This window comes from Amycolatopsis sp. NBC_01488 (assembly GCF_036227105.1).
Classification (GTDB): domain Bacteria; phylum Actinomycetota; class Actinomycetes; order Mycobacteriales; family Pseudonocardiaceae; genus Amycolatopsis.
Window position 1 is genome coordinate 347,353 of the sequence record NZ_CP109434.1, and the last position, 57,001, is coordinate 404,353.

Sequence of the window (57,001 nt, forward strand, 5' to 3'; positions counted from 1 at the left end):
CACGGCGGTCGGCTTCTCGCTCATGCTGCCTCTCCCAAAAGCACGTTCATCGTCGATGCGAAGCTCTGCCAGGTCTTGCCCGACTCCGCCAGGCGGAGCCGGCCCAGCTCGTTCAGGCTGTAGTACTTGCGGTGCGGGCCCTCTTCGCTGGGCACCACGTACGAGGTCAGCAGGCCGGCCTTGTAGAGCCTGCGCAACGTCCCGTACACCGACGCGTCCCCCACCTCGTCCAGGCCGGCGGCCCGGAGTCTTCGCAGGACGTCGTACCCGTAGCCGTCTTCCTCGCGGAGCACCGCGAGCACGGCCAGATCGAGCACCCCTTTGAGCAGCTGACTGATCTCCACTGCACCCTCCAGTCTTACGCTTGGAAAGGTACCACGCATTGCACAGTAGTGCGCACGGCGGAGGGCCCTTGCCTTTCCGGGCGGGGCGCACGCCTGGTGATCCATGCTTGAAGCAGAATCTGATGAGGGGTGACCGATGGATCTGGTGAAGACCGAGTTCGAGAAGCTGGATGACCGCTTCGCGCGCGTCAACGGCGACGAATGGATGCAGCGCCTGCACACCGGCTGCCGCTGGACCGAGGGGCCTGCCTACTTCCCGGCCGGGCGCTACCTGGTGTTCAGCGACATTCCCAACGACCGCACGCTGCGCTGGGACGAGACGACCGGCCAGGTCGGCGTGTTCCGGCAGCCTTCTTCGTACGCGAACGGGCACACGGTCGACCGCGCCGGCCGGCTGGTCAGCTGCGAGCAGGGCCACCGCCGGGTGACGCGCACCGAGCACGACGGGACGATCACCGTGCTGGCGTCGGAGTTCGAGGGGAAGAGGTTCAACAGCCCGAACGACGTCGTCGAGCACTCGGACGGGTCAATCTGGTTCACCGACCCGAGTTACGGCATCGACAGCGACTACGAGGGGTACCGGGCGGAGAGCGAGATCGGCGCTTGTCACGTGTACCGCGTCTCGCCGTCGGGTGAGGTGCGGATCGTCGCCGACGACTTCTCCCGGCCGAACGGGCTGGCGTTCTCGGCCGACGAGTCGCTGCTGTACATAGTGGACACCCGGCAGCAGCCCAGCCACATCCGGGTGTTCGCGGTCGGCGACGAGGGAGCGCTGACCGGCGGCTCGGTGTTCGCGACGTGCGACAACGGCGTGTTCGACGGCGTCCGGGTGGACAGCGAAGGCCAGGTCTGGGCGGCGGCCCACGACGGCTTGCACTGCTTCGCGGCGGACGGGACGCGGATCGGCAAGCTCAAGGTGCCGGAGGTCTGCTCGAACTTCACGTTCGGCGGCGCGCGGGGGAACGACCTGTTCATCACGGCTTCGAGTTCGCTGTACACGCTGAGGGTGACGGTCACCGGGGCTCGCTACCCGTCGTGAGTTCGGCGCCTGACCGGACCCGCTCCACCACCGCGGCGCGCTGCCAGGCCCGGCTCACCCGGACCAGCCACGCCGCCTCCTTGGCGACGTCGGCGTCCGGGAGCGGGTCCGACGTCACCTCGCCGGGCTCGAAGCGGCGTCCCTCGCGGCCCGCCTCGATCGCCGCGGCCAGGGTCACCGCTTCCACCGTCGGGGCGACGTCCGCTTCCGGGACTCCGGCTCGGCGGGCCGCCGTCTCCGCGCGGGCCGGGAGGTCCGGGTCGAAGTGGGCGCGCAGGGCCAGGTGGCCGTCGCGGATCTCGATCACCCTGCGGTACAGCGCGAACTCGGCGCCGCCCGTCAGCTCGCGGCCCGGGTCGAGCACGATGCCCGGCACCGCCGCGCGCAACGCCGTCCACAGCGGCTCGATGCGGCGGTACGCGCGGTACGCCCGTACCCGGCCGAGCACCGACGCCATCGCCGGCGACCACGCGCTGAGCGTCGCGCCCGCCGTCACGAAGCCGATCGTCGTCGCGGCGAGCACCGACGACGGCAGGTCTTCGCGGGCGCCGATGCGTGCTGTCTGGGCGAGTTGGCGGACGTCGTCGACGTCCCAGAACGTCCACGCGAACGCCGCGCCCACGCCGACCACCAGCAGCCACAGCCCGGTGCGCAGCGGGCCCGGCTCCGCGTGCCACGCGCTGCGGGCGAACACCGCGATCAGCAGGGCGAGGCAGATCAGGCTGTAGACCAGGAAGACGAGCTTGTCGGCCAGCGCGAACGGCAGGCCGGCGTCCGAGAAGACCGTTTCGTCGCCGACGCGCCGCGGCTCGGAGAGCGTGAAGCACACCGCGAGCAGCACCATCGTCGCGCCGGTGAACAGCGCGTGCGGGGTGAGCCGGGCGCTTTCGCCGCGCCACACCGACTGCGTGAACGCGACGGCGAAGCCGATCGCGCCCAGCTTCAGCTCGTCCCCGGCGAGGCTCAGTACCCATTCGGTCACCGGGCCCGGCCCGGCGAGGGCGGCCATCGCGGGCGTCAGCACGAGGATGCCGGAGGCGATGCAGATCCCGAACCCGGCGAGGAACCACATGGTGCGCACCGGCTGGCCGCGGCGCGCCTCGATGAGCTTGTACCCGAACCCGGCGAACCCGACCACGCACAGGTGGTAGGCCAGGGTCTCGATCACGGCGTCCGGCGCCGCGACGGGCCGCCGAAGAGCGAGTCGAAGCGGCGCAAGCCATCCGGGGCATCCGGTGCGAGTGCGCGCGGCTCTCCCGGCCGGACGACGCGTTGCGCGAGCAGGCTCGCGACGAGCTCGGCCTCGCGTTCCTCGACCTCGGTGTAGGTGGTCCGGCCGAGCACGCGCCGGACCAGCTCGGGCGAAAGGCTGGGCATGAGCTGCCGCCCGGCCGCGGCGTCGATCGCCACGCCGTCCGCGCCGCCGTCGGCGCCGGTGTGGCCGCAGAGCAGGTGGCCGACCTCGTGGAGCAGGATGTGCCGCCGGTGCAGGGCGGTGGTGGTGGTCGGGTAGAGGATGTAGTCGGCGTGTTCGGTGCTCATGAGCAGGCCGCAGGGAGCGCCTTCGGGAGCGCTGACGGGCATCAGCTCGATGGGCCGCCCCCGCCCGGCGGCCAGGCGGGCGACGAAGGCCCCGGCATCGAAGGGCTCGGGCAGGGTGACGCCGTCGGCGACCTCCCGGGCCCGCTTCCACAGCGCCCGCCCCGGACGCCGGCGCCAAGGTGTTCGCGCCACGTCAGCCCTCCCTCACGCCGCGACCCCACGGCTCCGGCCCGTTCAACGCGGCGATGCCGGTGGGGATACGCGACGGGAACAAGATCGGGTGCCCGGATTTCGGCCCGGCTGACCGGGTAGCACCAGCGGGTTCTGGGCAGCCCGAGCCCATGCCCGGCCGGCGGTTCGAGCCCGAGCCTATGCCCGGCCTGCGGTTCCTCCTTGCCAGCGAGTCCGAGGCCACGTCCGGCAGGCGGCTCGGCCTGGCACCTCGCCGGTCGTCCGGTGCGGTGGCCGCTTCGGTGAACGCCGTCACCTCAGGCCTCCTTCTTCGGTCCGCCGCGGCCGGCCTCCCTTCGGGCGATCGCGTCGACCATGTCGCTGATCGTGTCCAAGCCGTCTGCCGACAGCGTCACCGCTCGCAGGGCTAGGTCGCGGACTCCCGCGTCGCGCAGGGCTCCCAGCAGGGCCAGCTCCTCGGCGATCTTCGTGCTCTGCTCGTCGTCGAAGAAGTATGCCGGCGGGACTCCGAAGAACTGGGCCAGTGCCTCGAGGTGACGCTTCGTCGGGTTGTCGCGGCGGCCCGTGCGCAGCTGCCACAGGTACGTCGTCGAGAAGCTCTCGCCCGTTGCCTCGCGGCAGGCCTTCGCGACCTCTTCGTTGCTGTACGGCTCCCGATCGGGCCTGCGGACCACGTGGAACAGCCGGTCGATCTTCTCGGCCAGCGTCGACTTTCCGGGCTCCTTGACCACGATGCACTCCCTCAGCTACCAGGCGTATTCATCCTAGCTGAAAGCTGAACACCATTTATCAACGCGAGTTCGCCCGTGGCCGTGGTTGACACCGGGGACAGGAGAACGACGACCGGTTCATGAACGGCTCCCGCCGGATCGCCGTGCCGCACCGGTGGCACGGCAGCCCTTCCTGCCCGTACGCGTCGAGCGACCGGTCGAAGTACCCCGACTGCCCGTTGATGTTCACGTACAGCGCGTCGAACGACGTGCCGCCCGCCCCCAGCGCCGCGTTCATCACGTCCGACGCCGCCGACAGCAGCTCGCGGCCCTTCGCCAACGTCAGCTTTTCGGTCGGCCGCGCCCCATGCAGGCGGGCGCGCCACAACGCTTCGTCCGCGTAGATGTTGCCGATGCCCGAAACCAGCGTCTGGTCCAGCAGCGCCCGCTTGACCTCGGTGCGCCGCGACCGCAGCGCGCGCACCGCCGCGTCGAGGTCGAACGCCGGGTCCATCGGGTCGCGGGCGATGTGCGCGATCGTGTCCGGGAGCAGCACCTCGTTGAGGTCGTCGAGCGCGAGGCCGCCGAACGTCCGCTGGTCGACGAACCGCAGCTCCGGCCCGTCGTCGTCGAAGCGCAGCCGCACCCGAAGGTGCTTCTCGTCCGGCGCGCCCTCGGGCTGGACGAGCATCTGCCCGCTCATCCCCAGGTGGGCCAGCAGCGCCTCCTTGTCGGACAGCTCCAGCCAGAGGTACTTGCCGCGGCGCCGCGCCGCCTCGACGCGCGTGCCGGCCAGCCGCTGCGTGAAGTCCTCCGCGCCCAGCGCGTGCCGGCGGATGGCGCGCGGGTGCAGGACCTCCGCCTCGCGGATGGTCCGGCCCGCGACGTGCGCCTGCAGGCCGACGCGGACGACTTCGACCTCGGGGAGTTCGGGCATGCGTTCATTGTGCCCGGCAGGTACGACACTTTGTGAAAAGCACCTACGCGGCGGCCGGTCCCACGTCGGCCTTCGTGAGCGGGACCCGCGTCGCGCCCGAGGCGAAGTACTCGTCGGCGCCGACGTCGAACGCGCCCGAACGCGACTGCAGGTCGAAGTCCTTCGCCGCGAACGGGTAGGACCCGACGCCCGCGTCGATCGCCGGGCTCCCGGCGGCCAGCCGGTAGAGCCCGGCCGCGTCCTTCACCAGCTTCGGGATCCACCGGTCGCGACGGGATGCCCGCCGTCCCGCCGAAGGTGATGTTGCCTTCGTACTTCACCGTCGACCCGCTGGGCAGCGTGACGAGCGTGCCGGACGTGCCCTGCACGATGTTGTCCGCGACCACGCAGTCCTTCGGCTGGAAGTTTCCGCCGTCGCCGTCGATGACGCTGTTCGAACCCAGCACCGTGTTGTACGCGACCGTGACGCGGTCCGGGCGGTCGTGCAGCTTGCTCGTCGGCCCGCTGTCGGCTTCGTCGCCGGAGCCGAAGACGATCGCGCGGCCGCCGGAGTTGGCGACGTAATTGTCGACGATCTCGTGGTCGTTGCCGTGGAACCGGATGCCCGAACCGAACAGCAGGTTGCCCTCGACGACGCTGCGGTTCCCGTGGCGCAGCACGATGTAGCCCTTGCTGTCGCGAATCGTGTTGTAGCGCACCACGTTGTCGGACGACTTGACGGAAATCGCCTCGATGTCACCGTCGGCCTTCTCGAAGAGGTTGTTCTCGACGACGGCGTGCGCGGAGTACGACTGGTGGTTGCTCAGGCCCAGCCGGATCGACTCGCCGCCGTTCGAACCCGAGAACTGGTGGTTGTAGAAGTAGTTGTGGTGCACGTGGACGTTCTGCGCCATCGCGTCGGACGGCCCGAGGATCTGCAGGAACACGCCCTGGCTCGTGCGGTTCTGGAAGACGTTGTGGTCGACCTCGGTGTCGTCGCCGTTGACCGAAACCCAGTTGCCGTCGCTGGTGAGCTGGAAGTCGTTGCGCGACAAGCGGTTGTGCGACGCGCCGGCCGGGATGCTCAGGGAAGCGCCGCCCCGGAACTTGAAGCCGCGCAGCACCACGTTCGAGACGCCGCTCGCGAAGGAGAACGTCTTCGAGCCGGTGATGGTGGCCTTGCCGACGTGCTCGGCGGTCACCGTCACCGGCGCGGACGTGGTGCCGGACCGCTTGACCGCGAGCGTCGAACTCGCCGCGTACGAGCCGTCGGCCAGGGCGATCGTGTCGCCCGGGTTCGCCTTGTCCAGTGCGGACTGCAGCGCCGGCAACGACGTCACGCGAACCTGCGCGGCCGACGCCGCCGGTCCGGGCACGACGACGAGCGCCGCCACGATCAGGGGTACGAAGAGCAGACGCATCCGCCAGACCTCTCAGTGAGTACGAGCGCGGCGGATGATCATCACGCTACTGAGCGGAAGGCGGACCCGTCAACGGACGTTCCCGGTGATCAGGACTCCGAGTCGTCCTTCTTCACGGCTTCGAGTTCGGCGGACAGCGAACGCCAGGCCGTCTCGGCGGCCTTCTGCTCGGCTTCCTTCTTCGTCGACCCGGTGCCGTTGCCCAGCGGGCGGCCCGCGACGAGGACGGTGGCCGTGAACTCCTTGCGGTGGTCCGGCCCGGTGTCCTCGACCCGGTACTCGGGCACGCCGAGGCCGGCCGACGCGGTCAGCTCCTGCAGGCTGGTCTTCCAGTCGAGCCCGGCACCGCGCAGCGGCGCTTCGGCGAGCAGCCCGTCGAAGAGGTGGTGCACCAGCTTGCGGGCGATCTCGATGCCGTGCTCGAGGTAGACGGCACCGATGACGGCTTCGAGGCCGTCGGCGAGGATGCTCGCCTTGTCCCGGCCGCCGGTGAGCTCTTCGCCCTTGCCCAGCAGCAGGTGCGCCCCGAGCCCGCCCTCGCCGAGCCCGCGGGCGACCCGCGCCAGCGCGTGCATGTTGACGACGCTGGCGCGGAGCTTCGCGAGCTGACCTTCGGGCAGGTCGGGGTGCGTGGTGTAGAGGTGATCGGTGACGACCATGCCGAGCACGGCGTCACCGAGGAACTCCAGCCGCTCGTTCGGCGGCAGGCCCCCGTTTTCGTACGCGTACGAACGGTGGGTCAGCGACAGCCGGAGCAGCTCGGGGTCGAGTGTGACCCCGAGCGCTTCGAGCAACGGCGCCGGATCGGCTGGTGGTCCCCCGGGCGTCTTGCCCCCCATGTCGGCTACCCGATCAGGCGGGCTCGACGACCTGGCGGCCGTTGTGCTGGCCGCACGACGGGCACGCGACGTGCTGGAGCTTCGGCTGCTTGCAGGCGCGGTTGGAGCAGGGCACCAGCTGCACCGGAGCCGCCTTCCACTGGCTGCGGCGGGAGCGCGTGTTGGATCGCGACATCTTCCGCTTCGGGACGGCCACGAGTAGATCTCCTTATGACGGTCTGCTCGCGGTGCGAGCGAACTTCCTCCGCAACGAGCTGGGGCGCTCGTCAGGCTTGCTCGGCGGGACCCGGCGCAGGCTGCTCGCCCGCATTCTCGTCGAAGCGCTCGACCAGTGCGGCCCACCGAGGGTCTATCTTCTCATGCCCGTGTCCGGGCTCGAGATCGGCCCACTTGACGCCGCAGTCGATGCAGAGCCCGGCGCAGTCTTCGGTGCACAGCGGCGCCAGCGGCAGCGCCAGCACGATGGCGTCGCGCACGATGGGCTCCAGGTCGATGCGGTCGTCGATCAGCCGGGGGATCTCGTCCTCGTCGGTGGTCTCCTCGGTGGCCGAGCCCGGGTAGGCGAACAGCTCCTGGACCTCCACCTCGACCTCCTCGGTCAGCGGGTCGAGGCAGCGGGCGCAGGTGCCCTTCGCGATCGCCTTCGCGGTGCCGCTGACCAGCACGCCTTCGACGACGGACTCGAGCAGCACGTCGAGTTCCAGCGCGGAGCCGGCCTCGATGGTGATGACGTCGGGGACGCCGAGCGGCGTCTCCACCGGCACGCTGCGCGTGAGGGCGCGGCTGAGGCCGGCGTGACGGCCGAGCTCACGGGTGTCGAGCACCCAGGGGCTGCGGTCGTCGAGCTGGGGGGTCTTGTTCTCGGACATCCAGTCCAGGGTACGCACCGGTCGCCACCGCTTTTGAGCTGGCACCCGTGCACGTCACGTGGCGGCTGAGAGGCTCGTCACACCTGGTAGTCGTACAGCGTCGGCCGGCCGCCCGAGCTCGGGAGGTTCGCCGGCGACCGCAGGTGGTTGCGCCCCGAGTCCACCGTCCGCAGCGTCGTCGCCAGGAGCTCCGAGAACTCCGCCAGCTTCCCGTCGACGTACGCGTCGCAGTCCGCGCGCTGGCGGTCGGCCTCCGCGTGGGCCTCGTCGACGATCCTGGCCGACTCCGCGTGCGCCGCCTGGACGACCTCGGTCTGGGCGACCAGGCGGCCCTGCTCGGCGCGGCCGTCCTCGATGGCGCGGTCGTACGCGTCGCGGCCGGCCTGGATCATGCGCTCGGACTCGGCGCGGGACCGGTCGGTGAGGTTCTGGTACTCGGCCTGCCCGGCCGCGACCGTGCGGTCGGCCTGGTCGTGCGCGTCGGCGAGCATCTGCTCGGCGCGGGCGCGCGCGTCGGCCAGGATGCGCTCGGCCTCGTCGGTCGCGTCGGCGATCGCGCGCTCGGCCTCGGCGTTCGCGCCGGCGACCGTCTCCCCCGCCTCCTTGCGGGCGGCGTGGATCAGGTCGTCGCGCTTGTCCAGCACGTCCTGCGCGTCGTCGACCTCCGCCGGCAGCGCGTCGCGGACGTCGTCCAGGAGCTCGAGCACGTCGCCGCGGGGCACCACGCAGCTGGACGTCATCGGGACGCCGCGCGCCTCCTCGACGATGGTGACGAGCTCGTCGAGCGCCTCGAAAACCCGGTACACGGCAACTCCAATCCCCTGTCGCTGAGATCAGTCTGCCCGTTTTCGGCGCGGAACCGGTGAACGCCACCGGCACCGGGCGTGTCCCACTGGGCGGCGAAGCCCGGGTCGGTGACGAGCGCGATCAGCTGCCGGTCGTCGAACGTGGGACCCGAAGGGGCCGAGTCGACCGGGAGCCCCAGCTCGGACGCCACGATCGACGAAACCCGCCCGAGGTCGGAGAGGTCGACCGCGGTCCCGTCGGCGCGGTAGTGGACGGCGCTGCTGCCGAAGAGCACCACCGTGCTGCCGTCGGGCCGCGGGAGCTCGTCGCAGCGCCCGCCCCCGCGCAGCGAGCACGCCTGCGCCAGCGGCAGCATGTTCCGCGACACCGTCAGCTTCCCCGTGACTCCGACGTTGACGGCGTGCCCCTTCCCCTCGTGGTCGACGAAGGAGATGCCGGCACTCGTCTCGTCGGGGTGCAGCTCCCCGCCCAGGGTGAAGACGGTGGTGGCGACGGCCGCAGCGCCACGACCGCCGCGCCGACGATCGCCAGCGTGGCGACCGCGGTCGCCACCGTCGCGCGGCACTTCGCGCAGCCGCGTCTCCAGGTCGGTCATCACGCGCTCCTCTCGGCGGCCTCGAGCCGCGTCAACGCGGCGCGCAGGGCTTCCAGCCCCCGCGCGGCCTGGCTCCGGACGGTTCCTTCGGAGCAGCGCAAGGCCTTCGCGACGTCGGCGACCGGGAGATCGGCGCAGTAGCGGAGCACGACGGCGGCACGCTGCTTCGGCGGAACCTCGGCGAGGGCGCGGAGCAGGTCACCGGCGATGCCGGCGTCGGCCGGATCGAGCCGTGGCTCTTCGGGGACGACTCCGTCGCGGCGCTCGTTGCGCCGCCAGGGCCGTCGCCGTTCGTCGAGCCAGCAGCGGAGCAGGACCGGTCTCGCGTAGTTGTCGACGGGCCCCGTCCGGGTGACCTTCGGCCAGACCCGGTAGAGCTTGATGAGCGCGACCTGGATCAGGTCTTCGGCGAGGTGCCAGTCGCCGCACAGGAGGAACGCCGTCCGCCGCAACGGCAGCGCCCGTTCCCTGGCGAACTCCCGGAACCCCGCTTCGTCCCCAGACCGCATCGCGCCTCCCCGTCCGATGTTCCCCCGGTACTCACGGACGGGGACGCGCGGCGCGTTGCACGGGGAGCTCAGGAATTCAGGTCGATCCGCTTGAACGTGGCGTAGTGGTCGGGCGTGTAGGCCAGCTCGCCCGCCTTGCCGGAGATCACGCGGTCGTTCGTGCCGACGGCGAAGAGCTGGTAGTAGCCGGACGCGCAGGCCGGGAGCACGCCCTCGCGGTTCTCGTAGGTCGTGCCGGTGGAAGCGCCGTTCCGCACGTTGTTCACGACGGTCTTCGCGGCCGACGAAAGCTGGGAGTAGCCGATCTTCGCGAGGCCCGACAGGTCGCCGCAGGCGTGCGTCGGGCCGCCACCGCCGACGTCGATGACCTTGAAGGTGGCGTAGTGGTCGCCGGTGTAGAAGTACTCGCCGCCCGAGCCGGTGATGATGCGCCGCGTGCCGCGGTTGCTCGCGCCCGGCGTCGGGACCGTGTACTCGTGGTAGTAGCCCGACGAGCAGGACGGGAGGACGCCTTCCCGGTTGTCGAAGACGACGCCGTCGTTCTTCGGGTACGGGAAGGGGCCGCCCTGCTGGATCAGGTTGTACGTCGTCGTCGCCTCGGCGGGCAGGGCCGAGAGCGTCGTGTGCGAGAACCCGGAGAGGTTGCCGCAGGCGTTCTGCGCGGCGACGGCCGGCGCGGCCGGTGACGCTGTCACCGCTTCGGCGGCGGTGACCCCCATGGACAGCGTGGCCAGGAGCGCGAAGAGGACCGCGACCAGGCGAGATCGGTAGTTGGTCATTTTCGGACCGTAACCCGATCGGATGATCCTCAGAAGACGGGAACGTGAACTCCGGCCGTGCGGAACGGAAGTCCCGACGAACGTAGGGAGCCGAACGACGGGAACCGGGCGCGCCGGGTTGCGGGCTGTCTCTTGTGGAGGGTCAGCGCCCGAGCTTCGGGAACTTCTCCGAGAGGCGCTCGTAGACGACAGGCGGGACCAGGTGCTCGATGTCGCCGCCGAGCGCCGCGACCTCCTTGACGAGCGAGCTGGACACGAACCCGTACGCCGGGTTGTTCGCCATCAGCAGCGTCTCGACGCCGGTGAGCTCGCGGTTCATCTGGGCCATCTGCAGCTCGTAGTCGAAGTCGCTGACCGAGCGCAGGCCCTTCGCGACCGCCGCGATGTCGTGCTCGCGGCAGTAGTCGACGAGCAGGCCCTCCCACGAGTCGACCCGGATGTTCGGCAGCTTCGCGGTGATCTCGCGCAGCATCTCCAGGCGCTCCTCGACCTCGAAGAGGCCCTTCTTGCTCTTGTTGACCCCCACCGCGACGACGACCTCGTCGAAGAGCCGGCTCGCCCGTTCGATGATGTCGAGGTGCCCGTTGGTGGCCGGATCGTAGGAACCGGGACAGACCGCACGCCGCATGGCGCGGACGCTACCGTGCCGGACCCGGTTTCCGCCGCGTGGCTCACGCCACAGGCGAGTATTCGGCCCAGAAGACGGCCGTGTCGCCGTACTTCTTCTCGCGAGAGAGCGCGAAGCCCGGCGGCCAGTCCGGCTCGCCGTCACGCGCGGCGCGTTCGACGACCACCAGCGCCGACGACCCCAGCCAGCCGCCCGCCGCGAGCGACGCCAGCACCTTGCCCAGCGCGGTGGCGTCGACGGCGTACGGCGGGTCCGCCAGTACCAGGTCGAACGCAGCGGGCGCGGGCGCCGCGACGACCGTCTCGACCTGCCCGGCGCGGACCGTGCCGCCCAGGCCCAGCGCCGCGACGTTGCCGCGCAGGACGTCCACCGCGCGCCGGTCGGCCTCCACGAACAGGGCGTCCGCCGAACCGCGGGAGAGCGCTTCGAGACCGAGCGCGCCGGAGCCCGCGTAGAGGTCGAGGACGTGGGCGCCGGCCACCTCCCCCGCCGTCTCCAGGGCGTTGAACAGGGCTTCCCGCACGCGCTCCGACGTCGGCCGGGTGCCCTTCGGCGGCACCTTCAGCCGCCGCCCACCCGCCGTCCCGGCCACGATCCTGGTCACCCCTTGATTGTGCGGGGATGACACGCGGCACGGATGACCGGGACACGGGTGTACCCGCCGGAGCCAACGCGTAGAGTCGTTCTTCGCCCTCGGAGGCGATCCAGAGCTGTCAAGGAGCCATGCGTGTCGGAACCTCGGGTCAGACGGGCCGAGATCGCCATCGAACAAGCCCACGTCGATCGCGTGTACACCCGTCTGGACGAACTGCGCACCCAAGCCGAGGCGATGCGCACCAAGGGCTACGAAATCGGCCAGGGCGCGCAGCGCGAGGCGATCTTCGAGCAGGCGTCGATGCTGTTCGAGCGCGACATGATGGTCTACCACGCGAACCAGACGCTCCAGACGCTCGACGCCGAGTACGAAGGGCTCGTCTTCGGCCGGCTCGACGACCGCGATGGCGAACGCACCTACGTCGGGCGGCTCGGCATCCGCGACGCCGAGTTCGACAACCTCGTCACGGACTGGCGCGCGCCCGCGGCGGCCGCGTTCTACCAGGCCACGGCCGAGGAGCCGATGGACATCGTGCGGCGGCGCGTGATCCGCTGCTCCGGCCAGAACGTCCTCGACGTCGACGACGACGTCCTGATCGCCGACGCCGTGCCCGAGGACATGCAGATCGTCGGCGAAGGCGCGCTGATGGCGGCGCTCGGGCGCTCGCGCGGCGAGAAGATGCGCGACATCGTCGCGACCATCCAGAAGGAGCAGGACGAGGTGATCCGGGCGCAGTGGCGCGGCGTCACCGAGATCACCGGCGGGCCCGGCACCGGCAAGACGGCCGTCGCGCTGCACCGCGCGGCCTACCTGCTCTACCGCTACCGCCGTCAGCTCGGCGGCGCCGGAGTGCTCGTGATCGGGCCGTCCGGCGTGTTCACCAGCTACATCTCGCGCGTCCTCCCCTCGATGGGAGAGACGAACGTCGAGCTGCGCGCCCTCGGCGAGGTCCTCGACGGCCTGGACGCGACGCGGCAGGACGCGGCGCCGCTGGCCGCCGTCAAGGGGTCGCTGCGGATGCGGAAGATCCTGCTGCGGGCGCTGCGCGACACCCCGCCGGAAGCGCCCGAGGAGATGCGGATTGTCTACCGCGGCGAAGTGCTGAAGCTGAACGCGCGCGAGCTGGAGAAGGTGCGCCGCAAGGCCCACACGCAGGGCGCGCCGCCGAACCGGTCCCGGATCCGGGCGGCGGAGCTGCTGCTCGACGCGCTGGCGGCGAAGGCCGAGGAGTACGCGAAGGCCGACGGCAAGCCGTTCGAGCGGGCCGACCTGATCACCGACCTGGGCGAGCGGATCGACTTCCACCGGTTCCTGGTGGTGTGGTGGCCGGTGCTGTACCCGGCGCAGATCCTGAAGTGGCTGGGCGAGGAGAAGCGGCTCGCGTCGGTGGCGAAGGGCGTCCTGAACCGGCACGAGATCTCACTGCTGGCGGCGGACTTCGCGGACCGGTCGCGGGGCTGGTCGATCGCGGACGTGGCGCTGCTCGACGAGCTGCGCGTGCTGATCGGGCCGCCGCCGAAGCGCAAGCGCCGCCAGATGATCGAGGTCGAGCCGCAGCGGTCCGGCGGGGCGCCGACCCGGCCGGAGCACTACGACGAGTACTCGCACGTCGTCGTCGACGAGTCTCAGGACCTTTCGCCGATGCAGTGGCGGATGGTCGGCCGGCGCGGGAAGTACGCGAGCTGGACGGTCGTCGGCGACCCGGTGCAGAGCTCGTGGCCGGACCCGGCCGAAGCGGCCCAGGCGCGTGACCAGGCGTTCGGCGTCAAGACAGCCCGGCGCCGGTTCACGCTGCGGACGAACTACCGGAACTCGGCGGAGATCTTCGACCTGGCGGCGAAGGTGGTCGCGGGACACGCGGAGTCGGGCGAGCTGCCGGTGGCGGTGCGCAAGACGGGCGTGGAGCCGGAGGTCCGCCCGGTCGAGGCGGCCGGGCTCGCGTCGGCGACGCAGGCGGCGGTGAAGGAGCTGCTGGGCGCGGTCGAGGGCACGGTCGGCGTCATCACGGCGATGGACCGGGTGCCGGAGGTCGCGGGCTGGGTGTCGGGCCACGCGGACGAGCGGTTGAAGGTCGTCGGCAGCCTGGATTCGAAGGGCCTGGAGTACGACGCGGTGGTCCTGGTGGAGCCGAACGACCTGATCGTCGAGTCGACGACCGGGCGGCGGGTGCTGTACGTGGCACTGACCCGCGCGACGCAGCAGCTGATCGTGCTGGCCTCGAACCCGGACTGGATCCCGGCCGGCTGACCCGTGGCACGCTGAAGGGCCCTCCCCAGCCGCGGGCCCGGACGTGAAGATCGTCACGTCCGGACGGCGTCGTGGCGTGGCAGGGCGACGATCCGGCGGCGCTGCGGGAAGCAATGGCGGCACCGGGGCGTTGACCCCGGTTGTGAGCTCACTGCCTGATGTGCCGCTGTCCGTGCTCGACCTGTCCCCCGTTTCCGAAGGGACCACCGTCGGCGAGACGCTGCAGAACACCCTGGACCTCGCCCGCGCCGCGGAGCGGCTGGGCTACCACCGCTACTGGCTGGCCGAGCACCACAACATGCCCGGCATCGCCAGCTCGGCGACGGCCGTGCTGATCGGCCACGTCGCGAGCGCGACCGAGCGCATCCGCGTCGGCTCCGGCGGGGTCATGCTGCCCAACCACGCGCCGCTGGTCGTCGCCGAGCAGTTCGGCACCCTCGAGGCGTTCCACCCGGGCCGCATCGACCTCGGCATCGGCCGCGCGCCGGGCACCGACCAGCGGACGGCGCTCGCGCTGCGCGGCCCCGGCGGGCTGTCGGCGGAGAACTTCCCGGAGCACCTGCAGGAGCTGATCGGCTACTTCACCCACTCGGAGGCGCGCGGCGTCAACGCGGTGGTGGCCGAGGGCAACCAGCCGCCGGTGTGGCTGCTCGGGTCGAGCGGCTTCAGCGCGCAGCTCGCCGGGCGGCTCGGGCTGCCGTTCTCCTTCGCCCACCACTTCGCCGCCGAGAACACCATCCCGGCTGTACAGCTCTACCGGGAGAACTTCCGGCCGGGAGTGCTCGACGAGCCGTACGTGATGCTCGGGGTGTCCGTGGTCGCCGCCGAGACGGACGACCGCGCCCGGTTCCTGGCCGGGCCGTCCGGGCTGACGTTCCTGAGCCTGCGCCGCGGCCGCCCGATCGCCATGCCGACGCCCGAGGAAGCGGCCGAGTACCCGTACACGGAGATGGACCGCGCGTTCCTGGCCGACCGCTTCGGCTCGAGCATCATCGGCTCGCCGGAGACGGTCCACAAGGGACTCGAGCGGCTCCTGGCCGACACGGGCGCGAACGAGCTGATGATCACGACGATGGTCCACGGCCACGCGGACCGCGTCCGCTCCTACGAGCTGATCGCCGGCCTCAAGTCCTGACGAGCGGGCCGGAGGGCACCTTCGTCCCCTGAGACGCGACGAAGGTGCCCTTCGGCGTATCCGGTGCTACAAAGGTGCCCTTCGGTCCGTTACCGCATCCGGGACGGGATTTTCTTTTCCATCTTTGACAACAAGATCCGGTCCGTTTGTCAGTGCCGGACAAGAAATGCGCGGTTACCAGCCCGTGACCGCGTGATCCTGCGCAAGTTCTTGTCTCCCAGCAGGCCCCTCGTTAGCGTACCGACCAGTAGGAAACGGCACGGTGTCCCCCGAGACCGTGAATGGCCGACCATTGTTACCCCGTTCGGACCATTTCCCCTTGCTCATCTCGGGTGCATTCGGCGTGCCGCCGAAACCGCTGGGGAGGCACACGAATGGCCGAACGGACGACGACGGCGTCGTTCCCCGGGGCCGCCGCGCTGCGGCAGACCGGACGGCTCTACGGGCTCGGCCTCGACGTCGTCCGGCTGACGTTCCGGCGCCCGTTCCAGGTGCGTGAGCTGATCCAGCAGTTCTGGTTCGTCGCGAGCGTCTCGATCCTGCCGACGGCCCTGGTCTCGATCCCGTTCGGCGCGGTGATCGCGCTGCACATCGGGTCGCTGACCACGCAGATCGGCGCGCAGTCCTTCACCGGTGCGGCCAGCGTGCTCGCGATCATCCAGCAGGCCAGCCCGATCGTCACCGCGCTGCTCATCGCCGGTGCGGGTGGCAGCGCGATGTGCGCCGATCTCGGCTCGCGCACCATCCGCGAAGAGATCGACGCCATGGAGGTCCTCGGCGTCTCGCCCGTCCAGCGGCTGATCGTGCCGCGGGTGCTCGCCGCCATGGGCGTCGCGGTCTTCCTCAACGGCATGGTGAGCGTCGTCGGCGTGCTCGGCGGCTACTTCTTCAACGTGATCATGCAGCACGGGACGCCGGGCGCGTACCTGGCCAGCTTCTCGGCGCTGGCGCAGCTGCCCGACCTGTGGATCAGCGAGATCAAGGCGGTCATCTTCGGCTTCGTCGCCGGCGTGGTCGCCGCCTACCGGGGCCTGAACCCCAAGGGCGGCCCGAAGGGCGTCGGCGACGCCGTCAACCAGTCCGTGGTCATCACGTTCCTGCTGCTGTTCGTGCTGAACCTGGTGCTCACCACCGTCTACCTGCAACTCGTGCCGCCCAAGGGGAGCTGACGTGACGACGACGGAAGTCCCCAGAACCGCGCGCGTGCGCGAAGCCGTCGACCGCCGGTTCGGCTTCCTCGACACGCTCGGCGACCAGATCCTGTTCTTCCTCCGCGCGATCGCGTGGACGCCGCGGGCGCTGCGCCGCTACCTGCGCGAGGTCGTCCGCCTGCTGGCCGAAGTCAGCTTCGGCAGCGGCGCGCTCGCCGTCATCGGCGGCACGATCGGCGTGATGATCGGGATGACCGTCGCCACCGGCACGGTCGTCGGCCTGCAGGGCTACTCCGCGCTCAACCAGGTCGGGACGTCGGCGTTCGCCGGGTTCGTCTCCGCCTACTTCAACACGCGCGAGATCGCGCCGCTCGTGAGTGGCCTCGCCCTGAGCGCCACCGTCGGCTGCGGCTTCACCGCGCAGCTCGGCGCGATGCGGATCTCCGAGGAGATCGACGCGCTGGAGGTCATGGGCATCCCGAGCGTCCCGTACCTGGTGACGACGCGGGTGATCGCGGGCTTCCTCGCCGTCATCCCGCTCTACGCGATCGGGCTGCTCTCGAGCTACCTCGCCTCCCGGCAGGTCACCGTGTGGTTCTTCGGCCAGTCCGCGGGCACCTACGACCACTACTTCCTGCTGTTCCTCCCGCCCGGCGACGTGTTGTGGTCGTTCGGGAAGGTGCTCGTCTTCAGCGTCGTCGTGGTGCTGGCCCACTGCTACTACGGCTTCCGCGCGAGCGGCGGCCCGGCCGGCGTCGGCGTGGCGGTCGGCCGTGCGGTGCGCACCGCGATCGTCGCGATCAGCGTGCTCGACTTCTTCCTGTCCCTGGCGATCTGGGGTGCGACGACCACCGTGCAGGTGGCCGGATGAGACGGGAGACCCGCCGCAAGGCCGGGATCCGCACCGCGGGCGTGCTGTTCCTGGTGGTGCTGGGCGTGCTCGTGACGCTCTCGATCAAGGTGTACGACAAGGACTTCGTCGCCACGGTCCCGGTGACGCTCAAGGCGGACCGCATCGGCAACCAGCTCTCCCCGGGCGGCCAGGTCAAGGCCCGCGGGGTGCTCGTCGGGGAGATCCGCGAGGTCCGGGCGACGCCGCAGGGCGCCGAGATAGCGCTTGCCCTGGAGCCGGGCAAGGTGGACATGCTGCCCCGCACCGTTTCCGCGCTGCTCGTCCCGAAGACGCTGTTCGGCGAGCGGTACGTGCAACTGTCCATTCCGGACGGTGCCAGGGCCCCGCACCTGAGCGCCGGCGACGTCATCGCGCAGGACCGCTCGGCCAACGCGATCGAGCTGGAACGCGTCTTCGACAACCTCCTGCCGCTGCTCAAGGCCGTCCAGCCGCAGAAGCTCGCGACGACGCTCACCGCGGTGTCGACGGCGTTGCAGGGCCGCGGCGAACAGCTCGGGCAGACGATCGGCACCGCCGCGGACTACCTGAAGGACTTCACCCCCGACCTGCCGACCCTCACCAAGGACATCCACGACCTGGCCACGGTCTCGAACCTCTACGGCGACATCGCGCCCGACCTGCTCGACGCGCTCACCTCGTCGGCCGTCACGCTCAACACGGTCCACGAGAAGCAGGCCGACCTCGCCGGGGTCTACCAGCAGGTGACGTCGTCGTCCGAGGAGGTCACGACGTTCCTGCAGAACAACCGCGACAACCTCATCGCACTGGCCGCCGACAGCCGCGCGCCGCTCGAAGTCGCCGCGAAGTACTCCCCCAGCTTCGCCTGCACGATCGGTTCGCTGAGCGCCCTGAAGGGATCCATGGACAAGGTCCTCGGCGCCGACCGCGGCGAACCGGGCCTGCACGCCGAGGTCACGGTGACCGCCGACAGCGGCAAGTACCTGCCCGGCAAGGACGACCCGCGTTTCACCGCCGGCGGCGAGCCGCGCTGCTACCCCTCCGGCGTCGCCCCGACCACCGGCACCGCCGCCGCGGCCCCCGGCACCACCGGGCACCCGCTGCTCACCGGCGGCCAGGGCGACCTCGGCGTCGCGAACTCGCCGCAGGAGGAGCAGCTGCTGGCGACGCTGGTCGCGCCGTCGATCGGCGTGCCCACGGCCGACGTCCCGGAGTGGAGCAGCGTGCTCGTCGGGCCGCTCTACCGCGGCACGGAGGTGAAGCTCAAGTGAGGAACATCGCCTCCCCGCTCATCAAGAGCCTGATCTTCATCGTCGTCACGGCGCTGGCGACGACGCTGCTGGCCGTGTCCATCACGAACTCCGGCGTCGGCGGGACCCAGCGGTACACGGCGAAGTTCCTCGACGCCACCTCGCTCAACACCGGGGACGACGTGCGCATCTCCGGCGTCCGCGTCGGCCAGGTCGAGTCCCTCGACATCAGCGACCACAACCGGGCGCTCGTCGGGTTCTCGCTCGACCAGGGCCGCCGGCTGCCCGCCGACGTCCACGCCGTCATCAAGTACCGCAACATGGTCGGCCAGCGCTACATCGCCCTCGAACGCGGCACCACCGGCACCCGCGACCTGCTGCCCGAAGGCGGCGAGATCCCCCTGGAGCGCACGACCCCGGCCCTGGACCTCACCGACCTGTTCAACGGCTTCAAGCCGCTGTTCCAGGCGCTCTCGCCGAACGACGTCAACGAGCTGTCCGGCGAGATCGTCCAGGTGCTGCAGGGCGAAGGCGGCACCGTCGAAAGCCTGCTGGCCCACACCGGCTCGCTGACCACCACCCTCGCCGGGCGCGACAAGGTGATCGGCGAGGTGATCGGGAACCTCGATTCGGTGCTCAAGACCGTCAACGGCAAGGGTGACGCGCTGGCGAACCTGGTGTCCACGCTGCGGCAGCTGGTGTCCGGCCTGGCCGGCGACCGCGCCGCGATCGGCGACGCCATCAGCGGGATCGGCGACCTGACGGAGTCGACGGCCGGCCTGTTCGAGCAGGCGCGGCCGCCGCTGAAGGAGAGCATCGCCGGGCTGCAGACGGTGGCCGGCACCCTGGTGCAGAACCAGTCCGAAGTGGACAGCTTCCTGACGAACCTGCCGGTGAAGTTCAGCGAGATCGGCCGGGTGGCCTCCTACGGGACGTGGATGAACTTCTTCCTCTGCCGCGCCACGCTCGAAACCACGCCCCAGCGCGGGGTCTACGTCCCGACGGCGAGGTGCGGCTCGTGAAGTCCTTCAAGGAGCGCAACCCGATCGCCCTCGGCGCGGTTGGCAGCGTCGTGCTGGCCGCGCTGCTCACCGTCACGTTCAACTACGACAACCTGCCGATCGTCGGCGGCGGCACCACCTACCGGGCCGAGTTCTCCGAGGCCGCCGGCCTGCAGCCGGACGACGAGGTCCGGATCGCCGGCATCAAGGTCGGCGCGGTCCGCGACGTCGAGCTGGCCGACGACCACGTGCTCGTGTCGTTCCGGGTCAAGAACGCCTGGATCGGCGACCGCACGACCGCCGACATCAAGATCAAGACGTTGCTGGGCCGCAAGTTCCTCGCGCTGAACCCGACCGGCGACGGCGTCCAGGACCCGGGGCAGCCGATCCCGCGGACCCGGACCGTCACGCCCTACGACGTCACCGACGCCTTCAACGGACTCGCCGACACGGTCGGCGCGATCGACACCAAGCAGCTCGCGGACAGCTTCACCACGCTGTCCGACACCTTCCGCAACTCCCCCGAGCACGTCCGCAGCGCGCTCGACGGCCTGTCCCAGCTGTCCAAGACGGTCTCCAGCCGCGACGGCGAGATCGCCGACCTGCTGGCCAACGCGCGGAAGCTGACCACGACGCTGGCGAACTCGAACGACGACTTCGAGAAGCTCATCGACGACGGCAACCTGCTGCTGACCGAGCTGAACAACCGCCGCGACGCGATCCACGAGCTGCTCACCGGCTCGGCGCGGCTGGCCGACCAGCTGCGCGGCCTGGTCGCGGAGAACTCCGACCCGCTCAAGAAGGCGCTGCAGTCGCTGTCGCAGGTGACCGACCTGCTGAAGAAGCAGAACGACAACCTCACCAAGGGCCTGCAGCTGGCCGGGCCGTACTTCCGCGTCGTCACCAACACGACCGGCAACGGCCGCTGGATCGACGCCTACCTCTGCGGCCTGCTGCCGGAGAACCACGACCCCTGCACCGCGCCGGGAGGCACCAAGTGAGTGCGCTGACCACCACCCGCGCCGGGGTCCTGACCAGCCGGTTCGTCGCCGCCGCGATCCTGCTCGCGCTGCTCGTGACGGCCGCGCTGTGGTGGGTGTTCTCCGGGAGCGGGCAGCACCACGTCACGGCGTTCTTCACCCGCGCCGTCGGCGTCTACTCCGGCTCCGACGTCCGCGTGCTCGGCGTCCGCATCGGCCAGGTCGACTCGGTCACCCCGCGCGGCGAGCAGGTGCAGGTGGACATGAGCGTCGACGGCTCGGTCGGCATCGCCGCGGACACCACGGTGCTGGTGATCGCGCCCAGCGTCGTCGCCGACCGGTACGTCCAGTTCGCGAAGCCCGCCCGCGGCGGACCGCGGCTGCCGGACGGCGCGTCCATTCCGGTCCAGCGCACCGCCACGCCGGTGGAGCTCGACCAGCTCTACGCCAGCCTCGACACGCTGTCGAAGGCACTCGGCCCGAACGGCGCGAACTCCCAGGGCGCGCTGTCGGACCTGCTCAAGACCGGCGCGCAGAACCTGCAGGGCAACGGGCAGGCGGTCAACGACAGCGTCCGCAACTTCGCCCAGCTCGCGCGCACGCTGGCCGGCAACTCGGGCGACCTGTTCGGCACCGTCGACGAGCTGCAGCGGTTCACGACCATGCTCGCCACCAACGACCAGCAGGTCAGCGGCGTCAACCAGCAGCTGTCGCAGATCTCCGGCACGCTGGCCGCCAACAGCGGCGAGCTCGCCCACGCCCTCGACAGCCTCGGCCAGGCGCTCGGCGACGTCCAGGCGTTCATCCGCGACAACCGCGGCGCCTTGAAGTCCACTGTGGACAATCTGGTGACGACCACGCGGACGCTCGTCGAGCAGCGCCAGTCGCTGGCCGACACCCTCGACGGCGCGCCGCTGGCCGTCACGAACGTGCTCAACGCGATCGACCCGGCGACCGGGCGGCTGCGCGGCCGCGCGAACCTCGACTACTACCTCACGGCGCTCCCGCTGCCGGTCACCGGGGACGTCTACACGAACGGGGGTGGCCGGTGAAACGGGTCCTCACCGCCGTGAGCGTCGGGTGCCTGCTGCTGGCGGGCTGCTCGGGCGGCGAGTTCAAGGGCGTCTACGACCTGCCGCTGCCCGGCGGCGCCGACCTCGGCGACCACCCGTACGCGGTGACCGCGCAGTTCGCCGACGTCCTCGACCTCGTCCCGCAGGCCGCGGTGAAGGTCGGCGACGTCCCGGTCGGGCGGGTCCGGGAGATCCGGCTCGGCGGCGACGGCTGGACGGCCGAAGCCGTGCTGGACGTCAACGGCGACGTCGTGCTGCCCGCCGACGCCGTCGCGCGGCTGCGCCAGTCCAGCCTGCTGGGCGAGAAGTTCGTCGAGCTGGCCGCGCCGGACGGGCAGGCGCAGAACGCGGGTGCCGGACGGCTGGCGAACGGCGCCACGATCACGCTGGACCGCACCAACCGCAACCCCGAGTTCGAAGAGATCTTCGGCGCCCTCTCGCTGCTGCTCAACGGCGGCGGGATCGGGCAGCTGCAGACGATCGACCAGGAGCTGTCGAAGGTGATGGACGGCAACGAGGCGCAGATCCGCTCGTTCCTGTCCGGGGTGAACACCCTGATGACCGACCTGGACGCGCACCGGTCGGACATCACCGAGGCGCTCGACGGGCTCAACCGGCTGTCCGTGACGCTCGCGAACCGCCACGAGCAGGTGTCCGGTGCGCTGACCGACCTGACGCCCGGCCTGCGGACGCTCACCGACCAGCGCACCCAGCTCGTCTCGATGCTGCAGGCGCTGGACCGGCTGTCCACGGTGGCCACCGACGTCGTGAACCGCAGCCGCGACGACCTGGTCGCGGACCTGCGCGCGCTCGCACCGATCCTGGACCAGCTGGCCGCCGCCGGGGCCGACCTGCCGAAGTCGCTGCAGATGCTGCCGACGTTCCCGTTCCCCGACTCGGTGCTCCAGGCGATCAAGGGCGACTACGTCAACGCGTACACGTCGATGATCCCGGCGCCCGGGGTGCCGCTGCCCGATCCCGGCCAGGGTGTCCCGCCCGGCCTGCCGACGCTCCCGCTCCCCTCGGGAGGCAGCTGATGCTGACGCGCAGGGTGCGGATCCAGGTGGTCGCGTTCGTCGTGATCGCCCTGGCCACGACGGCTTTCGTCGGCGCGAACTACGCCGGGCTCGGCCGGTTGTTCGGCTCGGGCAGCTACACGGTGAAGCTCGAACTCGCCGAAGGCGGCGGGCTGTTCACCAACGGCGAGGTGACCTACCGCGGCGTCGCGGTCGGGCGCGTCGGCGAGCTGCGGCTGACCCTGACCGGGACCGAGGCCGACCTGCTGATCGACGACGGCGCCCCGCCCATCCCGGCGGACTCCCGCGCGGTGGTGGCGAACCGGTCGGCCGTCGGCGAGCAGTACGTCGACCTGCAGCCGCGCACCGGCAACGCGCCCTACCTGGCGGCGGGGTCGGTGATCCAGCGCGAGTCGACGACGTTGCCGCTGCCGGTGAACAGCCTGCTGACGGACCTGGATTCGTTCACCGCGTCGGTGCCGACCCAGGACCTGCGGACGGTGGTGGACGAGCTCGACGACGCCCTGCGCGGCGCCGGGCCGGACCTGCAGACGCTGCTGGACTCGGCGACGACGTTCACGCACGAGGCGAGCGCGAACCTGCCCCAGACGTCGAAGCTGATCGGCGACGGCGCGACGGTGCTGCGGACCCAGGCCGACTCGTCGTCGGAGTGGCGCTCGTTCAGCAGCAACGCCCGGGTCTTCGCCCAGCAGCTGGCTCGCTCCGACGGCGACCTGCGGCGGCTGATCGCCACCGCACCGCCCGCGGCGACCGAGCTTTCCGCGGTGCTGAAGGAAAACGACCCCGGCCTGCCGATCCTGCTGGCCAACCTGCTGACGACGGCCCGGGTGTTCGGCACGCGCACCGCGGCGGAAGAGACGCTGTTCGCGAACCTGCCGAAGGCGGTGGCGGGCGTCGGGTCGGCGTTGAACGACCGCGGCGACGCGCTGCGGATGGGGCTGGTGCTGAACTTCGACAACCCGCCGCCGTGCGTCCAGGGCTACGGGGGCACGCAGCACCGGTCGAGCGACGACCTCTCGCCGTTGCCGCTGAACACCGACGCGGCGTGCACGCTGCCGTACGGCAACGAGAGTTCGGTGCGCGGTGTGCAGAACGCGCCGCATCCGCCCGTGCCGGCGCCGGCGCTGCCGGGTGGGCTGACCGGGCCGCTCGGGATCGGCACGCAGGCGACGTCGACGAGCCTCGAGGAGATGCTGTGGTTGCGCTGAAGCACGGGGCGGTGGCGCTGGTGGTGGCCGCGGCGGCGTTCGCGGGCTGGTCGGGCTATTCGTGGTACGCGGCTTCCCACGCCGCGTCGTTGACGTACGGCGTGGCCCGCGACGACGCGCTGTCGAGCGGCCGGACGCTGGTGGCGGAGCTGAGCAGCCTCGACTACCACGACGTGAACGGCGGCCTGGACCGCTGGCTGTCGGCGTCGACGGGCCCGCTGCACGACCAGCTGGCCCGCACGGACGACACGACGAAGAAGACCCTGGCCGCCAACGCGACGGTGGCGACGGGCCGCGTGCTGGACGCGGCGCTGAGCGAGCTGGACGAGCACGCGGGCACGGCGAAGATGCTGGCTTCGGTGGAGATCACGATGGCGAAGGAAGGCACGGCCCCGGCGGTGAAGCGCAACCGCTTCGCGGCGGCCCTCTCGCGGACGGCGGACGGGTGGAAGCTCAGCGCGCTGGACCAGCTCCCGGTGGGTGCCCGGTGAACCGCGCGAAGACGATCGAAGTGCCGGACGGGCAGGCGCCGGCCGAGGTAGCGGATGTCGCGCAGGCGGTCGCGGCCCGGGACGGCTCACCTGCGACCGAGCCGGGCTTGCCGGCGGCCGAGCCCGGCGCCGGCGCAGCCGAGGGCGAGACCGACCGAGCGGCCGAGGCGACCGCCGAGTCGGCCGAAACCACCGAAGGCGAAGCCGAACCGGCCGAAACCCACCCAGCCAGAACCCGCCCCGCCTGGCTCCGCCTCCCCACCCTCCTCCTCGCCGCCGCCCTGGTCCTCGCCGGTGCCGGCGTCTGGTTCACCCTCGAGGCCCACTCCGCCTCCTCCAACCCCGCCGCGGACAACCTCGCGCTCACCGATGTCGGCCAGACCGCCGACGTCACCTCCGCCGTCACCCTGGCGATGAACCGGATCTTCTCCTATTCCTACGACAAGACCGACGTCACCGAAAAGGCCGCCGCGGCCGTGCTGCGGGGGTCCGCCAAGGATTCCTACGACAAGCTCTTCGCCCAGGTCCGGCAGAAGGCGCCCGAGCAGAAACTCGTGCTCACTTCGCGCGTTTCCGCGATCGCCGTGCAAGAACTCCGGAATGGTCACGCGCGGTTACTCGTCTTTCTCGATCAATCAGCCGTCCGGGCCGACAACAATGCGACCGACAGCGCCGCGGCGCAGCTTTCCGTGACCGCGGAACGTGCGGGTGACGGCTGGGTCGTCACCGAACTCGAACCCCGTTGAAAACAAGCCGAACAACGAGTACTTCACCGTTTCCGGGAGCACCCGGGGCGGACGGGAAACGCAAAAGGAGGACAACCATGTCCGTGGCAACGCAGCTGAGGAGAATGGCCGTGCTCACGTCGGCGGCGGCCGTCGTGCTGGGCGGGGTCGCGGTGACCCCGGCCTCGGCCGACGTCATCCCGATCCCCGTGTCCTACAAGGTGACCGGCAGCACCACGGTGAAGAAGACCGGCAGCGCCATGAAGCTCGGCCCGGGCTCGCTCAAGGGCAACCTGCTGATCGACGACCAGACCGGCTCGGTCGGGCTCAGCGCGGACCTGGCGCTGCCGCCTTCCCAGGCCGACATCTCCCTGCTCTCGGGCATCTTCCGGATCAAGGCCAAGGTCAAGGTGACCCCGCTCGGCCCGGCCACCGGCACGATCGCCGACGGCAACCTGGTCACGCACGCCAAGGCGAACATGGAGATCTACGACATCTGGGCCGGCCCGATCATCCCGGTGATCCCGCTGCCGACCGTGCCGGGCAGCTGCAAGACGAAGACCCCGCTCGACCTCACGCTGTCCGCGCAGGACATCGACATCACCGCGCCGGCCATCACGGTGACCGGCACCTACACGATCCCCGAGTTCTCCAACTGCTTCATCGCCGACATCGCCCTCGGCGCCCTCATTTCGGGGCCGGGCAACACCATTTCGCTCGACCTGGCCAGCGACGCCACCTGAGGCCGACCGCGGGTGGCGGGCCGCGCGCCCGCCACCCGCCGGCTCAGCAAGCCGCGTTCGGGTCTTCCTTCAGCGCGAAGCTGTCGTTGTCCCCGGCCGAGACGGCGAACACCGGCCCGCACCAGGGGAAGGAGGACTCACCGACGAAGTTCGAGCCCCAGGCCACCACCGAGCCGTCGGTCTTGACAGCGACGTTGTGGTTGAACCCGGCGTCGACGCTCACGACGTCCGACAGCGCTTCCGGCGGTACCTCGGTCTGGTGGAAGTTGTCCCGGCCCCAGGCGTAGACCTGGCCGCCTTTCAGCGCCAGGCTGTGGTTGAACCCGGCGGACACCGCCGTGACACCGGAGGAAAGCCCGGCCGGCACCGTCGCCTGCCCGTAGGTGTTGCTCCCCCAGGCCAGCACACCGCCGTTCTTCAGCGCCAGGTTGTGGTCACCGCCGGCGGAGATCGCGGTCACGCCGGACTGGGCGGCCGCCGGCACGTCGGTCCGCGTCCCCCAGCTCACGACCTGCCCGCCCTGCTTCAGCGCGAGGCTGTGCATGTTGGACGTCGAGATCGCGAGGACGCCGCTGGACACCGACGCCGGCAGGGTGGTCTGGCCGTACCAGTTGTTGCCCCACGCCAGGACCTTGCCGTTCTTGAGGGCCAGCTCATGCCCCCAGCCGGACGCGATCTGGCTGACCCCGGACGTCGCCGCGGCGGGGATTTCGTTGGCGCCCCAGTTGTTCGCGCCCCACGCCAGGACCGCGCCGCCCTTCAGCGCCAGCGCGGTCGTGCTGCCCGCCGAGACGGCGGTGACGCCGGTCAGCGCGTCCGCCGGCGGGATCGTGACGTCGTAGTCCGGCTTGCCCCAGGCGAGCACGCCGCCGACGGTGGCCGCGGACGCCGGCTGCGCGAACACCGAGACGGCCATCGCCGCCGTCACCGCGAATGCGGCGCCCTTCAGTGATACCCGTCCACAACGGGAAGTACCCGGCACGGTAGCCTCATTTCTCCGGTTTCGTTATCCGGGATTGCTTCGGCAAGATCACAAATGGTAGACCGTACCGAACGGCGCTTCGCCGCGGCGGCCGTTCTTTGTCAACATCCGCCAAATCCGGTCGCGCGCCTACGCCGTCGCGCACAAGAAGCCGATAACGCCCGGCACGCGCCGGTGCGAAGTCTTGTTCCTTACTGAACTGGCGAGTAGCCTCGATTCCGGCAGATGGACCTCCACCTCGCACGCCGATGAATCGCGACCCGCCGCCCGGGGCAATGGGGACGGTGACCGCGATGGGGGCGCACGGCGGCGAGGAATCGATCAGCCAAAGCCGAGACTGAACTGAATCAAAGGAGATGACAGGTATGTCCCGACTCAGCAGGCTGTCCGCCGGTTTCGCCACCACCGCGACCGCCATCGGCGCCATCGCGGTGCTGACCGCGGGCACCGCGGCCGCCGCCACCGTCACCTACACCGCCGGGGGCACGGCGGGGATCACCTACAACTGCACCTTCCCCGGCATCTCGCCGCAGCCGGTCGCGATCACCGCGCACCTGGACGCGCCCGACGTCGTCCCGGCCGGCACCACCATCACCCCCACCAACGTCGGCGGCAGCGCCACGATCAGCGCGACCGTCCACTCGCTGCTGACCGCGGTCGGCTACGACGGCATCCGGGGCACCGCGACGGTGCCGGTCACGGCGTCGGCGGGCACGCTGTCGCAGCCGTCGGCCACCGGCCTGAACATCCCGGAGGTGATCTACCCGACCGGCGGGCCGATCACCGTGAACATCTCGCAGGTCGCGACGTCCAGCGTTCCGGACTGGACCGCGCCGGCCAGCGCGGGCAGCGCCACGCTGTCGCTGACGAGCGGGCTGTCGGCGAACCTGGAGTTCCACAAGAAGTCCAGCGGCACCTGGTCGCCGTGGACGATGAACTGCACCCTCAAGGTGACGAACCCGGCGCAGAACACCGCGTTCAGCCCGAGCATCACCGTTTCCTGACCGGGTTCCCGGTGCGGGCCCTCCCCAGGCCCGCACCGGGACGTCCCGTCCTTTCCGAACGCACCCAGGGAACCTGATGCCACGTCGAGTCCGGCCCCGCACCCGCACCGTGTCCGCGCTGGCGGCCGTCGGCCTGCTCTCCGCGGTGAACGGCGCGCTGACCGGCGTCGGCTCGGCCGCCCCCGCGCCCGCGGTCCCGCCGGACACGAAGGCCACGGCGTCGGTTTCGGTGACCTGCCCGTTCGCCGACCCGCTCGGAGCGCGGAAGCTCACGGCCGAAACGGCGGCGACGCTGCCCTCGCAGGCGAAGACCGGCTCGTCGGCCAAGATCGGCGCGTTCTCGGCGAAGCTCACGCTCCCCCGCGACGTCGCGCTCTCCTACCTCCCGGACGGCGCCACCGCCGGATCGCTGCGCGGCGACGTGCACGTCGACCTGGCCGTGCACCAGGGCGACCGCGCGGACAAGGTGCCGGTCGACCTGATCGTCCCGGCCACGCCGCTGCCGGAGACCGGTGACCTCACGCTGGCGGCCACCGGCACCGTGCCGGAGATCGCCCTGAACACCGTCGGCGCGGTCACCTTCGACGTCACCGCGCCGACGCTCGCCCTCGAAGCCGTCCCGCCGCCGGACACCGCGGTCACGCAGCCGGCTCCGCTGGTCGCGTGCACCCTCGACCCCGGCCAGCAGACGGCGCTGGGCAAGATCATGGTCCTGCCGAAGACGGTGCCGGGCACGAAGCAGAAGCAGCAGGCGGCCGCGGCCGCCGCCGACGCGCCCGGCCCGGGCGATCCGCCGACCGACGACGAGTTCGCGGTGCCGCTGAGCCTGGTCACGATCTTGACGAAGTCGACGGTCAAGAAGCTCGGCGCGACCGTCGCCGCCGACCCCGCGTTCCTGTTCAACGGGCTGTTCATCCTCAACCTGGTCGACGGCACCTCGCGGGTCACCGGGTCGACCACCTTCAACCCGGCGACGACCTCGTTCCTCGGCTTCGGTTTCGTGCCGGTGACCGCGACCGTCGAGTTCCTGCCGGTCGACTACCGGAACAGCAAGGTCATCGAGATCGCCGGCAAGATCACCACCGACCCGGACACCGGGGCCACGTTCCTGGACACGACGCTGCAGGTGATGGCGCGGCTGAGCAACGCGAAGGTCAACGGCGTCCCGCTCGACCTCGGCCCCGACTGCGTGACCAAGGACAAGGTGACCCTCACGCTGAACGGCCCGTACGAAGCGTTCGGCGTCGGGCACATCCGGACCGACGAGAAGACGGGTTTCGAGCTTCCCGGGTTCACCGGCTGCGGCGCCGCCGGCCAGGACCTGGACCCGCTGCTCACCGGGATGGGCTCCGGCAAGGGCAACCAGGCCTTCGTCGACACCTACAACCTGATCGTGTGCACCGAACCCGACCACACCCAGTGCCCGCCGGGGTCCGACGGCCCCCCGCCGGAAGCGGCGGCGAAGAAGGCGGTCAAGCACTCGCACTGAGGGGGACGCATGAAGAGCGGAGCCCGTGCTGCCGATCCGCGGACCGCAGTAGTCCCGAAGCGGTCCTAGCTGTTCGTCCACTGTGGACGAGACGCTCCGGTGCGCGGCGAAGGCAGCAGCTCGCTCACCGGATACCGCAACGGCAGCGGTGCCGCCCCGGCACGCAGCGCCAGCTCCATCTCGAACCGCGCCGCCGGGTCGCGCAGGCTGTCGCCGAACGTCGCCTGGAGCTGTCTCATGCGGTAGCGGACCGTCTGGGGGTGCACGCCGAGGCGTTCCGCGATCTCCACCACGTTGCCCTGGCTGTCGAGCCACGCGCGCAGCGTCTCCAGCAGCCGCTCCTGCTGCTTGCCCGTCATGTCCGCCAGCGGCGCGAACAGGCGGTGCCGGAGCGTGCCGACCAGGCCCGTGTCGGAGTTGACCAGCAGCGTCGCCAGGTGCTCCTCGGCGCGCAGCACCGGACGCGGCGCCAGCACGCCACGCTCGGCCAGGTGGAGCGCGTTCCGGGCCCAGCGCAGGGAATCCGCCACCGACGCCACCGGGACGCACGGGCCGATCGAGAGCCGGCAGTCCGGCAGGGCCACCTGCAGCGTCGCCAGCCGCGCGCCGCCCAGCTCGCCGGGGACCACCAGCTTCGGGTCGGGCGTGTCGAGCTCGGCGAGGATGTCCGCGTCCAGCCCGGCGTGGCGGCGGGCCGGGGCGACGCCGCTCGCCGGGCAGACCGCCACCGGTGTCGCGTCGGTGGGCACCGGCCAGCCGATCAGCTGGGCCAGCTCGGCGATCGCCTTGGGCGACGCGGGCGGCGTCTCGAGGATGAGGTGCAGCAGCTTGCGGCGCCACGTGTCGAGCGCTCCCGCCGTGCGCGCCTTCGCCTCCAGGTAGCCGTCGAGCGCGACGGAGGCTAGTTCGTCCATGAACGCCAGCATCGCGTCGGCCAGCTGGGACATCACCGCCGACGAGAGCCCGCTCCGCCGCCCGACGCGCATGATCCGCCGCCACGACACGCGCGCGCCGACCCGGTAGGCCGATTGCAGCGTGTCGAGGCTGCGGCCTTCGCGCATTTCGTTCTGGCCCAGCCGGTGGTGCACCTCGTGGGACTGCTCCTTCGACACCGTCGGGTCGGCGATCTGCGCCACGAACAGCGTGATCGCGTACTCGACGCCGGCCCGGATCGACTTGCCGTAGGGGCCGTCGAGCGGGCGGGCGTAGGCCGGGATGGTCGCGCGGATCTCGTCGACGATCTCGGCGGCGAGGCTGGCCAGCTCGGGACGCAGGATGTCGGCGAGCTTGCGAGGCAGTGCGGCAGGCGGCGGCGCAGCGTGATCGAATCCGCGCTCCACCGACATCGCAGCTCCTTCGCTCCGCCCCGGGATCCCGGCCGGGCACCCCACCTGGTGCGGGGTGACACCGGACACATCGAAAAAGTAGTCCGGAACGTGTCACACCTTCGAAGGGAAACCGATTTCTTGTCATCTTCGTGACAAGTTCACGAGACCGGGCTGCGGAACGCTGACAACCACCCCGCCGACTGCTCACGATTGTACGTACGAACGGCGGAACCGGGAACCGCCGCGCACACTGGGCCGCTCGCTTGTATCATGTGGTTGATACAAGCGAGGAGGTCCGGACATGCCGTGGGACAACGTGCTCGCCGTCGCGATCTTCACCGGGCTGATCGGCCTGGCGATCCTGATCGTGCTCTGGCCGGGCGAGAAGCACGGAAAGCGCTTGCTCGAACGCTGGGGCGTGCCGGATCCGGACGCCGCCGAGGTGGCGCTCGCCGTCCGGTACCTGAAGCGGCGCCGGCTCTGGTACCCGTGGCTGTTCCTGGTCATCCCGCCGGTCCTCGACGGCACCGGCGCCGGCTCGATCGTCGCGACGCTGCTGCTCGGCGGCCTGATCGCCGAGCTGTTCGCCCAGCGGCCCGCGCGCGGGCCGCGCCGGGAGGCCGTCCTGGTCCCGCGAACGCTGCGCGACGTCGTCCCGATCTGGGCATTGGTGCTCAGCGGGCTGGCTTCGGCGGGCGCGATCGCGCACCTCGCCTGGACCCGGCAGTGGACGCTGCTGGCCGTGGCGGCGGGCACGACGGCGCTCTGCTGGCTGATCGCCGCGCTCGCGGTGCGCCGCCCGGCGATCGGGGAACCGCGCGCCGACCTGGCCCTGCGCCGCCGCAGCGGGCGCGTCGCGATCGGGCTGGGCATCGGCACCTGCGCCGCGCTCGGCTGGCCGGGCGGCAACCTCGTCTCGCTGCTGGTGGTCGTGGCCGGGCTGGCCGCGTTCCTCGCCGTCACGGCCCCGGTGAAACGGCTGCCGGCGGCCGCGTGAAGATCGTCGTCGACACGGAGAACGGGCTCGCGCCGTGGCGGCAGGTGCACGACCAGGTGGTCCACGCGATCACGACGGGAGCGCTGCCGGAAGGGGCCCGGCTGCCCCCGATCCGCCAGCTGGCCCGGGACCTGGGGCTGGCGTCCGGAACGGTGGCCCGCGCGTACCGGGAGCTGGAGGCGGCGGGCTGGGTGGCCACGGCCCGCGCCCGGGGCACGGTGGTGACGATCCCGCCCGGCCGCCCGGATCCCGCGACCCTGCTGCACTCCGCGGCGGCCGGGTTCGTCAGCCAGGCCCGCGACCTCGGCGCGGACCTCGACACGGCCTTGGCCGCCGTCCGCGCGGCTTACCGGTCGTGAGTGGGAAACAGTGTGCTAACCCGGTTTCCCACTCACGAGCAGCCGGCCCACCGCGGCCAGCACCGGTTCCAGCACCTCGACTTCGCGGGACGTGCCCACGCACTCGGTGATCCCCGCGCCCACGACGTCGAACGCCGCCAGCGCGTCCAGCTCCGCCACCAGCCGCTCGATCGTCCAGCCGGCCGGCTCCGGGCAGTTCAGGCCGGGGAACTCCCCGGGGTCCAGCACATCCAGGTCCACGTGGACGTACAGCTTGTCCACCCCGGCAAGGGCATCGAACGACTCCACCACCAGGCCGCGGGAAACCGCCGCCCGCTCCTCCGGGTCGAACACGCGCGTCCCGGCCAGCACCGCGTGCCCGGGTTCCAGGGCCGGGTCGGCCGCGAACTCCGGGTCGCCCTCACCGAACAGGGACCGCAGCACCATGCCGTGGAACGCCCCCGACGGCGACGTCGAAGCCGTGTTCAGGTCGGCGTGCGCGTCGAACCAGGCGACGCCCAGGCCCGGCCCGTACCGGAAGCGGGCCACGCCGATCGGGACCAGCTCGACCCCGCAGTCACCGCCGATGGTCAGCACCGGTCCGCCCGGTGCCTCCAGCGCGGCCAGCTGCGCCGCGCGGTTCGCTCCGGTCAGCACCGCGCGGTTGGCCACCCCGGCGTCCACTTCGGACAGTGAGCGCGTCTGCCGGACGTGGTGGACGGGCCTGCCGAGCACGTGCCCGGCCAGCTCCGCGAGCGCGAGACAGCCGTCCGGCAGCCCCGCCGCCCGCGGTCCCACCGCGCCCTGGCGCTGCGGGACCGCGTTGACCAGCGTCATTCCAGCACCAGCAGGAGGTCACCGCCCTCGACCTGCTGGACGTTCGTGATCGCCAGCCTGCCGACCTTGCCCCCGGCGGACGCGGTGATCGACGCCTCCATCTTCATGGCCTCGATCGTCGCGACCGTCGCACCGGCCTCGACCGTGTCGCCCTCGGCGACCTGCAGCGTCACCACGCCGGCGAACGGCGCCGCGACCTGCTTCGGGTTGCCCTTGTCCGCCTTCTCGGTCGCCGGGATGTCCGACGCGATCGACCGGTCGCGGATCTGGATGGGCCGCAGCTGGCCGTTGAGCGTCGACATCACCGTGCGCACACCGCGTTCGTCGGCCTCGCCGATCGCTTCCAGCTCGATGAGCAGGCGCACGCCCGGCTCGAGGTCGACCGCGTACTCCTCGCCCGGCCGCAGGCCGTAGAAGAAGTCCTTGCTGGGCAGCACGGACGTGTCGCCGTAGGCCTCGCGGTGCGCCTCGAACTCCTTGGTGGGGGCCGGGAACAGCAGGCGGTTGAGCGTCCGGCGCGGCTCCGAAGCCAGCGCGGAACGGTCCTCTTCGGACAGTTCGGCGACCGGCTTCGCGGCTGCCCGGCCTTCGAGGGCCTTGGTGCGGAACGGCTCCGGCCAGCCGCCCGGCGGGTCGCCCAGCTCGCCGCGCAGGAAGCCGATCACCGAGTCGGGGATGTCGAACTTGTTCGGCTCCGCCTCGAAGTCGGCCGGCGAAACGCCCGCGCCGACCAGGTGCAGCGCGAGGTCGCCGACGACCTTCGACGACGGCGTCACCTTCACCAGGTGCCCGAGGATCTTGTCGGCGGCGGCGTACATCGCCTCGATGTCCTCGAACCGGTCGCCCAGCCCCAGCGCGATGGCTTGCGTGCGCAGGTTCGACAGCTGGCCGCCGGGAATCTCGTGGTGGTAGACGCGCCCGGTCGGCGAGGCCAGCCCGGCCTCGAACGGCGCGTAGATCTTGCGCACGCTCTCCCAGTACGGCTCCAGCTCGCCGATCGCGTCCAGGTCCAGCCCGGTGGTGCGGTCGGAGTGGTCGGTGGCCGCCACGATCGACGACAGCGACGGCTGCGACGTCGTGCCCGCCATCGACGACACGGCGCCGTCGACGGCGTCCGCGCCCGCGTTGATCGCCGCGAGGTAGGTGGCCAGCTGGCCGCCCGCGGTGTCGTGGGTGTGGATGTGCACCGGCAGGTCGAACTCCTTGCGCAGCGCGGTGACCAGCCGGGCCGCCGCGGGCGCGCGCAGCAGCCCGGCCATGTCCTTGATCGCCAGGACGTGCGCGCCGGCGCCGACGATCTGCTCGGCCAGCTTGAGGTAGTAGTCGAGCGTGTAGAGCTTCTCCCCCGGGTCGGACAGGTCCGAGGTGTAGCAGAGCGCCACCTCGGCGACGGCGGTCCCGGTCTCGCGCACGGCTTCGATGGCCGGGCGCATCTGCTCGACGTCGTTGAGCGCGTCGAAGATCCGGAAGATGTCGATGCCGGTCTTCGTGGCTTCCTGGACGAAGGCGGTGGTCACCTCGGTCGGATAAGGCGTGTACCCGACGGTGTTGCGCCCGCGCAGCAGCATCTGCAGGCAGATGTTCGGCACGGCCTCGCGCAGCGCGGCGAGGCGCTCCCACGGGTCCTCGGCGAGGAACCGCAGCGCGACGTCGTAGGTCGCGCCGCCCCAGCACTCCAGCGAAAGCAGCTGCGGCAGCGTGTTCGCGACGACCGGCGCCACCGCGAGCAGGTCCTTCGTGCGGACGCGGGTGGCGAGCAGCGACTGGTGCGCGTCGCGGAACGTCGTGTCGGTGACGCCGATGTGCGGCGACTTCCGCAGCCACTCCGCGAACCCGCCCGGGCCCAGCTCGACGAGCTGCTGCTTCGAGCCGTCGGCCGGCCGAGCGTCCTTCGGCAGCTTCGGGAGCTTGACCGTGGCGTCCGGCGTCTTCGGGCGCTCGCCGTGCGGCTTGTTGACCGTCTGGTCGGCGAGGTAGGTCAGCAGCCGCGTGCCGCGGTCGGCAGACTGCCGCGCGGTGAGCAGCTGCGGTCGTTCCTCGATGAACGACGTCGTGACGCGCCCGGCGCGGAAGTCCGGGTCGTCGAGAACCGCCTGCAGGAACGGGATGTTCGTCGCGACCCCGCGGATCCGGAACTCCGCGACGGCACGGCGCGCGCGGCGGACGGCGGTCTCGAAGTCGCGGCCGCGGCAGGTGAGCTTCACCAGCAGCGAGTCGAAGTGGGCGCTGATCTCGGTGCCGGAGAAGGCGGTGCCGCCGTCGAGCCGGATGCCCGAGCCGCCCGGCGAGCGGTAGGCGGAGATCATCCCGGTGTCCGGGCGGAAGCCGTTGGCCGGGTCTTCGGTGGTGATGCGGCACTGCAGCGCGGCGCCGCGCAGGTAGATCTTGTCCTGGCTCAGGCCGAGGTCGTCGAGCGTCTCGCCGGAAGCGATCCGCAGCTGCGACTGCACGAGGTCGACGTCGGTGACCTCTTCGGTGACCGTGTGCTCGACCTGGATGCGCGGGTTCATCTCGATGAAGACGTGGTTGCCCTGCTTGTCGAGCAGGAACTCGACGGTGCCGGCGTTGCGGTAGCCGATCTGCTTCGCGAACTTGACCGCGTCCGCGCAGATCCGGTCCCGCAGCTCGGGGTCGAGGTTCGGCGCGGGGGCCAGCTCGACGACCTTCTGGTGGCGCCGCTGCACCGAGCAGTCACGCTCGTAGAGGTGGATGATGTTGCCGGCGCCGTCGGCGAGGATCTGCACCTCGATGTGCCGCGGCTCGACGACGGCCTTCTCGAGGAACACCGTCGGGTCGCCGAAGGCGGACTCGGCCTCGCGCGCGGCGGCCTCGATGGACTCGCGCAGCTGGGCCGGCTCCATGACGCGGCGCATGCCGCGCCCGCCACCACCGGCGACGGCCTTGACGAAGACGGGGAAGCCCAGGTCGTCGGCGGCCGCGACCAGCGCGTCGACGTCACTGGAGGGCTCGGACGACCCGAGCACCGGCACGCCGGCCTCGCGCGCGGCCTTGACCGCGCGGGCCTTGTTGCCGGTGAGCTCGAGGATGTCGGCGCTCGGCCCGACGAAGGTGATGCCCGCTTCTTCGCACGCGCGCGCGAGATCGGGGTTCTCGGAGAGGAAACCGTAACCGGGGTAGACGGCGTCGGCCCCCGCCTTCTTCGCGGCGGCGACGATCTCGTCGACCGAGAGGTAGGCGCGCACGGGATGACCGGGCTCGCCGATCTCGTACGCCTCATCGGCCTTCAGGCGGTGCAGGGAGTTGCGATCTTCGTGCGGAAACACGGCGACGGTCCCCGCGCCCAGTTCGTAGCCGGCGCGGAACGCTCGGATCGCGATCTCCCCGCGGTTGGCCACCAGCACCTTGCGGAACATGCCCGGTCCTTCCCGTATGGATCGGTAAGTCACCGCACGTTACCCGGTTCTTCCCGCTCTGCGGGAGTTCAGTACCAGGTGATGGACATCATGCGCCGCGGAAGGTTCGCCGGGAAGACGTCCGGGCAGCTTCTCAGGATCCCGGCGGGGCGTAAAGCAGCCGGTTGGCCGTGCCGTCCGGGACCCCCTTCAGCGCGTTCGGGGTCGCCGCCTGAACAAGCGCTTGGTCCACCTGGTCAGGCGCCGCATCCGGGTGCTGGGCGCGGTACAGCGCCGCCACGCCCGCCGCGAACGCCGCCGCCATCGACGTGCCGGACTCCGGGCCCGCGCCCGTGCCGCCGGCGATCGGGCCCGGGACGTCGACGCCCGGCGCGTACAGGTCGACGTCCTGGCCGAAGTTCGACGCCTTGTCGGGGTGGTCCTGGCTGTCGGAGGCCCCGACCGTCAGCGCCTCCGGCACCCGGCCGGGGGAGAAGCCGCTCGCGTCCGCCGTCTCGCTGCCCGCCGGGACCGCGACCGGGACCACCGCCGCGAGGCGCTTGACCGCCGCGTCGAGCTGGTCGTTCGGGACGCCGCCGATGCCGAGGACGGCGACCGCGGGCTGCTGCGCGTTCTGCGCGACCCAGTCGATGCCCGCGATGATCTGGTCGGTGGCGCCCCCGCCGTCCTTGTCGAGCACCCGCACCGGCACGATCTGCGCGCCCTTCGCGACGCCGTAGTCCTTGCCCGCGGCAATCCCGGCGAGGCGGGTGCCGTGGCCGTTGGTGTCGGAGGTGTCGGAGCCGCCGCCGAGGAAGTCCCGCCCGGGCGCGACGCGGCCCTCGAAGTCCGGGTGCTTGGCGTCGACGCCGCTGTCGATGACGTAGATCGTCACGCCCGAGGCGTCGCTCGCGTAGTGGTAGGCGTGGTCGAGCCCGGCGCGCTGGTCGATCCGGTCGAGCCCCCAGCTGGGCGGATCGGCTTGCACCCCGCCGGCCCCCGGCTGCCCGGCGAGCAGGGTGGCCACCGCCGCGAGAAGCATCTTCATGATCGTCGTGGTACCCCGGCGGCGACCGGGCGACAACTCAGGGCTGTCGCTCGATCGGCTGATTCCGCCGGAGCAGCCAACCCGCCGCGACGCTCAGGAAGAAGAGAGAGCTCCCGAAGAAGATCACGCCCACGAGGTTCGCTTCGCTGCCTTTGGGCTCCGACTTCGCGATGGCCACCACGACGCACAGCGCGGCCGCGGACCAGCCGATCATGACCTGGCCGCCGAAGCGTGCCGGACGAATCGCTCCGGCCAGGACCGGGACGGCGACCGCCAGTACGACCGTGAGCGCGAAGGTGCCCCCGATCCCGGACGCCCCGGCGCTGCTGTCGGTCGAATACTGGATGATCAGGCCGATCGCCCCGAACAAACCCGCCCCCATCGCGGCCCACGAGTACCGGTCGGGCCGGCGGAAGCCCAGCTCACGGCGAACCGGCCACACCGCCCCGACGCCCGCCGCGAAGACGGCCAGCACGCCGGCGAACAGAAACCCGAACCCGGCGCCCAGGTGGTACCCGTCCTCCGCCGTGAGGGACCTACCGGTGGAGTAGGCCATCACCAGACCCCACAAAGCGGCTACGGCCATCCCGGCCAGCCAGCCGGCCGGCCGCGCCATGGCGCCCGAAGCGGTCACCAGGCCTCCAGCGACGATCGCGAGCAGCGCGAGCGGCCAGACGTACCACTCGAACCCGGGCAGGGCGCCCGCGAGCGTGTGGCTGTAGTCACCCAGGTTGTACTGGTACTCGAACGCCAGACTCGCGAGCATCAGCCCACCGCCGGCCACGGCGAGCAGACCGGGCGAGGCCACGGCGCGGCCCGCCCGAGCCGGCGGCGGGTGTGCCGCCGCCGGCTCGGGCGGGCCGGAAACCCCCTCGGGTTCGGCTGCCGCGGCGGGCTGCGTCGCACCGGTCTCCGGCGTGCCGGCGGACCCGGCCACTCCGGGTGGTTCTGCCGCGAACTCCGACGCGGCAGCCGGCTCGGGCTCCACCGACGCGATCTCCGGCGCGGCAACGGGCTCGGCCCGCTCGGCCTCCGCCACCAGCCCGGCTTCGACCGGTGCGGCAACGGGCTCCGCTGCCGCCGCTTCGACCGCGACGTCCGTCGCCCCCGTCGGACCCGTCACCACGACCTTGCCCCGGCGGGGCTCGGGCCCCCGTGTCACCCTCAGCTCGGCCCCACCGTCCGTCTCGCGGACCTCGATCCACGCGTGGGACGTCTCGAACGTGCAAGCTCGCGCCACGGGCGGACCCAGCAGCCGGATCCGCCGCTCGACCACGTTCCCGGCGAAGCTGACCGTCGGGGAGTCGGTGCGCACCGCGACCTCCGCCCTCGCGGCCTCGGCCGCCGCTGCCACGTGCTGGATGTCCGTGGCCGCCATGCCCTTCAACGCCTCGAACGCTCCCATCGCCACCGGCAGGTTGTCGCTCGAGAGCCGGCGTCGCAGCTCCGCCACCGCTCCCAGCCGGGTGAACGGGTTCTCCGCCGCGATCGCCGCCGCCAGGTCCGCCGGGATCGCGGACGGCTTGATCCGGCGGCGCCTGCTCTTCGCCAGGTACAGCTCGCCCTGCATCTCGATGTCACGACTCGGGGTCTGCTTCGGGTTGCGCTCGCGGACGCGGTCGAACAGGTACTCGTACAGCTCCCCCAAAGCGATCCAGCCGTCCTCGTCGCGGTCGGCCTCGCCGGTGCGCAGGCCCTCCACCAGCGCCGACGTGAACACCGACGGCTGGGCGGGCTGCCCTTCGGCGAGCCGCGCGCCCTCGAAGGCGTACTCGATCGAGTTCGACGCCGTGATGACCGCCCGGCCGCGGCCGCCGCGGAAGCTGTCCAGGACGTTCGCGTCGCCCGACGCCCGCACCGCCACGCCCTGCCCGAACGCCCCGCCGTAGCAGCAGTCCAGCAGCAGCACCACGCTGCGCGAGCGGCTCTGGCGGAGGCACTGCTGCACGAACTGCGCGGGCACCGCCGTCGACCGGAGCCGGTCGGGGCGGGTGTTGCGCGCGGCGAAGTACAGGCCGCCCGAGTCGTCCTTCAGGCCGTGGCAGGAAAAGTGCATCAGCAGGACGTCGTCGGGACGGCCCTCGGCGCAGAGGTCCTCGATCTCCCCCTGCACGACGTGCGAGGCCTCGTTGCGGACCACCCGGACCTCGAAGTCGCTGATCGACCGGTCGGACAGCACCGCCGCCAGAGCGTCCGCGTCCGCCGCGGGCGAGCCCAGCCGCTGCAGCCCCGCGTTCTCGTACTCGCCGTTGGCGACGATCAACGCCCGCCTCCGCCCGGCCATACCGGCAGGAAACGCCCACGCGGGCGCTACGGCAAGCAGCCGAACGGGCACACCTAACCGGCCGCCGCCTGGAAAATCGTTTCCTGCCCTTTCAGGCAGACGACAGCGTCGAACGCGGCCGCGACGTCGACCGACACGGTCATGTGCGCGTGCCGGATGCCCGTCGCCGCGGGACGCGCGACCACGCACGGCGCCTCGGAAGCCAGCGTCGCCTCGACACTGCCGGCCGCCGGCGCAGCCAGGGCCTGCTCGAACATCCGGAACCCGAGCCGCTCACCTTCGTCGGGGACGAGCCCGGTCGTCGTCCCCGAGACCGCGGTCAAAGCGAGCGCGAAATAGCGATCCCCCAGCTCCGCGGCCAAGTGCGTACCCGCCGACGGCGCCGTCATGCCGGGCATCGGCGAGAACGGCACGCGCTGGAGGTGTCCGTTGTGGAGCATCAGGACGATCTTCTCGCCCGGGTGCAGGCGGCGCAGCAGCCGCACGGTCGCCGCCATGTACGTGTCCCGCGACGAACTCTGCGGCTCCGGCGCCTGCCCGGCCATCAGCGCGGCCAGCTCCCGCAGGTACAGGTCGACGCGCAGCGCGCCCTCCGCGTCGTGCGCGGCCTCGGGCGCCAGCGACTCGACATGTCCTTTGAGGACGGTCAGCGCCGTGGTGGCCGCGTCCCGCGCCGCGACGCTCATCTCCTGGTACCGCCCCGGCGCGACCGCGCTGCTGACCGACGCGTACGGCTCGCACGCCGCCAGCGCTGTGTCCACAAGGGACACATTGGCGGGATCCACCCGGGAGAGGACTTCGCGGACCGCTCGCAGCGCGGGTACCGGCGACCCGGCCGAACTCGGCACGTCGACCCCGTAGAAGCGGACGTCACGACCCCGCAGCCAGGTCAGCATGGAATGCACCTCGGCCGAGTCGCCGAGGCCGAAGGTGAAGCCGTCCCGCGCGATGTCGGCGACGTCGCCCGGGCCGCCGCGCAGCCACGCGTCGACCAGGTGCCCTTCGGGGAACCCGCCCTCGAACCCGAGCACGGTGAACCCGCGCTCTTCGACGAGGTGGCGCAGCAGGCGGTCGCGCAGCACGCCGAACTCGCGGATGTGATGGTTGTTCTCGCCGATCGCGACGACCTCGGCGTCGCCGATCAGGGCGGCGACGGACGGGACGTCGAGGGGGCCGGTGTCTGGCATACTGGTCACACTAACGCAACAGGAGTAGCAGTTGGCAACCGAGATTTCCGGCACCAAGCGCCCGGGCGGGCGCACCGAGCGGACCCGCCTCGCCGCGCTGAACGCCACCCTCGAGCTGCTCGGCGAACGCGGGTACGCCGAGCTGACCGTCGAGGCGGTCGCCGAACGCTCCGGCGTGCACAAGACGACGCTGTACCGCCGGTGGGAGTCCGCCGAAGGCCTGGTCGCGGCGGCCCTGCTGCTGGGGACCGAGCAGGAGTGGACGGCCCCGGACACCGGGTCCCTGGAAGGCGACCTGCGCGGGATCAACCTGGAGCTGGTGCACTACTTCACCTCGCCGGGCGAGCGTGAGCTGCCGACGGCGTCGATCTCGGCGGCATTCCTGTCCGCTCGCGCGGCGGACGCGCTGCGGGAGTTCTACGTCGACCGCCACGCGCGTTCGGCCGCGGTCGTCGAGCGGGCCGTCGAGCGTGGCGAAGTCCCGGCCGGCACCGACGCCGTCGAAGTCGTTCGCGTGGCGTGCGGGCCGATCTTCTACCGCCTGTTCGTCTCGCGCGAAGGCGTGACGCCGAAGGACGCCGGGGTCGCGGCCGCCGCGGCGGCCGCGGCGGCGAAAGCGGGCGTGTTCACGGCAGCGGACGCCGGAACCGCAGCTCCTCCAGCGTGACGCGCCCGTCGTCGATCGTCTCGGTCTGGGCGGCGCCGTCGGGCGCCCAGCCCTGCCGGACGTAGAAGGCCTTCGCGCGCTCGTTCGTCGAAAGCACCCACAGGACGGCGCTGTCGCCGGACAGGTCTTCGACGACCCGGTCGTGCAGCGCCCGGCCGAGGCCCCGCCCCCAGTACTCCGGCAGCAGGTAGAGCGCGTAGAGCCGCCCGTCCCCGTACGCGGCGAATCCCGCGACGACGCCGTCTTGCTCGGCGACCAGCACCTGGCCGCCGTCACCGATGAGCCGCGCCCACGACTCCGCCCGCGAGGAAGCCGAGAGGCCGGCGAGGAAGTCGTCCGGCATCAGGCCCGCGTACGCCGCCTGCCAGGACGCGACGTGGATCTCGCCGATCACGGCGGCGTCGGCGACGGTGGCCGGGCGGATCAACTCTTCTCCAGGTACTCCGCGCGGTCGACGTCGACGACGTCGGCGACCAGCTGCGCCAGGCCGTGGTACTTCTTCAGGTCCGGGTCCTCCTCGACGATCTCCTGCGCGCTGGCCCGCGACGCGGCGATCACGTCCTCGTCGCGCAGCAGCGAAAGCAGCTTCAGCCCGGACCGCTTGCCGGACTGCGCGGCCCCGAGGATGTCGCCTTCGCGGCGCAGCTCCAGGTCGAGCCGCGACAGCTCGAAGCCGTCGGTCGTCGACTCCACCGCGGCCAGCCGTTCGCGGGTCGCCGTGCCGTCGAGGGCCTCGGTGACCAGCAGGCAGACGCCCGGCACGCTGCCCCGGCCGACGCGGCCGCGCAGCTGGTGCAGCTGGCTGACGCCGAAGCGGTCGGCGTCCATGATCACCATCGCCGTCGCGTTCGGGACGTTGACGCCGACCTCGATCACCGTGGTGGCGACGAGAACGTCGAGCTTCGCCGCGGAGAAGGCCCGCATCACGGCGTCCTTGTCGTCGGGCGGCATCCGGCCGTGCAGCACGCCGACGCGCAACCCTTGCAGCGCCCCGTTTTCCAGGTCCGGCGCGACGTCCAGGACCGCGAGCGGCGGCCGCTTGTCGCTCTTGTCCGACGGCGGCTCGTCGCCGATCCGCGGGCACACGACGTAGGCCTGGTGCCCCTTGCCGACCTCTTCGCGCACGCGCTGCCAGATCCGGTCGAACCAGGCGGGCTTTTCGGCGACCGGCACGACCGTGGTCGAGATCGGCGACCGGCCGACCGGCATCTCGCGCAGCGCGGAAACCTCGAGGTCGCCGTACACGGTCATGGCGACCGTGCGCGGGATCGGCGTCGCGGTCATGACGAGGACGTGCGGGCTGGTGTCGCCCGCGCCGCGGGTGCGCAGCGCGTCCCGCTGCTCGACGCCGAAGCGGTGCTGCTCGTCGACGACGGCGAGGCCGAGGTCGGCGAACTCGACGTGGTCCTGGATCAGCGCGTGCGTGCCGACGACGATGCCCGCTTCCCCGCTGACGATCTCCAGCAGCGCCTTCTTGCGCTCCTTCGCGCCCATCGACCCGGTGAGCAGCGTGACGCGAGTGGCGTTCTCCGCCGCGCCCAGCTCGCCCGCCTGGCCGAGGTCGCCGAGCATCTCCCGCAGCGACCGCGCGTGCTGGGCGGCGAGGACCTCGGTCGGCGCCAGCATCGCCGTCTGCCGTCCGTTGTCGACGACCTGCAGCATCGCCCGCAGCGCGACGATCGTCTTGCCCGAGCCGACCTCGCCCTGCAGCAGCCGGTTCATCGGGTGCTCGGAGGCGAGGTCGGCGGCGATCTCGGCGCCGATCTCCCGCTGGCCCGCGGTCAGGTCGAAGGGCAGCCGCTTGTCGAAGGCGTCCATCAGGCCGCCGCTGACGTGCGGGTTCGCCTTCGCCGGCCGCGAGATGGCCGAGTGCCGCCGCTGCGCGAAGATCAGCTGGACGGCCATGGCCTCGTCCCACTTGAGCCGCTTCTTCGACGCCTCCAGGTGCGCCCAGTTGTCCGGGCGGTGGATGCCGTGCAGCGCGGTGTCGAGGTCGGACAGGCGGTGCAGCCGCCGCAGCTCCGCCGGCATCGGGTCCTCGTCGACCTCGAGGACGTCGAGCACCTGGCGCACGCACTTCGCGATCGACCACGTCGGCATGCCCTGCGCCGCCGGGTAGACCGGGATGATCGCGGCGAGGAAGTCGTCCATCGCCTCGTCGGCGCGGTCGGCCTCGAACAGCTCGTACTCGGGGTTGGTCAGCTGCAGGGTGTCGCGGAAGGCGGACACCTTGCCGGCGAACAGGCCGGTCTTGCCGGGGACGAGGTCCTTCTCGCGCCAGGCCTGGTTGAAGAAGGCGCAGGTGAGCCGGCGCTTGCCGTCGGTGATCACCATGTCGAGGATGGTCCCGTTGCGGGACTTCATCCGCCGCTTGCTCACCTTTTCCACGCGCGCCAGCACGGTGGCGTGCTCGCCCAGCTCGAGGCCGGCGATGTCGGTGAGCTCGCCACGCTCGGCGTAGCGGCGCGGGTAGTGGCGCAGCAGGTCGCTGACCGTCTCGATGTCCAACGCCGTGGCGAGCGCCTTCGCCGTCTTGGCGCCCAGCAGCAGCGGCAGCTTGTCGCGCAGTCCGGCCATCGGCTATTCGACTCCCATCAGCAGCACGGCTTCCGCCTGGCCACTGGCGTAACCGGCCAGCTCCACCTCGGGGTGCTCCAGCCGCAGCTGCTCCGCGAGCTCCTCGGCGACCCCGGGTGGGGCGGCGGCCCCGCTCAGCACCGTCACCAGCTCGCCGCCGAGTGCGAGCATGCGGTTCAGCACGTTCATCGCGGCCGCGACCAGGTTGGTCTCCGACGCCGGTGCCGGCTCGATCAGCACCACCTCGTCGTCGATCAAGCCGACCACGTCACCGGACTGGGCCCGGCCCACCCAGGTTAGCGACTCCTCGCGCGCGATCCGCAGTTCGCCACGCCTGGTCGCGGCGGCCGCTTCGGCCATCGCGACGACGTCGTCGTTGGTGCGGCGCCCGGCGTCGTGCACCGCGAGCGCGGCCAGCACCTGCACCGGCGAGACGCACGGGATGACCACGACGTCGCGGCCGGCGGCCATCGCGTGCCCGGCCGCAGTGTCGACCGCCGCGGTGAGCGCGACGCTGCCCGGAAGGACCGTGACGTGCCGCCCGGCGGCTTCGTTGAGCAGGCTGATGACGTCCTCGACGCTGGGGGTTTCGCCTTCGGGCACGGCGAGCACCGGGATGCTTTCGGCACGCAGCACCTCGGCCAGCTCGCCGCCGTGCACGACGGCGACGACCGTGCGGTCGAGCCCGCCGCCCGGCTCGATCGGCGTCGGCGTGAGCAGCGGCTCGACCCGGATCCGGCGCGGGCGCCCCAGCGCGAGCCCGGCTTCGATGGCGGCGCCGATGTCGGCGCAGTGGACGTGCACGGCGTGGCTGCCCGAGCCGTCGCCGGCCACGGTGACGCTGTCGCCGAGGCCGCTCAGCTCCTTGCGCAGGGTCGGCAGGCTGTGCTCGTCCACGCCGTCGAGGAGGTACATGACCTCCCAGGCGAAGGCCTCGGCCAGCGGCACCGCGTGGACTTCGAGGGGGTGCTCCTGCTGGAGCGGGGCGCCGGTGAGCACGCCGACCAGGGCGTCGAGCACGGCGACGAGCCCGCGGGCACCCGCGTCGACGACGCCCGCCTTGGCCAGCGCGGGCAGCTGCAGCGGTGTCTTCTCGAGGGCGTGCGCGGCTTCCTTCGCGGCTTTTTCCGCGACTTCACCGAGCGGGTGCGTGTCACCGCGCACGGCGAGCGCGACGGCGTGCAGCACGGTCAGGATGGTCCCGGCGACCGGGCGGCTCACGGCACCGGTCGCGACCTCGTCGGCGTGGCCGAGCGCCTTGGCGAGCCACTCGCCGTCGAGTCGTCCCCGGGCGCTGTCGGCCAGCCCGCGCACGACCTGGGAGAGGATCACGCCGGAGTTGCCCTTGGCCGAAGCCACGGCACCGCGCGCGAGGATCTTCAGCGCGTCGGCGGCGTTTTCCGGCTCCGCTTCCTCGAGCTCCCGGGCCGCGCCGGCCATCGTGAAGAGCATGTTGGAGCCGGTGTCGGAGTCCGCGACGGGGTAGACGTTGATCTCGTCGATGGCCGGGCGCAGGCTCGCGAGACTGTGCACACAGCCCGTCGCCCAGGCCGACACCGCCGCCGTGTCCAGCACCCGCACCCCGTAACCTCCTACCCGGTCCCGGGCAGCGTATCGACCCGGTGCTCGGGGCTGGGAACGCACTAGTTACTATGGTCGAGTTGCCCAGTGCATCTGGGCTCATCTCTATGACCCAGATCCAAAGGAGTTCGACGTGGCTGCCGTGTGCGACGTCTGTGGCAAGGGACCCGGCTTCGGCAAGTCGGTCTCGCACTCCCACCGCCGTACCAACCGCCGGTGGAACCCGAACATCCAGACCGTCCACGCCAAGGTGGGTGTGTCCCAGCGCAAGCGCCTGAACGTGTGCACCTCGTGCATCAAGGCGGGCAAGGTCGTTCGCGGCTGAGGCGAGAAGAGTTCGAAAATGGCGGGTGCTCCTCGGAGCACCCGCCATTTTTTTGCAGCTACTTCAGGAAGCCGGTCAGCAGGTCCTTCAGCGTCTCTGGGTACTGCAGCACCCCGTGGTCCTGCCCCGCCAGGGTCTCCCGCCGAGCGCCCGGGATCACCGCCACGACCGCCTCGGCCGCTTCCGCGAACGACGCCGGGCTGTTCCCGCCGTCGATCACCAGCGTCGGCACCGAGATCTTCGCCAGGTGGTCCACCCGGATGCGGCAGCCCGGGCCGCAGATCTCCAGGTCGTACGGCAGCGTGTGCGCCAGCGCCGTGAACCAGCCCCACACCGGGGCCTGCTTCATGCCCTCGACCATCTCCGTCGGTGTCCCCGCGACCGTCAGGAACGTCTTCACCGCGCCGTCGCGGTCACCCGCCGCGATCTGCGCCTGGACCTGGGGAAGAACGTCGTCCCGCGGGTGCTCGGGAGTCGCGTACGGCGGCTCGTACGCCACCAGCTTGTCGATCGGCAGCCCGGCGGCGGCCGCTTCCAAGGCCAAAACCGCGCCCGACGAGTGGCCGAACACCGACGCCGTCCCGCCCGCGTGGGCGATCAGCGCCGCGATGTCCTCGATCTCCCGCTCCATCGCGTACGCCGGGGTGTCCCCGCTGTCACCCCGCCCACGGCGGTCGTAGGCGATCGCCGTGAAGTCCGTCGCCAGGACGTCGGCCAGGCCCGCGACGGTCGTCCGGTCGTTGAACGCGCCGCCGACCAGGATCACCGGCGCACCGGATCCGCGCTGCTCGAAGAAGATCGACGTGCCGTCGGCCGATGTGACGTTCATGGTGTCCTCCAAGGTCCGTTTCCCCCTGGTCGGAGCCGGCCCGCGGTTCCGGACACCGAACCTACGGGAGTTTCCAGTCGACCGGCGCCGCGCCCTGCTGCTCCAGGAGCTGGTTGGCCCGGCTGAACGGCCGCGACCCGAAGAAGCCGTTGTGCGCCGACAGCGGGCTGGGGTGCGCCGACTCGATGCACGGGACCTCGCCCAGCATCGGGCGCAGGTTCCGCGCGTTGCGGCCCCACAGGATCGCCACCATCGGCTCCGAGCGCGCCGCGAGGGCCTTGATCGCCTGCTCGGTGACCTCTTCCCAGCCCTTGCCCTGGTGCGAGTTCGACTTGCCGGGCTGCACCGTCAGCGCCCTGTTGAGCAGCAGCACGCCCTGGTCGGCCCACGGCGTCAGGTCGCCGTTGGACGGCAGCGGGTGGCCGAGGTCGTCGGCGTACTCCTTGTAGATGTTGACCAGGCTCTTCGGGATCGGCCGGACGTCCGGCGCCACCGAGAAGCTCAGGCCCACCGCGTGCCCGGGCGTCGGGTACGGGTCCTGCCCGACGATCAGCACGCGCACGTCGTGGAACGGCTGCTTGAACGCCCGCAGCACGTGCTCACCCGCCGGCAGGTAGGTGCGGCCCGCGGCGATCTCCGCGCGGAGGAACTCCCCCATCGCGGCGACCTGCGGCGCCACCGGTTCGAGGGCTTGCGCCCAGCCTGCCTCGACGATGTCCTGCAGCGGTCGTGCGGTCACGGCGCGCAAGCCTACCGGGCGTGGCCGACGTCACCCACGCGGGTCGAGCCGCCTCAGCTCGGTGCGGAACCGCTGCCCGCGTCCGACGTAGGAATCCACCACCAGCGCGATGTTCTCCGCGCTGAACGACTTGTTCTCCCGCACCTTCGCCGGCACGCCCAGCGCGATCTCGCCGGTCTTGACGTACGAGCCGTACGAGAGCACCGCGCCCGCGCCGACCATGCCGCCGTCCTCGATCACCGAGCCGTTCAGCACCACCGAGCCGGACGCGATCAGGCAGCCCGTGCCGATCGTCGCGCCCTCGACGTGCACCGCGTGCCCGATCGCCGACGACGGCCCGAGGATCGTCGGGTGCCGCTCGGTGCAGTGCAGGACGCAGCCGTCCTGGACGTTGGACCGCTCGCCGATCTCGATGTAGCCGTGGTCGCCGCGCAGCACCGTCTGCGGCCAGACCGACGCGAACGCGCCGATCCGGACATCGCCGATCACCGTCGCGTCCGGGTGGACGTAGGCGTCGGGGTGGATCGTCGGCTCGAGGGATCCGAGTGCGTAGATCGGCATGCCGCCTCCGGGTACTGTGTCGTTCGTTACCGATCCGCCTACAGTCACGGCCGATGGCTTTCGTAGCAACGGTTACGTGCTGCTCGGGGGCCGGCCTGCTTCCGGTCGGATCGGTAACTGCAGTTTCACTTCCCGTGCGATTGGATCACGGCATCGCCGCGGACAGGAAAGCCAGTACCGGGAGCACGGCCCTCGTGCTCCTGCTCGTCGTGCTGACCTGGCTGCTCAGCCTGCCGACGGCGTCGCCCGCGCTGGCGAACGGCCTGGCGGAGACCCCGCCGATGGGCTGGAACAGCTGGAACCAGGTCCGCTGCTACGACCTCACCGAGGATGTCGTCAAGAAGGCGGCCGACGCGCTCGCGGACACCGGCCTGCGGGACGCGGGTTACCGGTACGTCGTCGTCGACGACTGCTGGCAGGCGCCCGCGCGGGCCGCCGACGGCTCCCTCCAGGCGGACCCGAAGCGGTTCCCGCACGGCATCGCCGACCTCGCCGACTACGTCCACTCCCGCGGCCTGCTGTTCGGCATCTACGCCGTGCCCGGTAGCCGGACCTGCGCGATGGCGAACGACGCGTACCCGGCGTCCGGCATCGGCTCGCTCGGTCACGAGCGCCAGGACGCCGAGACGTTCGACCGCTGGGGCGTCGACTACCTCAAGTACGACTGGTGCAACGCCGACACCGTCGACGGCCTCGACCGGAAGGCGGCGTTCGAGAAGATGCGCGACGAGCTCGTCGCGCTGCCCCGCCCGATCGTCTACGCGATTTCCGAATACGGCGTCTCCAGCCCGTGGACCTGGGCGCGGCCGGTGGCGAACCTGTGGCGGACGACGTACGACCTGACCGCGACCTGGGACTCCGTGCTCGCGACGATCGACCAGCAGGCCACGGTCGCGACCCACAGCGGCGGCCCGGGCGGCTGGAACGACCCGGACATGCTGCAGGTGGGCAACGGCACGCTCACCGCGGACGAAGCCCGCGCGCACTTCAGCGTCTGGGCGGTGCTGAACGCGCCGCTGTTCGCCGGTACCGACCCGGCGAAGCTGAGTGACACGGATCTCGCGACGCTCGCCAACCCGGAGGCGATCGCCGTCGACCAGGACTTCGCGGGCGGCCAGGGACGGCAGCTCGCGGTGGGCCCCGGCTACCAGGTGTGGGGGAAACCGCTTTCCGGCGGCGGGTTCGCGGTGGTGCTGCTCAACACCGGCAGCACCACCGCGACCGTCTCCGCGGCGATCCCGGGTTCCTGGACCGTGCGGGATCTCTGGGCCCACCGGGACGTGGGAACCGACGTCTCCGCGTCGCTGCGGCCGCACGCCGCGGCGTTCCTGAAGCTCACACCGAAGTGAGGTCCTTGCCGTAGCAGCGGCTTTCGGGCTCGTTGCGGTAGATGCCGAACTTCGGGATCTCGACGTACCCGGACGACGTGTACAGCGCGATCGCCTCCGGCTGCTTGGTCCCGGTTTCCAGGACCGCGCGCTTGCGGCCGCACAACGCCGCGGTGCGCTCCAGTTCGGAGAGGATCATCCGCGCGAAGCCGCGGCCGCGCACCGAATCGGCGACGTACATCCGCTTGAACTCGGCGTCGCCCTCATGGAAGTCCGGCTCGGGGCCGTCATGCGCCCGCCACGCTCCACAGGCGACCGCTTCGTCACCCTGGTAGCCGACGATGAACAGACCCTGCGGCGGGTCGAAGTCCGCCGGGCTCATCGGGGTGGCGTCTTCGTCGCCGTAGCGCTCGACGTAGACCTGCTGCACCGCGGCCATGAGCTTGGCCGCGTCGGGATGGTCGAAGGGGACCGGAACGATTCTCACGTCCGCCGACTTTACTGATCCGGCCAAAAATCAGCGCCAGTGCGTCCAGCCGCCTTCTCGGGCAAAAGGCTTGCCGTCCACGGTGATCCCGGAGTCCGCCATCGTGACGACGCCGATGGTGCGCCACCCTTCGGGCAGCTCGGCGAACGCCGGGAACGTGGCTGCGAGCGCGTGGTCCTCGCCACCGGTGAGGACCCAGTCCAGGGGGTCGGCGCCCAGCGCGGCGCCGACTTCGGTGAGCCGCGCGGGGACGTCGAGGTCGGCGGTGCGGACGTCGATGCCGACGCCGGAGGACTCGCCGATGTGCGCGAGGTCGGCCAGCAGGCCGTCGGAGACGTCGATCATCGCGGTGGCCCCGGCGAGGGCGGCGCGCGGACCGGCTTCGTAGGGCGGTTCCGGGCAGCGCTGGGCGTTGACGACGCCGACCGGGGACCGGAACCCGCGCCCGAGCACGGCCAGGCCGGCGGCGGCCCAGCCGAGCTTGCCGCAGACCGCGACGACGTCGCCGGGCCGCGCGCCCGAGCGCGTCACGGGCTCACGGTCGCCGAGGTCACCGAGTGCGGTGACGCTGATCACGAGCTGGTCGGCGCGGACCATGTCACCGCCGGAGACGCCGACGCCGGCGCGCTCGGCCTCGGCCCACATGCCGTCGGCGAGCGCGGTGACCAGGTCGCGCGGGGTGTCGGGCGGGCAGGCCAGGCCGACCAGGACGGTGGTCGGGGTGGCGCCCATGGCGGCGATGTCGGCCAGGTTGACCGCGACGGCCTTGCGCCCGACGTACTCCGGCGGCGACCAGTCGAGCCGGAAGTGGACGCCCTGGACGAGCACGTCGGTGCTGGCGACCACCCGGCCGTCGGGGGCGGCGACGACGGCGGCGTCGTCGCCCGGCCCGAGCAGCGTGCCCGGCGGCTGGCGCCGTCCTTCGGTGACGGCGCGGATGAGCGCGAACTCCCCGGTCTCGGCGACCGTTCCGTCGTTCGGTGACACCGGTCACCTCTGCTTTCTCTACCGGGACAAAGATCGATCACCGATAGTCGGATGCCCTATGTTTTTCGATGAGCTGGCGATACGTTCCTACCTGAGCTGACCGATCCCGACGAAAGGGCGCGCCGTGGTCCACGCATACATCCTCATCCAGACCGAGGTCGGCAAGGCGGCCGCGGTGGCGGCCGAGATCTCGAGCATCCCGGGCGTGACCAGCTCGGAGGATGTCACCGGACCGTACGACGTGATCGTCCGCGCCGCCGCCGACAGCGTCGACCAGCTGGGCCAGCTCGTGGTCGCGAAGGTGCAGAACGTGGAAGGCATCACGCGGACGCTGACCTGCCCGGTCGTGCACCTCTGAGGAGTGGTGTAGTGGTGTCGTGCCAGATTCCGACACCGGTGCCCCGCCCAGGGTGGTCCTCGTCCTGGCGGCGACGCTCGCCGTGGCCCTGGCGGTCGCCGTCGCCGTCTTCGCGGTGACCCACCGCTCCTCGGACTCCCCGGATTCCGGTCCCCTGCCGCTCGTCCCGGTGCCGGCGCCCTTCGCCGCGGCCCCGGCCTGCACGACGCTGCTGGGCGCGGTGCCGACCGAGCTGACGTCCAACGGGACGTCGTTGAAGCTGCGCGAGCTGGCCAACCCGGCCCCGCCGGCCACCGTGGCGTGGGGCTCGGCCGACCCGCTGGTGCTGCGCTGCGGCCTGGACCGGCCCCCGGAGCTGACGCCCACGGCGGCGCTGCGGCTGGTGAACAAGGTGCAGTGGCTGCAGGTGCCGGGCGAGGGCACGTCGACGTGGTACGTCGTGGACCGCGAGGTCTACGCGGCGCTGACGGTGCCGGACAGCGCCGGGACGGGCCCGCTGCAGCAGATCTCGGACACGATCGCCGCGAAGCTGCCGCCGCGGCCGCTGCGGTTCTCCTAGCGCAGGCCCGTGCCCCGGGCGATCGCCGTCTCGATGAGGGTGGTCAGCAGCGTCGCGTAGTCCACGCCGGTGACCTCCCACATCTTCGGATAGGCGGACTTCGTCGTGAAGCCGGGCATGGTGTTGACCTCGTTGATGGTCAGCTCGCCGTCGGCGCCGACGAAGAAGTCGACGCGGGCGAGGCCCTGGCAGTCGAGCGCCCGGAACGCCTTCACGGCCATGGCGCGGAGCTTCTCGGTGAGCGCGTCGTCGAGCTTGGCCGGGATGTCCAGCTCGGCGTCGTCGCCGAGGTACTTGGTTTCGAAGTCGTACCAAGCGTTTTCGTCCTCGGACAGGACGCGGATCTCGGCGGGCAGCGAGGCTTCGACGCGCCCGTCCGGGAACTCGAGGACCCCGCACTCGACCTCCCGGCCGACGACGGCGGCTTCCACGAGCACCTTCGGATCGGTGGCGCGGGCGAGCTCGATGGCGGCGTCGAGGTCGTCCCAGCCGGTGACGCGGCTGATGCCGACCGACGACCCGGCCCGCGACGGCTTGACGAAGACGGGCAGGCCGAGCTTGGCCTTGCCGTCGTCGTCCAAAGTGGACTGATCACGGCGGAGCGCGGCGAAGGTACCGACCGGAAGCCCATCGGCGGCCAGAAGCTTCTTCGCGGTTTCCTTGTCCATGGCGGCGGCGCTGGCGAGCACGCCGGGGCCGACGTACGGGATGCCGGCGAGCTCGAGCAGGCCCTGGATGGTGCCGTCCTCGCCGAAGGCGCCGTGCAGTACCGGGAAGACGACGTCGACCTGGGAGAGGAGTTCGCTCTCGCGCCCGGCTTCGACGGCTACGAGGCCCTGACTGGAGGGATCACCGGCGAGCACGAGCCCCTTGCCGTCGTCGACGGACGGCAGTTCGCGGCCGCGGATGGCGAGCTGCGCGGAGTCCCCGGTGCCGAGCACCCAGCGACCTTCCCGGGTGATGCCGACGGGGACGGCTTCGAAGCGTGCCGGATCGAGGTTCCCCAGGACGCTGCCGGCGGACAGGCAGGAGATGGTGTGCTCGCTGCTGCGCCCGCCGAAGACGACCGCCACCCGGATCTTCTCGCTCATGGTGAGCCACCGTACCCGGTGACCTCGGCGAACAGCCGAGGCCCGTGCGCCGGGCGGCGGCACCCGGGCGGTGAGCGCAACCTGCGCGGGCCGTGCTGCGTCTGGTACATCGAGGCACCGCTGGGCCCGGGGCTGGGGCTGAGCCGGACCAGGACAGGGCCCGCCGTCCCATCAGGGCAGGGCCCGCCCTCCCTGGGGGCCACCGCCTCCCCCAGCGTATCGGCGCGGGCCGACAGAAAGCCGGGAAAAGCCGCCGTCGAGGTGTCGTTGTCCACATCACCGCCGGGCTGTGGACACCAGCGCAAGCCTCAGCGCAGCAACGAGACCAGCGTCGGCAGCGCCGCCACCAAGGCCTCCCGCGCGCACCCCGCGTACCCGATCGCCACCCCGTGCGCCGACGGCTCCCCGGCGAAGTGCCGGGCCAGCCCGTCCAACCGGATCCCGCGCCGCTCCGCGGAAGCGATCACCGAAGCCTCCACCGCGGCCGACGAAAACGGCACCACCAGGTGCGCCCCCGCGTCGTCACCCCGGACCGGCACCCCGGCCGACGCCAGCGCCCCCGCCAGCAACGTCCGCCGCTCGGCCATCTCCCGGCGCAGTTTCCGCAGGTGACGCCCCAAATCCCCGTTCCGCGCGAACTCGTACAGCACCCGCTGCCCCGCCGGCGAAGGCCGCGTCCCGGTCAGATCCCGATACGCCAGCACCGCCGACGTGATCGCTTCCGGCGCCACCATCCACCCCGCCCCCAGCGTCGGCGTGAGGATCTTCGACGTCGTCCCCAGGTGCGCCACCACGTCCGGGGCCAGCGAAGCCAGCATCGGCAACGGCGCCACGTCGAAGCGCAGCTCGCCGTCGTAGTCGTCCTCGATCACCAGCATCGACGAAGAACGCGCCCGCTCCACCAGTGCGACCCGCCGCGCCGCGCTCAGGCGGCTGCCCATCGGGTACTGGTGCGCCGGCGAGCAGTACACCGCCCGCGCGCCCGCGGGGATCGCCTCCGGGCGCAGGCCCTCGTCGTCCACCGGCACGCCCACGACCCGCATCCCCGCGCTGAGGAACGCCTGCACCGCGCGCTGGTACCCGGGCTCTTCGACGGCCACGACGTCCCCGCGCGCCAGCACCGCCGCGGCCAGCTCGACGACCGCCGCCGTCGTCCCGCCCGTCGCCAGCACCGAACCGGCGGCGAGGCCGCGGTGGCGCAGCAGGTGCTCCGACACGGCCGCGCGGTACTCCGGCAGCCCGGCGCGGTGCGCGCGGACCAGCGGATCCGGGTCGGCCGCCGCACGCCAGGCGCGACGCCAGGCCGCGCGGTCCAGGCCGTCCGCCCACGGCGTGCCCGGCCCGAGGTCGAGCAGCGCGGGCGCGGCGGCCTCGGGCGCCGGGACAGCGGGGGCCGGGACCTCCGAAGCCGGCACCGAAGGCGGCGTCGTCACGTACGTGCCGGAGCCGTGGCGCCCGGCGATCCAGCCCTCGGCGTGCAGCTGCTCGTACGCCGCCGACGTCACCGTGCGGCTGACGCCGAGCCGTCCGGCCAGCGCTCGCGTCGACGGCAGCCGGTCGCCGCCGCGCAGGTGCCCGCTCGCGGCGGCTTCGCGCAGCGCGTCGGCCAGCTGGACGGCCAGCGGTGTCACGGCCGCACGGTCGAGGCTGACCGGGAGCGCGGTGTCGGCGTGGGTCACGGGACCTCCTCGAGTGGACTTCCCAAGTGTACGAGAAGTGGACGTTCTCCGATGCCACTGTGCTGGGAGACGCTGGTCGCATGCTGTCCACCACGCCCCGCACCACGCTCGGCCGCAAGAAGCACCGGGCCGTGACCGACCGCTCCGCGCTGTACGCCGTCCTGGACGAGGGCCTGATCTGCCACCTCGGCATCGTCCGCGACGGCGCGCCGCTGGTCCTGCCGACCGGCTACGGCCGCGACGGCGACACGCTCTACCTGCACGGCTCCACCGGCGCGTCGAGCCTCCGCACGGCGTCGCAGGACCTCGACGTCTGCGTCACGGTGACGCTCCTCGACGGCATCGTCTACTCGCGGTCGGTCAACAACCACTCGATGAACTACCGCAGCGCGGTGATCTTCGGGAAGGCGGCTCCGGTCGCCGAGCCCGAGGCGAAGATGCACGGCCTGAAGGTGCTCACCGACCACCTCGCGCCGGGTTCGTGGGAGCACGCGCGCGAGGTCAACGCGAAGGAGTTCGCGGCGGTGAGCGTGCTCGCGCTCGACCTCGCCGAGGCGTCGGTGAAGATGCGCGCGGAGGGCCCGGACGACGAGCCGGAAGACCTCGACGCGGACGCCGCCTGGGCCGGGGTGCTCCCGGTCCGGACGGTCTTCGGCGAGCCGGAGCCGTCGGCGGACCTCTCGCCCGGCTGGACGACGCCGGCGCACGTCACCGGTCGTGAGTGAGAAACAGGGTTCTAGCCCTGTTTCTCACTCACGACCGGCGAGCGGGAGCCGGACCGTGAACGTCGTGCGGCCCGGCTCCGAAGACACCGTGACCGTGCCACCGTGCGCCGTCACCAGGGACTGGACCACCGACAGCCCCAGCCCGGTCCCGCCGTGGCCGCGGGTGCGGGAGTCGTCGACGCGGAAGAACCGGTCGAAGATCCGTTCCTGGTCGGCAACCGCGATGCCCGGGCCGGCGTCGGTCACCCGGACGACCGCCTCGGAATCCGAAGCCGACACCGAGACGTGCACCGCGGTCCCCGGCGGGGTGTGCACGGCGGCGTTGGCCAGCAGGTTGTCGAGCACCTGCCGCAGCCGCAGCGGATCGGCGTCCACGAAAGCCTCGTCCAGCGAAGACGTCAGCGGGTGGTCGGGCCGCCCGGCCGCGAAGGCGTCCGCCGCGTCGCCCGCCAGCTCGGCCAGGTCGACGCGCTCCGGCCGCAACGGCGTCTCGGCCGCCCGCGCGTCGAGCCGGGCCAGCAGGAGGAGATCGTCGACCAGGACGCTCATCCGCGCCGTCTCCTCGCGGATCTTCGCCAGGTGCGCTTCCCGCTCGGCGGGCTCGTTCGCCGCCGCGTAGCGGAAGAGGTCGACGTAGCCCCGGATCGACGTCAGCGGCGTCCGCAGCTCGTGCGACGCGTCCGCGACGAACCGGCGCAGCCGCTCGTTCGCCTCGGTCTTCGCCGCCAGTGACGTGTCGATGTGGGCGAGCATCACGTTGAACGCCGTCCGCAGCTCCTCGACTTCGGCGCCGCCGCCGGTCCCCGCCGCGCGGACCGGCAGGGCGGGGTTCGCGGTGAGGTCGTGGGACGCGATGTCGTGCGCGGTGCCCGCCATGTCGGCCAGCGGGCGCAGGCCGCGGCTCAGCACCAGCCGCCCGACGACGAGCAGCACGGCCAGCGCGAACGCGAACGCGCCGACCTCGACCCAGATCAGCTGCTGGACCGTGCCGTCGAGGTCCTTCTGCGGCGCGGCCGACAGCAGCACCGAACCGTTGTCGACCGGGCAGGCGCGCACGCGGTACGGGCCGTCGTCGAGGGAGATGGTGCGCGTGACGTCGCCGCCCGCGGCCTCGGCGGCGATCTTCGCCAGCTGCTGGGCGTCGCCGGGCGGCCGGCCGCCGGATTCGGGCGTCGCGACGCCGTCACGCACCTCGTACAGCGCCGAATACCACGAGAACACCGACTGCGGCGAGCCGTGCGTTTCCCGCAGCTGCGGCAGCTGCGTCGTCTGGCTCTTGGACAGCTGCTCGTCGAGCCGCCGGTCGAGGTAGCCGTGCATGATCCCCGACCATCGTGACGCCGACGGCCGCGAACACGACCAGCGCGAGCGCGCCGAGGCCGAGCGTGATCCGGGTGCCCAGCCGCGTGCGCTGCCAGGCCCCGTACCACCGGCGGAAGCAGCGCTTCACCGGTTGACCTGGCGCACGACGTACCCGACGCCGCGCACGGTGTGGATCAGCGGCTCGCCGCCGCCCGCGTCGACCTTGCGCCGCAGGTGCGAGATGACGAGTTCGACCACATTGGACCGGCCGCCGAAGTCGTACTCCCAGACATGGTCGAGGATCTGCGCCTTCGTCAGCACCGACGGCGACCGGCGCATGAGGTAGCGCAGCAGCTCGTACTCGGTCGGGGTCAGGTCGGCGAGCCGGTCGCCGCGGCGGACCTCGCGGGTGTCCTCGTCCAGCGTCAGGTCCCCGACGCGCAGCACGGCGCCGCGCGTCGCCACCTGCTGCGTGACGCCGGTGCTCCGCCGCAGCACGGCCCGCAGCCGCGCCATCAGCTCCTCGACGGAAACGGTTTCACGAGGTAGTCGTCACCCCCGCGGGTGAGCCCGGCGATCCGGTCGGCCGTGGCGTCCTTGGCCGTGAGGAACACCACGGGCACCGCGCTGCCGTTCTCGCGGAGGCGGTCGAGCACGGTGAA

General features: G+C 71.6%; 56 protein-coding genes and 3 pseudogenes (2 of these 59 running past the window's edge). 24 read left to right on the plus strand and 35 right to left on the minus strand.

The genetic code is table 11. The features are described from left to right. Nucleotides 1–24 carry the 5' portion of a DUF1700 domain-containing protein gene (locus OG738_RS01640; RefSeq protein WP_329050601.1) on the minus strand. 1,197 nt of this gene lie to the left of the window's left edge, so only the first 24 of its 1,221 coding nucleotides appear in the window; its start codon is at nt 22–24; the stop codon falls past the left edge of the window. Continuing rightward, nucleotides 21–344, minus strand: a complete 324-nt coding sequence (locus OG738_RS01645) for a PadR family transcriptional regulator (RefSeq protein WP_329050602.1) — start codon at nt 342–344, stop codon at nt 21–23. The genes OG738_RS01640 and OG738_RS01645 overlap by 4 nt, the downstream gene beginning before the upstream one ends. Nucleotides 345–480: 136 nt before the next feature. Between OG738_RS01645 and OG738_RS01650 the strand changes: the two genes are divergently transcribed. Continuing rightward, entirely contained in the window at nt 481–1,383 is a 903-nt protein-coding gene (locus tag OG738_RS01650) for an SMP-30/gluconolactonase/LRE family protein (protein WP_329050604.1), read from the plus strand. Here the strand turns inward: OG738_RS01650 and OG738_RS01655 are convergent. From OG738_RS01655 to rsmD, 14 genes and pseudogenes are all read right to left on the minus strand, one after another. Further along, a complete protein-coding gene (locus OG738_RS01655) occupies nt 1,358–2,551 on the minus strand; it encodes an MAB_1171c family putative transporter (RefSeq protein WP_329050606.1) in 1,194 nt (397 codons plus the stop codon). The two genes, OG738_RS01650 and OG738_RS01655, sit on opposite strands and share 26 nt — an antisense overlap. Then, nucleotides 2,548–3,117: a hypothetical protein gene (locus tag OG738_RS01660; protein ID WP_329050609.1), complete on the minus strand. Its 570-nt coding sequence runs from the start codon at nt 3,115–3,117 to the stop codon at nt 2,548–2,550. The genes OG738_RS01655 and OG738_RS01660 overlap by 4 nt, the downstream gene beginning before the upstream one ends. A gap of 296 nt (nt 3,118–3,413) precedes the next feature. Then, nucleotides 3,414–3,848, minus strand: coding sequence for a helix-turn-helix domain-containing protein (locus OG738_RS01665; RefSeq protein ID WP_329050610.1), 435 nt, complete (start codon nt 3,846–3,848; stop codon nt 3,414–3,416). A gap of 58 nt (nt 3,849–3,906) precedes the next feature. After that, complete coding sequence (gene mutM, locus OG738_RS01670) at nt 3,907–4,764, minus strand: bifunctional DNA-formamidopyrimidine glycosylase/DNA-(apurinic or apyrimidinic site) lyase (RefSeq protein ID WP_329050611.1); 858 nt, start codon at nt 4,762–4,764, stop codon at nt 3,907–3,909. Nucleotides 4,765–4,807: 43 nt separating this feature from the next. Further along, nucleotides 4,808–6,164 (minus strand): annotated as a pseudogene (locus OG738_RS01675) (polysaccharide lyase 6 family protein). Nucleotides 6,165–6,253: 89 nt separating this feature from the next. Continuing rightward, nucleotides 6,254–7,003 carry a ribonuclease III gene (rnc, locus tag OG738_RS01680; RefSeq protein WP_329050613.1) on the minus strand — a complete coding sequence of 250 codons (750 nt, stop codon included), beginning with the start codon at nt 7,001–7,003 and terminating at the stop codon, nt 6,254–6,256. Between the two features lie 13 nt (nt 7,004–7,016). Next, complete coding sequence (rpmF, locus tag OG738_RS01685; protein ID WP_003090635.1) at nt 7,017–7,199, minus strand: 50S ribosomal protein L32; 183 nt, start codon at nt 7,197–7,199, stop codon at nt 7,017–7,019. A gap of 70 nt (nt 7,200–7,269) precedes the next feature. Then, nucleotides 7,270–7,872, minus strand: a complete 603-nt coding sequence (locus OG738_RS01690; RefSeq protein WP_329050618.1) for a YceD family protein — start codon at nt 7,870–7,872, stop codon at nt 7,270–7,272. Nucleotides 7,873–7,949: 77 nt separating this feature from the next. Next, nucleotides 7,950–8,678: a DivIVA domain-containing protein gene (locus OG738_RS01695; RefSeq protein WP_329050620.1), complete on the minus strand. Its 729-nt coding sequence runs from the start codon at nt 8,676–8,678 to the stop codon at nt 7,950–7,952. After that, nucleotides 8,609–9,274, minus strand: coding sequence for a hypothetical protein (locus tag OG738_RS01700; RefSeq protein ID WP_329050621.1), 666 nt, complete (start codon nt 9,272–9,274; stop codon nt 8,609–8,611). Before OG738_RS01700 ends, OG738_RS01695 begins: the two co-directional genes overlap by 70 nt. Then, entirely contained in the window at nt 9,274–9,783 is a 510-nt protein-coding gene (locus OG738_RS01705; protein WP_329050622.1) for an RNA polymerase sigma factor, read from the minus strand. Before OG738_RS01705 ends, OG738_RS01700 begins: the two co-directional genes overlap by 1 nt. 68 nt (nt 9,784–9,851) lie before the next feature. Beyond that, nucleotides 9,852–10,562, minus strand: coding sequence for a ribonuclease domain-containing protein (locus OG738_RS01710; RefSeq protein WP_329050623.1), 711 nt, complete (start codon nt 10,560–10,562; stop codon nt 9,852–9,854). A 142-nt stretch (nt 10,563–10,704) separates the two neighbouring features. Next, nucleotides 10,705–11,190, minus strand: a complete 486-nt coding sequence (gene coaD / locus OG738_RS01715; protein WP_329050625.1) for a pantetheine-phosphate adenylyltransferase — start codon at nt 11,188–11,190, stop codon at nt 10,705–10,707. 43 nt (nt 11,191–11,233) lie between these two features. After that, nucleotides 11,234–11,794, minus strand: coding sequence for a 16S rRNA (guanine(966)-N(2))-methyltransferase RsmD (gene rsmD / locus OG738_RS01720; RefSeq protein ID WP_329050627.1), 561 nt, complete (start codon nt 11,792–11,794; stop codon nt 11,234–11,236). 123 nt (nt 11,795–11,917) lie between these two features. Here rsmD and OG738_RS01725 point away from each other — a divergent pair, with 123 nt between their 5' ends. The 13 genes from OG738_RS01725 to OG738_RS01785 all read left to right on the plus strand — a co-directional run bounded on the left by OG738_RS01725 (nt 11,918) and on the right by OG738_RS01785 (nt 25,697). Then, entirely contained in the window at nt 11,918–14,032 is a 2,115-nt protein-coding gene (locus OG738_RS01725; RefSeq protein ID WP_329050628.1) for a HelD family protein, read from the plus strand. A 160-nt stretch (nt 14,033–14,192) separates the two neighbouring features. After that, the gene (locus OG738_RS01730; protein WP_329050630.1) at nt 14,193–15,167 is read left to right on the plus strand and encodes an LLM class flavin-dependent oxidoreductase; all 975 of its coding nucleotides are present in this window, start codon (nt 14,193–14,195) and stop codon (nt 15,165–15,167) included. A 374-nt stretch (nt 15,168–15,541) separates the two neighbouring features. Continuing rightward, nucleotides 15,542–16,336 (plus strand): MlaE family ABC transporter permease, encoded by a 795-nt coding sequence (locus tag OG738_RS01735; protein ID WP_329050632.1) that lies wholly within the window; start codon nt 15,542–15,544, stop codon nt 16,334–16,336. A gap of 1 nt (nt 16,337) precedes the next feature. Then, nucleotides 16,338–17,189, plus strand: coding sequence for an MlaE family ABC transporter permease (locus OG738_RS01740; RefSeq protein WP_329050633.1), 852 nt, complete (start codon nt 16,338–16,340; stop codon nt 17,187–17,189). After that, nucleotides 17,186–18,460 (plus strand): MCE family protein, encoded by a 1,275-nt coding sequence (locus OG738_RS01745; RefSeq protein WP_329050634.1) that lies wholly within the window; start codon nt 17,186–17,188, stop codon nt 18,458–18,460. Before OG738_RS01740 ends, OG738_RS01745 begins: the two co-directional genes overlap by 4 nt. Then, nucleotides 18,457–19,461: an MCE family protein gene (locus tag OG738_RS01750; protein ID WP_329050637.1), complete on the plus strand. Its 1,005-nt coding sequence runs from the start codon at nt 18,457–18,459 to the stop codon at nt 19,459–19,461. Before OG738_RS01745 ends, OG738_RS01750 begins: the two co-directional genes overlap by 4 nt. Then, entirely contained in the window at nt 19,458–20,441 is a 984-nt protein-coding gene (locus tag OG738_RS01755; protein WP_329050638.1) for an MCE family protein, read from the plus strand. Before OG738_RS01750 ends, OG738_RS01755 begins: the two co-directional genes overlap by 4 nt. After that, nucleotides 20,438–21,472, plus strand: a complete 1,035-nt coding sequence (locus tag OG738_RS01760) for an MCE family protein (protein WP_329050639.1) — start codon at nt 20,438–20,440, stop codon at nt 21,470–21,472. Before OG738_RS01755 ends, OG738_RS01760 begins: the two co-directional genes overlap by 4 nt. Continuing rightward, complete coding sequence (locus OG738_RS01765) at nt 21,469–22,530, plus strand: MCE family protein (RefSeq protein ID WP_329050640.1); 1,062 nt, start codon at nt 21,469–21,471, stop codon at nt 22,528–22,530. The genes OG738_RS01760 and OG738_RS01765 overlap by 4 nt, the downstream gene beginning before the upstream one ends. Next, nucleotides 22,530–23,738, plus strand: a complete 1,209-nt coding sequence (locus tag OG738_RS01770; RefSeq protein WP_329050642.1) for an MlaD family protein — start codon at nt 22,530–22,532, stop codon at nt 23,736–23,738. The genes OG738_RS01765 and OG738_RS01770 overlap by 1 nt, the downstream gene beginning before the upstream one ends. Then, nucleotides 23,726–24,229, plus strand: coding sequence for a hypothetical protein (locus tag OG738_RS01775; protein ID WP_329050644.1), 504 nt, complete (start codon nt 23,726–23,728; stop codon nt 24,227–24,229). Before OG738_RS01770 ends, OG738_RS01775 begins: the two co-directional genes overlap by 13 nt. Before the next feature lie 107 nt (nt 24,230–24,336). Then, the gene (locus OG738_RS01780; protein WP_329050646.1) at nt 24,337–24,975 is read left to right on the plus strand and encodes a hypothetical protein; all 639 of its coding nucleotides are present in this window, start codon (nt 24,337–24,339) and stop codon (nt 24,973–24,975) included. Nucleotides 24,976–25,052: 77 nt separating this feature from the next. Continuing rightward, nucleotides 25,053–25,697 (plus strand): hypothetical protein, encoded by a 645-nt coding sequence (locus OG738_RS01785; RefSeq protein ID WP_329050647.1) that lies wholly within the window; start codon nt 25,053–25,055, stop codon nt 25,695–25,697. 43 nt (nt 25,698–25,740) lie between these two features. On the opposite strand, the gene OG738_RS01790 is transcribed toward OG738_RS01785, so the two are convergent. Next, nucleotides 25,741–26,613, minus strand: a complete 873-nt coding sequence (locus OG738_RS01790; protein ID WP_329056511.1) for an RCC1 domain-containing protein — start codon at nt 26,611–26,613, stop codon at nt 25,741–25,743. 431 nt (nt 26,614–27,044) lie between these two features. On the opposite strand from OG738_RS01790, the gene OG738_RS01795 reads away from it, so the two are divergent. Both OG738_RS01795 and OG738_RS01800 read left to right on the plus strand, forming a co-directional pair. Further along, a complete protein-coding gene (locus OG738_RS01795; protein WP_329050649.1) occupies nt 27,045–27,683 on the plus strand; it encodes a DUF6801 domain-containing protein in 639 nt (212 codons plus the stop codon). A 76-nt stretch (nt 27,684–27,759) separates the two neighbouring features. Further along, the gene (locus OG738_RS01800) at nt 27,760–29,172 is read left to right on the plus strand and encodes a DUF6801 domain-containing protein (protein WP_329050650.1); all 1,413 of its coding nucleotides are present in this window, start codon (nt 27,760–27,762) and stop codon (nt 29,170–29,172) included. A gap of 65 nt (nt 29,173–29,237) precedes the next feature. Here OG738_RS01800 and OG738_RS01805 read toward each other — a convergent pair whose 3' ends face one another. Next, the gene (locus tag OG738_RS01805; protein WP_329050652.1) at nt 29,238–30,518 is read right to left on the minus strand and encodes a PucR family transcriptional regulator; all 1,281 of its coding nucleotides are present in this window, start codon (nt 30,516–30,518) and stop codon (nt 29,238–29,240) included. 283 nt (nt 30,519–30,801) lie between these two features. Between OG738_RS01805 and OG738_RS01810 the strand changes: the two genes are divergently transcribed. Together OG738_RS01810 and OG738_RS01815 are read left to right on the plus strand one after the other, a co-directional pair. Continuing rightward, nucleotides 30,802–31,497: a hypothetical protein gene (locus OG738_RS01810; protein WP_329050654.1), complete on the plus strand. Its 696-nt coding sequence runs from the start codon at nt 30,802–30,804 to the stop codon at nt 31,495–31,497. Beyond that, a complete protein-coding gene (locus OG738_RS01815; protein ID WP_329050655.1) occupies nt 31,494–31,856 on the plus strand; it encodes a GntR family transcriptional regulator in 363 nt (120 codons plus the stop codon). Before OG738_RS01810 ends, OG738_RS01815 begins: the two co-directional genes overlap by 4 nt. Before the next feature lie 15 nt (nt 31,857–31,871). Here the strand turns inward: OG738_RS01815 and OG738_RS01820 are convergent, their stop codons facing one another. The 5 genes from OG738_RS01820 to OG738_RS01840 form a co-directional block, all read right to left on the minus strand. Continuing rightward, nucleotides 31,872–32,672: an arginase family protein gene (locus tag OG738_RS01820; protein ID WP_329050656.1), complete on the minus strand. Its 801-nt coding sequence runs from the start codon at nt 32,670–32,672 to the stop codon at nt 31,872–31,874. Then, a complete protein-coding gene (locus tag OG738_RS01825; RefSeq protein ID WP_329050658.1) occupies nt 32,669–36,046 on the minus strand; it encodes a pyruvate carboxylase in 3,378 nt (1,125 codons plus the stop codon). Before OG738_RS01825 ends, OG738_RS01820 begins: the two co-directional genes overlap by 4 nt. A gap of 133 nt (nt 36,047–36,179) precedes the next feature. Next, the gene (locus tag OG738_RS01830) at nt 36,180–37,067 is read right to left on the minus strand and encodes a S8 family peptidase (RefSeq protein ID WP_329056513.1); all 888 of its coding nucleotides are present in this window, start codon (nt 37,065–37,067) and stop codon (nt 36,180–36,182) included. Between the two features lie 43 nt (nt 37,068–37,110). Next, nucleotides 37,111–39,357 carry a caspase, EACC1-associated type gene (locus OG738_RS01835; protein ID WP_329050660.1) on the minus strand — a complete coding sequence of 749 codons (2,247 nt, stop codon included), beginning with the start codon at nt 39,355–39,357 and terminating at the stop codon, nt 37,111–37,113. A gap of 53 nt (nt 39,358–39,410) precedes the next feature. After that, nucleotides 39,411–40,544, minus strand: coding sequence for an erythromycin esterase family protein (locus OG738_RS01840; protein WP_329050661.1), 1,134 nt, complete (start codon nt 40,542–40,544; stop codon nt 39,411–39,413). Between the two features lie 31 nt (nt 40,545–40,575). On the opposite strand from OG738_RS01840, the gene OG738_RS01845 reads away from it, so the two are divergent. Beyond that, nucleotides 40,576–41,211 (plus strand): TetR/AcrR family transcriptional regulator, encoded by a 636-nt coding sequence (locus tag OG738_RS01845; RefSeq protein ID WP_329050663.1) that lies wholly within the window; start codon nt 40,576–40,578, stop codon nt 41,209–41,211. Here OG738_RS01845 and OG738_RS01850 read toward each other — a convergent pair. From OG738_RS01850 to OG738_RS01860, 3 genes are read right to left on the minus strand one after another with little or no spacing between them, the layout of a single operon-like run. Then, nucleotides 41,171–41,638, minus strand: a complete 468-nt coding sequence (locus OG738_RS01850) for a GNAT family N-acetyltransferase (RefSeq protein WP_329050665.1) — start codon at nt 41,636–41,638, stop codon at nt 41,171–41,173. The genes OG738_RS01845 and OG738_RS01850 overlap by 41 nt on opposite strands. After that, nucleotides 41,635–43,788, minus strand: a complete 2,154-nt coding sequence (gene recG / locus OG738_RS01855; protein ID WP_329050667.1) for an ATP-dependent DNA helicase RecG — start codon at nt 43,786–43,788, stop codon at nt 41,635–41,637. Before recG ends, OG738_RS01850 begins: the two co-directional genes overlap by 4 nt. A 3-nt stretch (nt 43,789–43,791) precedes the next feature. Then, complete coding sequence (locus OG738_RS01860; RefSeq protein ID WP_329050669.1) at nt 43,792–45,369, minus strand: DAK2 domain-containing protein; 1,578 nt, start codon at nt 45,367–45,369, stop codon at nt 43,792–43,794. Between the two features lie 133 nt (nt 45,370–45,502). Here OG738_RS01860 and rpmB point away from each other — a divergent pair, with 133 nt between their 5' ends. Then, a complete protein-coding gene (gene rpmB / locus OG738_RS01865) occupies nt 45,503–45,694 on the plus strand; it encodes a 50S ribosomal protein L28 (RefSeq protein WP_003091970.1) in 192 nt (63 codons plus the stop codon). Nucleotides 45,695–45,752: 58 nt separating this feature from the next. On the opposite strand, the gene OG738_RS01870 is transcribed toward rpmB, so the two are convergent. The 3 genes from OG738_RS01870 to OG738_RS01880 form a co-directional block, all read right to left on the minus strand. Then, complete coding sequence (locus tag OG738_RS01870; RefSeq protein ID WP_329050684.1) at nt 45,753–46,523, minus strand: alpha/beta fold hydrolase; 771 nt, start codon at nt 46,521–46,523, stop codon at nt 45,753–45,755. Nucleotides 46,524–46,584: 61 nt separating this feature from the next. After that, nucleotides 46,585–47,262 carry a uracil-DNA glycosylase gene (locus tag OG738_RS01875; protein WP_329050686.1) on the minus strand — a complete coding sequence of 226 codons (678 nt, stop codon included), beginning with the start codon at nt 47,260–47,262 and terminating at the stop codon, nt 46,585–46,587. A 30-nt stretch (nt 47,263–47,292) separates the two neighbouring features. Next, on the minus strand, nt 47,293–47,823 hold the full coding sequence (locus OG738_RS01880) for a gamma carbonic anhydrase family protein (RefSeq protein ID WP_329050687.1): 531 nt from the start codon (nt 47,821–47,823) through the stop codon (nt 47,293–47,295). A 134-nt stretch (nt 47,824–47,957) separates the two neighbouring features. On the opposite strand from OG738_RS01880, the gene OG738_RS01885 reads away from it, so the two are divergent. Further along, on the plus strand, nt 47,958–49,172 hold the full coding sequence (locus OG738_RS01885) for a glycoside hydrolase family 27 protein (RefSeq protein WP_329050689.1): 1,215 nt from the start codon (nt 47,958–47,960) through the stop codon (nt 49,170–49,172). Here OG738_RS01885 and OG738_RS01890 read toward each other — a convergent pair. Both OG738_RS01890 and OG738_RS01895 read right to left on the minus strand, forming a co-directional pair. Further along, complete coding sequence (locus OG738_RS01890; protein WP_329050690.1) at nt 49,159–49,638, minus strand: GNAT family N-acetyltransferase; 480 nt, start codon at nt 49,636–49,638, stop codon at nt 49,159–49,161. The two genes, OG738_RS01885 and OG738_RS01890, sit on opposite strands and share 14 nt — an antisense overlap. 30 nt (nt 49,639–49,668) lie before the next feature. Then, entirely contained in the window at nt 49,669–50,625 is a 957-nt protein-coding gene (locus OG738_RS01895; protein ID WP_329050691.1) for a thiamine-phosphate kinase, read from the minus strand. A gap of 124 nt (nt 50,626–50,749) precedes the next feature. Here OG738_RS01895 and OG738_RS01900 point away from each other — a divergent pair, with 124 nt between their 5' ends. Together OG738_RS01900 and OG738_RS01905 are read left to right on the plus strand one after the other, a co-directional pair. Next, nucleotides 50,750–50,983 (plus strand): Lrp/AsnC family transcriptional regulator, encoded by a 234-nt coding sequence (locus OG738_RS01900; protein ID WP_125306405.1) that lies wholly within the window; start codon nt 50,750–50,752, stop codon nt 50,981–50,983. Between the two features lie 19 nt (nt 50,984–51,002). Beyond that, complete coding sequence (locus OG738_RS01905; protein ID WP_329050694.1) at nt 51,003–51,542, plus strand: DUF3515 domain-containing protein; 540 nt, start codon at nt 51,003–51,005, stop codon at nt 51,540–51,542. On the opposite strand, the gene OG738_RS01910 is transcribed toward OG738_RS01905, so the two are convergent. Together OG738_RS01910 and pdxR are read right to left on the minus strand one after the other, a co-directional pair. Then, on the minus strand, nt 51,539–52,633 hold the full coding sequence (locus OG738_RS01910; protein ID WP_329050696.1) for a D-alanine--D-alanine ligase family protein: 1,095 nt from the start codon (nt 52,631–52,633) through the stop codon (nt 51,539–51,541). The genes OG738_RS01905 and OG738_RS01910 overlap by 4 nt on opposite strands. A gap of 308 nt (nt 52,634–52,941) precedes the next feature. After that, nucleotides 52,942–54,312, minus strand: a complete 1,371-nt coding sequence (gene pdxR / locus OG738_RS01915; protein WP_329050697.1) for a MocR-like pyridoxine biosynthesis transcription factor PdxR — start codon at nt 54,310–54,312, stop codon at nt 52,942–52,944. A gap of 80 nt (nt 54,313–54,392) precedes the next feature. Here pdxR and OG738_RS01920 point away from each other — a divergent pair, with 80 nt between their 5' ends. Continuing rightward, complete coding sequence (locus OG738_RS01920; protein WP_329050698.1) at nt 54,393–55,037, plus strand: pyridoxamine 5'-phosphate oxidase family protein; 645 nt, start codon at nt 54,393–54,395, stop codon at nt 55,035–55,037. A 24-nt stretch (nt 55,038–55,061) separates the two neighbouring features. Here OG738_RS01920 and OG738_RS01925 read toward each other — a convergent pair. Both OG738_RS01925 and OG738_RS01930 read right to left on the minus strand, forming a co-directional pair. Continuing rightward, nucleotides 55,062–56,487: pseudogene (locus OG738_RS01925) on the minus strand (sensor histidine kinase). Next, nucleotides 56,484–57,001: pseudogene (locus tag OG738_RS01930) on the minus strand (response regulator transcription factor); it runs 195 nt beyond the window's last position. The pseudogenes OG738_RS01925 and OG738_RS01930 overlap by 4 nt, the downstream one beginning before the upstream one ends.

Coding starts and splice junctions, on each gene's coding strand:
- OG738_RS01835 (WP_329050660.1), bottom strand. CDS start 39,357: ATGGCCGGGCGGAGGCGGGCGTTGATCGTCGCCAACGGCGAGTACGAG.
- rnc (WP_329050613.1), bottom strand. CDS start 7,003: ATGGGGGGCAAGACGCCCGGGGGACCACCAGCCGATCCGGCGCCGTTG.
- OG738_RS01700 (WP_329050621.1), bottom strand. CDS start 9,274: ATGACCGACCTGGAGACGCGGCTGCGCGAAGTGCCGCGCGACGGTGGC.
- OG738_RS01735 (WP_329050632.1), top strand. CDS start 15,542: ATGGCCGAACGGACGACGACGGCGTCGTTCCCCGGGGCCGCCGCGCTG.
- OG738_RS01805 (WP_329050652.1), bottom strand. CDS start 30,518: ATGTCGGTGGAGCGCGGATTCGATCACGCTGCGCCGCCGCCTGCCGCA.
- OG738_RS01690 (WP_329050618.1), bottom strand. CDS start 7,872: ATGTCCGAGAACAAGACCCCCCAGCTCGACGACCGCAGCCCCTGGGTG.
- OG738_RS01745 (WP_329050634.1), top strand. CDS start 17,186: ATGAGACGGGAGACCCGCCGCAAGGCCGGGATCCGCACCGCGGGCGTG.
- OG738_RS01880 (WP_329050687.1), bottom strand. CDS start 47,823: ATGCCGATCTACGCACTCGGATCCCTCGAGCCGACGATCCACCCCGAC.
- OG738_RS01820 (WP_329050656.1), bottom strand. CDS start 32,672: ATGACGCTGGTCAACGCGGTCCCGCAGCGCCAGGGCGCGGTGGGACCG.
- OG738_RS01795 (WP_329050649.1), top strand. CDS start 27,045: ATGTCCCGACTCAGCAGGCTGTCCGCCGGTTTCGCCACCACCGCGACC.
- OG738_RS01810 (WP_329050654.1), top strand. CDS start 30,802: ATGCCGTGGGACAACGTGCTCGCCGTCGCGATCTTCACCGGGCTGATC.
- OG738_RS01785 (WP_329050647.1), top strand. CDS start 25,053: ATGTCCGTGGCAACGCAGCTGAGGAGAATGGCCGTGCTCACGTCGGCG.
- OG738_RS01825 (WP_329050658.1), bottom strand. CDS start 36,046: ATGTTCCGCAAGGTGCTGGTGGCCAACCGCGGGGAGATCGCGATCCGA.
- mutM (WP_329050611.1), bottom strand. CDS start 4,764: ATGCCCGAACTCCCCGAGGTCGAAGTCGTCCGCGTCGGCCTGCAGGCG.
- OG738_RS01870 (WP_329050684.1), bottom strand. CDS start 46,523: ATGAACGTCACATCGGCCGACGGCACGTCGATCTTCTTCGAGCAGCGC.
- OG738_RS01800 (WP_329050650.1), top strand. CDS start 27,760: ATGCCACGTCGAGTCCGGCCCCGCACCCGCACCGTGTCCGCGCTGGCG.
- recG (WP_329050667.1), bottom strand. CDS start 43,788: ATGGCCGGACTGCGCGACAAGCTGCCGCTGCTGCTGGGCGCCAAGACG.
- OG738_RS01910 (WP_329050696.1), bottom strand. CDS start 52,633: ATGAGCGAGAAGATCCGGGTGGCGGTCGTCTTCGGCGGGCGCAGCAGC.
- OG738_RS01770 (WP_329050642.1), top strand. CDS start 22,530: ATGCTGACGCGCAGGGTGCGGATCCAGGTGGTCGCGTTCGTCGTGATC.
- OG738_RS01790 (WP_329056511.1), bottom strand. CDS start 26,613: ATGGCCGTCTCGGTGTTCGCGCAGCCGGCGTCCGCGGCCACCGTCGGC.
- OG738_RS01710 (WP_329050623.1), bottom strand. CDS start 10,562: ATGACCAACTACCGATCTCGCCTGGTCGCGGTCCTCTTCGCGCTCCTG.
- OG738_RS01830 (WP_329056513.1), bottom strand. CDS start 37,067: ATGCTTCTCGCGGCGGTGGCCACCCTGCTCGCCGGGCAGCCGGGGGCC.
- OG738_RS01705 (WP_329050622.1), bottom strand. CDS start 9,783: ATGCGGTCTGGGGACGAAGCGGGGTTCCGGGAGTTCGCCAGGGAACGG.
- coaD (WP_329050625.1), bottom strand. CDS start 11,190: ATGCGGCGTGCGGTCTGTCCCGGTTCCTACGATCCGGCCACCAACGGG.
- OG738_RS01840 (WP_329050661.1), bottom strand. CDS start 40,544: ATGCCAGACACCGGCCCCCTCGACGTCCCGTCCGTCGCCGCCCTGATC.
- OG738_RS01920 (WP_329050698.1), top strand. CDS start 54,393: ATGCTGTCCACCACGCCCCGCACCACGCTCGGCCGCAAGAAGCACCGG.
- OG738_RS01650 (WP_329050604.1), top strand. CDS start 481: ATGGATCTGGTGAAGACCGAGTTCGAGAAGCTGGATGACCGCTTCGCG.